Origin of the sequence: Streptomyces sp. NPDC006372, from assembly GCF_040612515.1 — a bacterium.
Taxonomy (GTDB): domain Bacteria; phylum Actinomycetota; class Actinomycetes; order Streptomycetales; family Streptomycetaceae; genus Streptomyces.
In genome coordinates this window covers 1-55,569 of record NZ_JBEXQJ010000016.1, presented here as the reverse complement: position 1 = coordinate 55,569, position 55,569 = coordinate 1, and the positions used below count along the sequence as shown (strand labels likewise).

52 protein-coding genes and 2 pseudogenes (1 of these 54 only partly in view) are annotated in these 55,569 nt (G+C 72.4%); 27 read left to right on the top strand and 27 right to left on the bottom strand.

Annotation, left to right across the window (positions count from 1 at the left end):
• Positions 1–662 carry the 5' portion of a xanthine dehydrogenase family protein subunit M gene (locus tag ABZ016_RS23215; protein ID WP_356918562.1) on the bottom strand. The gene continues 331 nt to the left of window position 1, outside the view, so 662 of the gene's 993 nt are visible here — the first part of the coding sequence; its start codon is at positions 660–662; the stop codon falls past the left edge of the window.
• On the bottom strand, positions 659–1,201 hold the full coding sequence (locus ABZ016_RS23210) for a 2Fe-2S iron-sulfur cluster-binding protein (RefSeq protein WP_356918561.1): 543 nt from the start codon (positions 1,199–1,201) through the stop codon (positions 659–661). Before ABZ016_RS23210 ends, ABZ016_RS23215 begins: the two co-directional genes overlap by 4 nt.
• A gap of 241 nt (positions 1,202–1,442) precedes the next feature.
• On the opposite strand from ABZ016_RS23210, the gene ABZ016_RS23205 reads away from it, so the two are divergent.
• Complete coding sequence (locus ABZ016_RS23205) at positions 1,443–2,021, top strand: TetR/AcrR family transcriptional regulator (protein ID WP_356918560.1); 579 nt, start codon at positions 1,443–1,445, stop codon at positions 2,019–2,021.
• A gap of 126 nt (positions 2,022–2,147) precedes the next feature.
• Here the strand turns inward: ABZ016_RS23205 and ABZ016_RS23200 are convergent, their stop codons facing one another.
• Positions 2,148–3,053, bottom strand: a complete 906-nt coding sequence (locus ABZ016_RS23200) for a LysR family transcriptional regulator (RefSeq protein ID WP_356918559.1) — start codon at positions 3,051–3,053, stop codon at positions 2,148–2,150.
• A gap of 117 nt (positions 3,054–3,170) precedes the next feature.
• Between ABZ016_RS23200 and ABZ016_RS23195 the strand changes: the two genes are divergently transcribed.
• A complete protein-coding gene (locus tag ABZ016_RS23195) occupies positions 3,171–3,395 on the top strand; it encodes a hypothetical protein (protein ID WP_356918558.1) in 225 nt (74 codons plus the stop codon).
• 55 nt (positions 3,396–3,450) lie between these two features.
• Here ABZ016_RS23195 and ABZ016_RS23190 read toward each other — a convergent pair whose 3' ends face one another.
• The gene (locus tag ABZ016_RS23190) at positions 3,451–4,437 is read right to left on the bottom strand and encodes a metalloregulator ArsR/SmtB family transcription factor (RefSeq protein WP_356918557.1); all 987 of its coding nucleotides are present in this window, start codon (positions 4,435–4,437) and stop codon (positions 3,451–3,453) included.
• Positions 4,438–4,493: 56 nt separating this feature from the next.
• Between ABZ016_RS23190 and ABZ016_RS23185 the strand changes: the two genes are divergently transcribed.
• From ABZ016_RS23185 to ABZ016_RS23170, 4 genes are all read left to right on the top strand, one after another.
• Positions 4,494–5,798 (top strand): MFS transporter, encoded by a 1,305-nt coding sequence (locus ABZ016_RS23185; protein WP_356918556.1) that lies wholly within the window; start codon positions 4,494–4,496, stop codon positions 5,796–5,798.
• The gene (locus tag ABZ016_RS23180; RefSeq protein ID WP_356918555.1) at positions 5,795–6,769 is read left to right on the top strand and encodes an alpha/beta hydrolase; all 975 of its coding nucleotides are present in this window, start codon (positions 5,795–5,797) and stop codon (positions 6,767–6,769) included. Before ABZ016_RS23185 ends, ABZ016_RS23180 begins: the two co-directional genes overlap by 4 nt.
• 76 nt (positions 6,770–6,845) lie before the next feature.
• Positions 6,846–8,108 (top strand): helix-turn-helix domain-containing protein, encoded by a 1,263-nt coding sequence (locus ABZ016_RS23175; protein ID WP_356918554.1) that lies wholly within the window; start codon positions 6,846–6,848, stop codon positions 8,106–8,108.
• A 93-nt stretch (positions 8,109–8,201) separates the two neighbouring features.
• On the top strand, positions 8,202–9,392 hold the full coding sequence (locus ABZ016_RS23170; RefSeq protein WP_356918553.1) for a CaiB/BaiF CoA-transferase family protein: 1,191 nt from the start codon (positions 8,202–8,204) through the stop codon (positions 9,390–9,392).
• A gap of 73 nt (positions 9,393–9,465) precedes the next feature.
• On the opposite strand, the gene ABZ016_RS23165 is transcribed toward ABZ016_RS23170, so the two are convergent.
• The 3 genes from ABZ016_RS23165 to ABZ016_RS23155 all read right to left on the bottom strand — a co-directional run bounded on the left by ABZ016_RS23165 (position 9,466) and on the right by ABZ016_RS23155 (position 11,865).
• Positions 9,466–10,446 carry a TerC family protein gene (locus ABZ016_RS23165; RefSeq protein ID WP_356918552.1) on the bottom strand — a complete coding sequence of 327 codons (981 nt, stop codon included), beginning with the start codon at positions 10,444–10,446 and terminating at the stop codon, positions 9,466–9,468.
• Positions 10,447–10,531: 85 nt separating this feature from the next.
• Positions 10,532–11,176: a phosphoribosyltransferase family protein gene (locus ABZ016_RS23160; protein ID WP_356918551.1), complete on the bottom strand. Its 645-nt coding sequence runs from the start codon at positions 11,174–11,176 to the stop codon at positions 10,532–10,534.
• Positions 11,177–11,208: 32 nt separating this feature from the next.
• The gene (locus ABZ016_RS23155; protein ID WP_356918550.1) at positions 11,209–11,865 is read right to left on the bottom strand and encodes an alpha/beta family hydrolase; all 657 of its coding nucleotides are present in this window, start codon (positions 11,863–11,865) and stop codon (positions 11,209–11,211) included.
• A 141-nt stretch (positions 11,866–12,006) separates the two neighbouring features.
• Here ABZ016_RS23155 and ABZ016_RS23150 point away from each other — a divergent pair, with 141 nt between their 5' ends.
• The 5 genes from ABZ016_RS23150 (at position 12,007) to ABZ016_RS23130 (ending at position 15,886) form a co-directional block, all read left to right on the top strand.
• Positions 12,007–13,005, top strand: a complete 999-nt coding sequence (locus ABZ016_RS23150; protein WP_356918549.1) for a GlxA family transcriptional regulator — start codon at positions 12,007–12,009, stop codon at positions 13,003–13,005.
• Positions 13,002–13,604, top strand: coding sequence for a DJ-1/PfpI family protein (locus ABZ016_RS23145; RefSeq protein ID WP_356918548.1), 603 nt, complete (start codon positions 13,002–13,004; stop codon positions 13,602–13,604). The genes ABZ016_RS23150 and ABZ016_RS23145 overlap by 4 nt, the downstream gene beginning before the upstream one ends.
• A gap of 87 nt (positions 13,605–13,691) precedes the next feature.
• Positions 13,692–14,147, top strand: a complete 456-nt coding sequence (locus tag ABZ016_RS23140; RefSeq protein ID WP_356918547.1) for an archease — start codon at positions 13,692–13,694, stop codon at positions 14,145–14,147.
• A 33-nt stretch (positions 14,148–14,180) separates the two neighbouring features.
• A complete protein-coding gene (locus ABZ016_RS23135; protein ID WP_356918546.1) occupies positions 14,181–15,287 on the top strand; it encodes a CapA family protein in 1,107 nt (368 codons plus the stop codon).
• Positions 15,288–15,433: 146 nt separating this feature from the next.
• The gene (locus tag ABZ016_RS23130) at positions 15,434–15,886 is read left to right on the top strand and encodes a YbhB/YbcL family Raf kinase inhibitor-like protein (protein WP_356918545.1); all 453 of its coding nucleotides are present in this window, start codon (positions 15,434–15,436) and stop codon (positions 15,884–15,886) included.
• 20 nt (positions 15,887–15,906) lie between these two features.
• On the opposite strand, the gene ABZ016_RS23125 is transcribed toward ABZ016_RS23130, so the two are convergent.
• Positions 15,907–16,464 carry a TetR family transcriptional regulator C-terminal domain-containing protein gene (locus ABZ016_RS23125; protein ID WP_356918544.1) on the bottom strand — a complete coding sequence of 186 codons (558 nt, stop codon included), beginning with the start codon at positions 16,462–16,464 and terminating at the stop codon, positions 15,907–15,909.
• A 94-nt stretch (positions 16,465–16,558) separates the two neighbouring features.
• Here ABZ016_RS23125 and ABZ016_RS23120 point away from each other — a divergent pair, with 94 nt between their 5' ends.
• Positions 16,559–17,731 (top strand): FAD-dependent monooxygenase, encoded by a 1,173-nt coding sequence (locus tag ABZ016_RS23120; protein WP_356918543.1) that lies wholly within the window; start codon positions 16,559–16,561, stop codon positions 17,729–17,731.
• Positions 17,732–17,850: 119 nt separating this feature from the next.
• Positions 17,851–19,116 carry an MFS transporter gene (locus tag ABZ016_RS23115; protein WP_356918542.1) on the top strand — a complete coding sequence of 422 codons (1,266 nt, stop codon included), beginning with the start codon at positions 17,851–17,853 and terminating at the stop codon, positions 19,114–19,116.
• A 40-nt stretch (positions 19,117–19,156) separates the two neighbouring features.
• Here ABZ016_RS23115 and ABZ016_RS23110 read toward each other — a convergent pair whose 3' ends face one another.
• From ABZ016_RS23110 to ABZ016_RS23100, 3 genes are all read right to left on the bottom strand, one after another.
• A complete protein-coding gene (locus ABZ016_RS23110) occupies positions 19,157–20,305 on the bottom strand; it encodes a hypothetical protein (RefSeq protein ID WP_356918541.1) in 1,149 nt (382 codons plus the stop codon).
• A gap of 102 nt (positions 20,306–20,407) precedes the next feature.
• Positions 20,408–20,836 carry a VOC family protein gene (locus tag ABZ016_RS23105; RefSeq protein ID WP_356918540.1) on the bottom strand — a complete coding sequence of 143 codons (429 nt, stop codon included), beginning with the start codon at positions 20,834–20,836 and terminating at the stop codon, positions 20,408–20,410.
• A 220-nt stretch (positions 20,837–21,056) separates the two neighbouring features.
• Positions 21,057–21,764: a phenylalanine--tRNA ligase beta subunit-related protein gene (locus ABZ016_RS23100; protein ID WP_356918539.1), complete on the bottom strand. Its 708-nt coding sequence runs from the start codon at positions 21,762–21,764 to the stop codon at positions 21,057–21,059.
• Between the two features lie 196 nt (positions 21,765–21,960).
• Between ABZ016_RS23100 and ABZ016_RS23095 the strand changes: the two genes are divergently transcribed.
• Entirely contained in the window at positions 21,961–22,536 is a 576-nt protein-coding gene (locus ABZ016_RS23095) for an XRE family transcriptional regulator (RefSeq protein ID WP_356918538.1), read from the top strand.
• 16 nt (positions 22,537–22,552) lie between these two features.
• On the opposite strand, the gene ABZ016_RS23090 is transcribed toward ABZ016_RS23095, so the two are convergent.
• On the bottom strand, positions 22,553–23,797 hold the full coding sequence (locus ABZ016_RS23090; RefSeq protein ID WP_356918537.1) for a GNAT family N-acetyltransferase: 1,245 nt from the start codon (positions 23,795–23,797) through the stop codon (positions 22,553–22,555).
• Positions 23,798–24,002: 205 nt separating this feature from the next.
• Between ABZ016_RS23090 and ABZ016_RS23085 the strand changes: the two genes are divergently transcribed.
• Positions 24,003–24,377 carry an SH3 domain-containing protein gene (locus tag ABZ016_RS23085; protein ID WP_356918536.1) on the top strand — a complete coding sequence of 125 codons (375 nt, stop codon included), beginning with the start codon at positions 24,003–24,005 and terminating at the stop codon, positions 24,375–24,377.
• Between the two features lie 50 nt (positions 24,378–24,427).
• A complete protein-coding gene (locus ABZ016_RS23080; RefSeq protein ID WP_356918535.1) occupies positions 24,428–24,805 on the top strand; it encodes a peptidase M23 in 378 nt (125 codons plus the stop codon).
• A 65-nt stretch (positions 24,806–24,870) separates the two neighbouring features.
• Here the strand turns inward: ABZ016_RS23080 and ABZ016_RS23075 are convergent, their stop codons facing one another.
• The 4 genes and pseudogenes from ABZ016_RS23075 to ABZ016_RS23060 form a co-directional block, all read right to left on the bottom strand.
• Positions 24,871–25,320, bottom strand: coding sequence for a hypothetical protein (locus tag ABZ016_RS23075; protein ID WP_356918534.1), 450 nt, complete (start codon positions 25,318–25,320; stop codon positions 24,871–24,873).
• 292 nt (positions 25,321–25,612) lie between these two features.
• Positions 25,613–25,904 (bottom strand): annotated as a pseudogene (locus ABZ016_RS23070) (serine/threonine protein kinase); the annotation flags it as partial.
• A gap of 88 nt (positions 25,905–25,992) precedes the next feature.
• Entirely contained in the window at positions 25,993–26,751 is a 759-nt protein-coding gene (locus tag ABZ016_RS23065) for a class I SAM-dependent methyltransferase (RefSeq protein WP_356918533.1), read from the bottom strand.
• 85 nt (positions 26,752–26,836) lie between these two features.
• Positions 26,837–27,757: a hypothetical protein gene (locus ABZ016_RS23060; protein ID WP_356918532.1), complete on the bottom strand. Its 921-nt coding sequence runs from the start codon at positions 27,755–27,757 to the stop codon at positions 26,837–26,839.
• Positions 27,758–28,111: 354 nt separating this feature from the next.
• Here ABZ016_RS23060 and ABZ016_RS23055 point away from each other — a divergent pair, with 354 nt between their 5' ends.
• Positions 28,112–28,561 carry a spore-associated protein gene (locus tag ABZ016_RS23055; RefSeq protein WP_356918531.1) on the top strand — a complete coding sequence of 150 codons (450 nt, stop codon included), beginning with the start codon at positions 28,112–28,114 and terminating at the stop codon, positions 28,559–28,561.
• 130 nt (positions 28,562–28,691) lie between these two features.
• Here the strand turns inward: ABZ016_RS23055 and secD are convergent, their stop codons facing one another.
• From secD to ABZ016_RS23035, 4 genes are all read right to left on the bottom strand, one after another.
• Positions 28,692–30,926 (bottom strand): protein translocase subunit SecD, encoded by a 2,235-nt coding sequence (gene secD, locus ABZ016_RS23050; RefSeq protein WP_356918530.1) that lies wholly within the window; start codon positions 30,924–30,926, stop codon positions 28,692–28,694.
• 77 nt (positions 30,927–31,003) lie between these two features.
• A complete protein-coding gene (locus ABZ016_RS23045) occupies positions 31,004–31,369 on the bottom strand; it encodes a hypothetical protein (RefSeq protein ID WP_356918529.1) in 366 nt (121 codons plus the stop codon).
• 29 nt (positions 31,370–31,398) lie between these two features.
• Positions 31,399–32,064: a response regulator transcription factor gene (locus ABZ016_RS23040; RefSeq protein ID WP_356918528.1), complete on the bottom strand. Its 666-nt coding sequence runs from the start codon at positions 32,062–32,064 to the stop codon at positions 31,399–31,401.
• Entirely contained in the window at positions 32,061–33,014 is a 954-nt protein-coding gene (locus ABZ016_RS23035) for a sensor histidine kinase (protein WP_356918527.1), read from the bottom strand. Before ABZ016_RS23035 ends, ABZ016_RS23040 begins: the two co-directional genes overlap by 4 nt.
• 207 nt (positions 33,015–33,221) lie before the next feature.
• Between ABZ016_RS23035 and ABZ016_RS23030 the strand changes: the two genes are divergently transcribed.
• The gene (locus tag ABZ016_RS23030; RefSeq protein WP_356918526.1) at positions 33,222–33,542 is read left to right on the top strand and encodes a TraR/DksA C4-type zinc finger protein; all 321 of its coding nucleotides are present in this window, start codon (positions 33,222–33,224) and stop codon (positions 33,540–33,542) included.
• Between the two features lie 12 nt (positions 33,543–33,554).
• Positions 33,555–33,932: a TraR/DksA C4-type zinc finger protein gene (locus ABZ016_RS23025; protein ID WP_356918525.1), complete on the top strand. Its 378-nt coding sequence runs from the start codon at positions 33,555–33,557 to the stop codon at positions 33,930–33,932.
• On the opposite strand, the gene ABZ016_RS23020 is transcribed toward ABZ016_RS23025, so the two are convergent.
• The 4 genes from ABZ016_RS23020 to ABZ016_RS23005 form a co-directional block, all read right to left on the bottom strand.
• A complete protein-coding gene (locus ABZ016_RS23020; RefSeq protein ID WP_356918646.1) occupies positions 33,925–36,285 on the bottom strand; it encodes a SpoIIE family protein phosphatase in 2,361 nt (786 codons plus the stop codon). The two genes, ABZ016_RS23025 and ABZ016_RS23020, sit on opposite strands and share 8 nt — an antisense overlap.
• A gap of 183 nt (positions 36,286–36,468) precedes the next feature.
• Complete coding sequence (locus ABZ016_RS23015; protein WP_356918524.1) at positions 36,469–40,743, bottom strand: HAMP domain-containing protein; 4,275 nt, start codon at positions 40,741–40,743, stop codon at positions 36,469–36,471.
• Positions 40,744–40,988: 245 nt separating this feature from the next.
• Positions 40,989–41,246 carry a hypothetical protein gene (locus ABZ016_RS23010; protein WP_356918523.1) on the bottom strand — a complete coding sequence of 86 codons (258 nt, stop codon included), beginning with the start codon at positions 41,244–41,246 and terminating at the stop codon, positions 40,989–40,991.
• On the bottom strand, positions 41,243–42,061 hold the full coding sequence (locus ABZ016_RS23005; protein ID WP_356918521.1) for a phytanoyl-CoA dioxygenase family protein: 819 nt from the start codon (positions 42,059–42,061) through the stop codon (positions 41,243–41,245). The genes ABZ016_RS23010 and ABZ016_RS23005 overlap by 4 nt, the downstream gene beginning before the upstream one ends.
• 73 nt (positions 42,062–42,134) lie before the next feature.
• Between ABZ016_RS23005 and ABZ016_RS23000 the strand changes: the two genes are divergently transcribed.
• The 4 genes from ABZ016_RS23000 (at position 42,135) to ABZ016_RS22985 (ending at position 47,194) form a co-directional block, all read left to right on the top strand.
• Positions 42,135–42,914 carry an AraC family transcriptional regulator gene (locus ABZ016_RS23000; RefSeq protein ID WP_356918517.1) on the top strand — a complete coding sequence of 260 codons (780 nt, stop codon included), beginning with the start codon at positions 42,135–42,137 and terminating at the stop codon, positions 42,912–42,914.
• Positions 42,915–43,072: 158 nt separating this feature from the next.
• Positions 43,073–45,268 carry an MMPL family transporter gene (locus ABZ016_RS22995; protein ID WP_356918516.1) on the top strand — a complete coding sequence of 732 codons (2,196 nt, stop codon included), beginning with the start codon at positions 43,073–43,075 and terminating at the stop codon, positions 45,266–45,268.
• Positions 45,269–45,311: 43 nt separating this feature from the next.
• The gene (locus ABZ016_RS22990; RefSeq protein ID WP_356918515.1) at positions 45,312–46,493 is read left to right on the top strand and encodes a sensor histidine kinase; all 1,182 of its coding nucleotides are present in this window, start codon (positions 45,312–45,314) and stop codon (positions 46,491–46,493) included.
• A gap of 23 nt (positions 46,494–46,516) precedes the next feature.
• The gene (locus tag ABZ016_RS22985) at positions 46,517–47,194 is read left to right on the top strand and encodes a response regulator transcription factor (RefSeq protein WP_356918513.1); all 678 of its coding nucleotides are present in this window, start codon (positions 46,517–46,519) and stop codon (positions 47,192–47,194) included.
• Between the two features lie 70 nt (positions 47,195–47,264).
• Here ABZ016_RS22985 and ABZ016_RS22980 read toward each other — a convergent pair whose 3' ends face one another.
• A complete protein-coding gene (locus ABZ016_RS22980) occupies positions 47,265–49,706 on the bottom strand; it encodes a SpoIIE family protein phosphatase (protein ID WP_356918512.1) in 2,442 nt (813 codons plus the stop codon).
• Between the two features lie 114 nt (positions 49,707–49,820).
• Positions 49,821–51,209 carry a glycoside hydrolase family 43 protein gene (locus ABZ016_RS22975; protein WP_356918511.1) on the bottom strand — a complete coding sequence of 463 codons (1,389 nt, stop codon included), beginning with the start codon at positions 51,207–51,209 and terminating at the stop codon, positions 49,821–49,823.
• A gap of 236 nt (positions 51,210–51,445) precedes the next feature.
• Between ABZ016_RS22975 and ABZ016_RS22970 the strand changes: the two genes are divergently transcribed.
• From ABZ016_RS22970 to ABZ016_RS22955, 4 genes are all read left to right on the top strand, one after another.
• The gene (locus tag ABZ016_RS22970; protein ID WP_356918509.1) at positions 51,446–52,870 is read left to right on the top strand and encodes an amidase; all 1,425 of its coding nucleotides are present in this window, start codon (positions 51,446–51,448) and stop codon (positions 52,868–52,870) included.
• A 20-nt stretch (positions 52,871–52,890) separates the two neighbouring features.
• Positions 52,891–53,109: a hypothetical protein gene (locus ABZ016_RS22965; RefSeq protein WP_356918508.1), complete on the top strand. Its 219-nt coding sequence runs from the start codon at positions 52,891–52,893 to the stop codon at positions 53,107–53,109.
• Positions 53,110–53,243: 134 nt separating this feature from the next.
• Positions 53,244–54,713, top strand: a complete 1,470-nt coding sequence (locus ABZ016_RS22960; protein WP_356918645.1) for an SPFH domain-containing protein — start codon at positions 53,244–53,246, stop codon at positions 54,711–54,713.
• Between the two features lie 43 nt (positions 54,714–54,756).
• A complete protein-coding gene (locus ABZ016_RS22955) occupies positions 54,757–55,203 on the top strand; it encodes a type II toxin-antitoxin system PemK/MazF family toxin (protein WP_356918507.1) in 447 nt (148 codons plus the stop codon).
• A 142-nt stretch (positions 55,204–55,345) separates the two neighbouring features.
• Here the strand turns inward: ABZ016_RS22955 and ABZ016_RS22950 are convergent.
• Positions 55,346–55,569: pseudogene (locus tag ABZ016_RS22950) on the bottom strand (hypothetical protein); the annotation flags it as partial.

Below are 55,569 nucleotides of genomic sequence, written 5' to 3'. Positions count from 1 at the left end.
GGGAGAGGCGGCAGGGCGACGCCGGTGATGAGCGCGCCGGGCGGCAGGGCGGTCTCCATGTGCGGGGTCTCCCCCACCGGCAGGTAGAAGTCGGCCAGTGGCAACTCGCCCGGCCCGTCCGCCGTCTCGTACGACACGCGCGCGTCGAAGGCGGTCAGGGCGACGCCCATGTCGGAGGGGTGGGTGGCCACGCAGTGGCCGGAGGCGCCCAGGATGGCGTGATTGTGGTGCTCGCCCTCGATCGCGGGGCAGCCGCTGCCGGGGGCGCGCTTGTTGCAGGCGGAGGTGACGTCGGCGAAGTAGCCGCAGCGGGTGCGCTGGAGCAGGTTGCCGCCGACGGTGGCCATGTTGCGCAGCTGCCCGGACGCACCGGCCAGCACGGCCTGCGCCAGCGCCGGGTAGCGGCGCCGGACCTCGGGATGCGCGGCGAGGTCACTGTTGGTGACGGTCGCACCGATGCGCAGCCCGCCGTCCTCGGTCGGGTCGATGTGGTTCAGGGGCAGTTCGCGGACGTCGACCAGGCGGGTGGGCCGCTCGACGCCGGTCTTCATCAGGTCGACCAGGTTGGTGCCGCCGCCCAGGAAACGGGCTTCCCCGTCGCCGTCGAGCAGCGCGACCGCGCCGGAGACGTCGTACGCCCGCTGGTAGCCGAACTCCTTCATGCCACCGCACCCTTCTCCTCGGCGGCCCGGGCCACGGCCTGGACGATCGACACGTACGCGCCGCAGCGGCACAGGTTGCCGCTCATGCGCTCCCGTATCTCCTCCGGGGTGAGCGGGGGTGGTCCCGCCTCGGGCCGTACGTCGTCGGTCGCGGCGCTGGGCCAGCCGGCCGCGTGCTCCTCGATCACCGCGATCGCCGAGCAGATCTGTCCCGGAGTGCAGTAGCCGCACTGGAATCCGTCCAGGTCGAGGAAGGCCTGCTGCACCGGATGCAGCCGCTCCCCCTCTGCCACGCCCTCGATGGTGGTGATCTCCCGTCCCTCGGCGGCCACGGCGAGCTGGAGGCAGGACACCGACCGACGGCCGTCGACCAGGACCGTGCAGGCACCGCACTGGCCCTGGTCGCAGCCCTTCTTCGTACCGGTCAGATCGAGGCGCTCGCGCAGGGCGTCGAGCAGGGTGGTGCGGTGGTCGACGGTCAGCGTGTACTTCTCGCCGTTGACGGACAGGGTGAGGTCGCTGGACGTCGATGGGGGCATGGAAGCCTTCTTTCTCACGTCACAAGATCAGGCGGCGGAGCCGTGGGTGGCGGTGGCCATGGGCAACGGTGCAGGAGGTGGGGCGGGTGGGCCGGGGTCCGGGCCGTCGCGGGGTGTCGCCGCGGACGGTCCGCCGATACGATGGAGACAAGCGGACAGTTGTCCGTTACCCGAAAAACGTAACGGACAACTGTCCGGTTAACAAGGGACGGGTTTCGGCCAGGGACCGCGAGGAGGACGGGTGGGGCAGAAGAAGGACGCTCCGCTGCGCTCGGACGCGCAACGCAACCGCGAACGCATCCTGGAAGTGGCCCTGGTCGAACTGACGCGCTCGGCGGACGCCCCGTTGAGCGCGATCGCCAAGAAGGCCGGGGTCGGGCAGGGGACCTTCTACCGCCACTTCCCCAGCCGTGAGGCCCTCGTCCTGGAGATCTACCGCCATGAGATGCAGCAGGTCGCCGATACGGCGGCACCGCTGCTGGAGTGCCGGGAACCCGACCGGGCACTGCGCGAGTGGATGGACCGGCTGGCGCAGTTCGCCATGACCAAGGCCGGCTTGGCCGACGCGATCCGCCAGGCCACCAGCGCACCGGGGAAACCCGCGAAGCCGGGACACACCCCGGTGACCGAGGCGGCCGAACTCCTGCTCCGCGCCGCCGAGCAGGCGGGCACCATCCGCCCGGGGGTCACCACGGACGACCTCTTCCTCACCATCGGCGGCCTCTGGACGATCGACCCCCACAGCGACTGGCGACCCCGCGCCACCCGCCTCCTCGACCTCGTCATGGACGCGCTGCGGGTGGGGGCGCCCCGGGGGTGACCTTCGGCGCAGCCGGGTCATGAGGAACGGCGTGTGAGCGGCCGGGTGGTGCCAAGTCGTGGGCGGTCGGCGGAGGTCGGAGTGTGGGCGGCCGGACGGGGTCAGGCTGTGGGCGGCCGGCCAAGGTCAGGCGACTGTTGTGGGGGCCAGTTCGCGTAGTTCACGCAGGGCCGCTGTCACCGCTGGGCGGGCGTGGCCGGCGCCTCGGGTGCAGGTGAGGAGTTTGCGGTGGGGGTTGCCGGTGCAGCGGATGCGCGTGATCGGGAGATGCGGGGTGAGGTGGGCGAGGCGGGGGATGAGGGCGACGCCCAGCCGGTGGGCGACGAGGTGGGCGGCCACGTTCCAGTCGAGGGCGTGGTGGACGACGTCGGGGGTGAACCCCGCCGCGCCGCAGGCGGACAGGACGTGCGGGCGGCAGGGGCTCTCCTCGACCGGGGCGATCCACGACTCGCGCGCGGCTTCGGCCAGATCGACCCGAGCCTGTCCGGCCAGCCGGTGCCCGTCGGGAACGACCAGGTCGAACGGGTCGTCGAGCAACGGCTGCTGATCGAACCGGGTGTCGCTCAGCGGTGGGTTGTGCGGGGTGGACTCGACGATCGCAAGGTCGGTCTCGCCCTCGAAGAGGAGGTCGAAGCTCTCCGGCACCCCCGCCTCGGTGATCCGTACGGACAGCCGCGGATGCCGCTCCCCCAGCCGGGCCGCCATCGGCGCCAGCAGCACCGAGATGGCCACCGGGAAGCCCGTCACGCGCAGCACCCCGGAGGGCGCCCCGTGGTCGGCCCTCAGGTCGAGCTCCGCCTGGTCCCAGCGGGCCTGGATGGCGTCGGCGTGCGCGAGCAGGCTCTCGGCGGCGGGGGTGAGGCGGATCCCGCGCCCCTGCGGCTCCAGCAGGTCGACGCCCAGGTCCCTCGCGAGCTGCCGGATCTGCTGGGAGGCGGCGGACGGGGTGAAGTGCAGGGCGCGGGCGGCCGCGGTGACCGTGCCGTAGTGGGCGACCGCCCTGAGGACATGCAGCCGGCGCAGGTCAATCATGAAGGCCACGCTTCACAATGGCGTCCACAAAGTCAACCTGGACGTGTACCGAGGCTTCGACGCACCCTGGCTGTGTCGCGACGATCAACCAGCCACGAGGGACGAGGAGTCGAAGACATGACCTGCACCACCCGCACCGTCTGCCCGCACTGCGGCTGGCCCGACGGAGGGGAGCCGTTCCAGGTGCTGTCCCGGCACACCACCGCGACGGGCCGCACGGAGTGGACGCGTTGCGGCTGCGGCTCGCTCCAGGTCCGGATCGTCGACGGCTGCGGCACACGCGTCGTCTCACGCAGCCGGCCGGCGTCCGCTTCGGCCGGGTCGGGTACGGCTGGTCACTGAGGTGCTGCGGCCCGTCCGACCACACCCATGAGCCGCCGCGGGCTGCGGCCGCCGGTCAGGCCACGCCGTGAGCGGCCAGCCGCTCCCCGAGCGGGCTGCGCCGGTACAGCACGCGGCGGCCGTCGCGGGCGCGGGTCACCAGGCCCGTCGCGTGCAGTACGCGCAGGTGCTGGGACACGGCGCTCGGGGTCACCCCGAGGCGCCGGGCCAGCTCCACCGTCGGCAGTGGCTCGGCCAGCAGCCGCAGCAGCGTGCTGCGGGGTGCGCCCATCAGCGCCGTGAGGGCGGGGGCGTGGGGCTCGGGCTCCGGCTCCCACAGGGTGGCGGCGCCCCGGCCCGGGTAGGCGAGCATCGGGGGTTCCTCGGCGCTGACCGGGGGCGCCGGCTGGTGCGCGAACAGCGACGGCACCAGGCGCAGCCCCCGCCCGGAGCCGTCCACGTGATGGCGCCCGCGCATCCGGTCGATGCGCAGGACACCCTCCTCCCAGCGCAGGTTGCGGTGCAGGTCCGAGAAGAGCAGCCGGGCGCCCCCGGTGGCCAGCTGCCGGGCCCGGTGCGTGATGTCCGCCTCCAGCACCAGCCGCATCCGCGGCCAGGACGGCAGCAGCGCCGACTCCCAGTAGCGGCGCAGGAGTCCGCACAGCTCCTCCAGCAGCTCCAGGACGGGAGCGTCACCCGGTGCGGTGGCCGCTCGCAGCGCGTCCGGCAGGGGTCGGGGCGCGTGGGCGGCGAGCAGATCGCGGCGCACGGTCTCCGTGGGCGTGGCGCGTACGACCGTCAACTGTTCGTCGAGGGTGGGTGCGAAGGACGCCGGCCTGGGGGTCAGGAAGTCGGGCAGGGCCAGGGTGTCCCCCACCAGAGCCGCGAGCAGCGGGGCGTCGGCCGGGTCGAGCCCCTCGAGCACGGCGGCACGCCATCGGACGTGCAGGGGGAAGAGGGCGGGGGCACGCAGGGCGCGCAGGCTGCCCATCACCTCGCGCAGCGGCGAGATCGCGAAGCGAGTGTCGGCGAGGTCCTCGACGTCGAGCCGGAAGCTGATCATTAAGGCCCCCGCTACATCCTTTGGCAACCGCCCCGCCATGGCGTGGACTTCGGTCCATGACGGATCACGACGACCGGCAGCGTACAGCCCGCCCGGGCGCGAGTGGCCGGGTGATCCTGGCCCTGGCGCTCGTCTGCGGCGCGGCAGTGGGCAACGTCTACTTCCCTCAGGCGATCAGTCCGCTGATCGCGTCCGGGCTGCACGTCTCGCCCGACGCGGCGGCCGGCGTCGTCACCGCGACCCAGTTCGGCTACGCGGCGGGGATCTGCCTGCTCGTGCCGCTCGGCGACCGCCTCCCGTACCGCCCGCTGCTGGTCACCCTGCTCACGCTCACCGGTCTCGGGCTGTTCGCCGCGAGCGCCGCGCCGGGGCTGGTGCCGCTGGTCTGCGCCGGCGCCCTGGTGGGGGTGACCACCGTGGCGGCGCCGCTCGCCGGGCCGCTCGCGGCCGGTCTGGTGCCGGAGGAACGGCGCGGTGTCACCGGCGGCACCCTGCTGAGCGGCTGCCTCGCGGGCATGCTGCTGTCCCGCGCGGTCGGCGGAGCCCTGGGCGACTGGCTGGGCTGGAGGGCGCCGTACGTCCTGGCCGCCGTGCTGTCCCTGGCGGCGGCCGTCCTGTCGGCGCGTGTGCTTCCGCGGACGTCCCCGCCCCCCTCCGCCCGGGGCGGTCCGGCGCTCCTGACCGAGCCGCTGCGGCTGCTTCGCACGGAACCGGGCCTGCGCATGTCGTGCTTGTACCAAGCCCTGGTGTTCGCCGGGTTCTCCGCCGTGTGGACGGGGGCCGCGCTGCTGCTCACGGGTCCGGGGTACGGCGCGGGTGCGGGGGCCGTGGGACTGCTCGCCCTGGTCAACGCGGTGACCATGGTGTGCACGCCGGCCGCGGGCCGACAGGTCGACCGGCGGGGGCCGGACGCCGTCAACCGGGTGTGCTTCCTGATGGTGGGCGCCTCGGCCGCCGTGCTGGCGCTGGGCGGCCTCGGCGGAGCGGCGGGCGTGACGGCCCTGGTCGTGGGAACGCTGCTGCTCGACGTGGGCATGCAGTCCGGGACGGTCGCCAACACGGTGCGGATCCAGGCGCTGCGCGCCGAGCTGCGCAGCCGGCTCACCACCGCGTACATGACGTGCGCGTATCTTGGGGGCGCCGCCGGCTCGTGGCTGGGCACGCGCGGGTACGGCCGCTTCGGCTGGCTCGGCGTGTGTGCGCTGGTCGCCGCGCTCACCGCGGTGGCCCTCGCAAGCCACCGGAGCGCCACCCGCCGAACGGCGGGGAGGTTCCGCCGGTCGGCGGCGCCCGGGTCCGGCGCGGCGGGACCGATCATGGCCGAACCAGCCGCCGCGACCTCGCGTGAGGAGACGCCATGACACATGTCCCGCCCCCGTTCGACCCGGAACTCGCCGCAGCCCTCGAGCTGATCAAGGACGTGATCAGTCCCGGTCTCACCCTGGACGAGATCGCCGGCATACGCCAGGGCGCGGGCATCCAGATGCTGGCCGAGCCGGACCTCACGAGGGGCGGGGTTTTCGAGGTGGAGGACCGGCACGTGCCCGGGCCGCAGGGCGAGCCCGACATCTCGCTCCTGATCTGCCGGCCGACCGCCCCGGCGGCTTCCGGGGCACGGCCGGTCATCTACCACGTGCACGGCGGCGGCATGGTCATCGGGGACAACCGGGCGGGCGTCGACGGGCCCCTGGCCTGGGCCGAGGAACTGGACGCGGTCGTGGTGTCGGTGGAGTACCGGCTGGCCCCGGAGCATCCGCATCCCGCGCCGATCGAGGACGTGTACGCCGGATTGCTGTGGACGGCCGACCACGCCGCCGAGCTCGGGGGCGACCCGGAGCGGATCGTCGTCGCGGGGGCCAGCGCGGGCGGTGGGCTGTGTGCGGCCCTGACGCTGCTCACCCGGGACCGCAAGGGGCCGCAGCCGATCGGGCAGCTCCTGATGTGCCCGATGCTGGACGACCGCAACGACACGCCGTCGACGTACCAGATGGCCGGGCTGGGGGTGTGGGACCGCACGGCCAACGAGACCGGCTGGACCGCGCTGCTGGGCGAACGGCGCGGCGGGCCCGACGTACCGGCGTACGCGGCGCCGGCTCGCGCCGAGGACCTGTCCGGGCTGCCTCCGGCCTTCCTCGACGTCGGCTCCGCGGAGACCTTCCGTGACGAGGTCGTCGCCTATGCCTCGCGCATCTGGCAGGCGGGTGGCGTGGCCGAACTGCACGTCTGGCCCGGCGGTTTCCACGGCTTCGACGGCTTCGCACCGCAGGCGGCGCTCTCCCAGTCGGCGCGGGCGGCGCATCTGGACTGGCTGCGGAGGCTGCTGGGCGGGTGACGGCAAGGGCCTTGCCGGACGGACGAGCCCGGCGGCTCCCTGCCGCGCAAGCGGTCCCATGCCGCACCATGGGCCTATGAAAGAGCTGGCCGGGCGTCTGACCGCGCTCGATCCGGATGCCGGGGCAGCGGTCCGGGTCATCGCCTACTTCGACCGCCTGGCCGAGTCCAGGGCCGGTGTGGAAGCCCTCGTACGCGGTGCCGCCGTACTGGCCGGCTGCCCCGCCCGGCTGGTGGACCCCGAGCGGCGCGTACGCGTCCGGGTGGAGACCGACGGCACCCGACGTGACACCGACGTGCCGCCGGATCCGACGTGGCCTTCCGCACGACTGGCCCCGGACAGTCCCGCGCTCCTGTGGCTGGAGCGAGCGGGGACGGCGGCGCCCGACGGGACGGGCCCGGGTCGTGCGGGGGTACGTCGGGGCGTGGTCGAGGCGGCCGGGGCCGGGAGGGCGCTCGGTGGCGGTGGGGCCGCCGGTGAGGGCGGGGCGGTCGGCGGCATCGGGTCGGCACCCGGCCTGAACGACGCCGCCCGAGCCCTTACGGCCCCCAGTCCGGACGACGCCGACCGACCCCGGACGGCCCCCAGCCCGGACGAAGCCGACCGACCCCGGACGGCACCCGGTGTGGGCGGCGCCGGGCACAGCGGCGGCGCGCTCAGCGTCGTCGACGCCGTGATTCTCGAGCGGGCCGCACGTGCCCTCCGGGTCGTGCTCGACCGTACCCGGGGCCGGGCGCCGGCCGAGGACCCCGCCCTGGTGGAGACCCTGCTCGACGCCACGGCCCCGGCACCGGCCCGGCTGCACGCCGCCCGCCGTCTCGGCCTCGACCCGTCGGCCCCGGCCCGGGTCCTCGCCCCGCTGAACGACCGGCCACGGGTCGTACCCGACGGGACGGCGGCCGACCCGGCCGGACGGCTCGGGGTCGGGCCCGCCGTCCCCGTGCTGGAGTTGCCCGCGTCGTGGGACGCGGCCCGTACCGCGCTGCGGTTCACCGCCGAGGGCACCCCGCAGGACCCCGGGCCGCGGGTGGTGCACGCCGACGAGCTGGGCGGTATCGCCCTCCTCGCCGACCTCGTCGCACCCGGCGCCGAACCGCCGCCCGACGTCAGGGCCCTGGAGGCCGCCGCGGCGTCCACGCCCTGGCTGTCGGCCACCCTGCACGCGATCGCGTCGACGGGGAGTCTGCGGGCGGCCGCCGCCGGGCTCAACATCCACCACTCCACGCTCCAGGACCGGCTGGCCCACGCCGAACAGCTGCTCGGCTGGCCGGTGCGCACCCCGCAGGGGCGGCTGCGCCTGCAACTGGCGCTGGCCATGCGGCACCTCGCGCGGCCGTAGCCCCGGCCGTAGCGGCCCCTGCGCCGGGCCGTCGCCGTCCCCCTGGGGGACACTGTCCGGGCGCCGTCCGTACGAGGTTCAGGAGCTTGAGGCATGAGCGTGCAGCGGTACCCCCTGTCCGGGGTCACGGTGGTCAGCCTGGAGCAGGCCGTGGCCGCGCCCTACGCCACCCGGCAGCTCGCCGACCTCGGCGCCCGTGTGATCAAGGTGGAGCGCCCGGGCGGCGGCGACTTCGCCCGGCGCTACGACACGACCGTGCACGGCCACTCCAGCTATTTCGTGTGGCTCAACCGCTCCAAGGAGTCCCTCACGCTGGATCTGAAGGACCCGCGGGGCCGCGAGATCCTGCACGAACTCCTCGACGGCGCCGACGTCTTCGTGCAGAACCTCGCCCCGGGCGCCGCCGGCCGGCTCGGGCTGGACTCCGCCACCGTCACCGGCCGCCGGCCCCGTCTGATCCCGTGCACGATATCCGGGTACGGCACGACCGGCCCCTGGGCCGACCGCAAGGCGTACGACCTGCTCGTGCAGTGCCAGACCGGGCTGGTGTCCCTGACGGGAACCCCGGAGGGGACCGCCCGGACCGGGATCTCCGTCGCCGACATCGCCGCCGGGATGTACGCCTACAGCGGCGTCCTCACCGCCCTGTACACCCGCGCCGTCACCGGCGAGGCCCACCCGGTGGAGGTGTCCCTGTTCGAGGCGCTCGCGGAGTGGATGGGACAGCCCGCCTACTACACCCGGCACGGCGGCGCCCAGCCCCCGCGCATCGGCACCCAGCACGCCACCATCGCCCCGTACGGGACGTACGCCGCCGCCGACGGCAAGGAGGTGCTGTTCTCCATCCAGAACGAGCGGGAGTGGGTGGCCCTGTGCACCGAGTTCCTCGGCCGGCCGGAACTGGTCGACGATCCGCGTTTCGCCACCGGCTCCGACCGCGTCGCCCACCGTGAGGAGCTCAACACCGTCGTCGCCGCCCGCTTCGCCCGCTCCGGGTCCGAGGAGATCCTGAAGGACCTGGAGAGCATCGGCATCGCCTGCGCCGGGGTCAACGACGTCGCCGCGTTCCTGGACCACCCGGTGCTGGCCGCCCGCGGCCGCTGGACCGAGGTCGCGGTGCCCGGCGCCACGGTGGAGGCGCTGCTCCCGCCGGCGGACCTCGCGGGGCTGCCCGCGCGCATGGACCCCGTACCGGCGGTGGGCGAGCACACCGAGTCGATCCTCGGCGAGCTGGGACGCACCGAGGAGGAAGTGGCGGCGCTGCGCGCGGACGGCGTCGTCTGAGCGCCTGGGCCGTGTCCGCAAAGTCCCGCCTGCCCCGCCCTCCGGGCGGACGCCGGGACTTTGCGGACACGACCTAGCGGGATTCGGCCGCCCGCGGTGCCGCCTCCTCGGCCTCCTGCCGCTTCGACACCCGCAGGCTGGTGAACGTGGTGACGGCCAGGACCAGCACGATGAAGGTCAGCGAGAACGGGATGCTGATCTCCGGGACGTGGACGCCCGACTCGTGCAGGGCGTGCAGCACCAGCTTGACGCCGATGAAGCCGAGGATGATCGACAGGCCGTAGGAGAGGTGGACCAGCTTCTTCAGCAGGCCGCCGATGAGGAAGTACAGCTGGCGCAGGCCCATCAGGGCGAAGGCGTTCGCGGTGAACACGATGTACGGGTCCTGGGTCAGGCCGTAGATGGCGGGGATGGAGTCGAGGGCGAACAGCACGTCGGTGGAGCCGATCGCGAGCATCACGACCAGCATCGGAGTCATGATCCGCTTGCCGTTCTCGGTGATGAACAGCTTCGTACCGTGGTAGCGATCGGCCACTCCGAAGCGCCGCTCCGCCAGTTTCAGCAGCTTGTTCTCCTGGTACTCCTCCTCGTGGTCCTGCTTGCGGGCGTCCTGGATCAGCTTCCAGGCGGTCCAGATCAGGAAGGCGCCGAAGAGGTAGAAGACCCAGGAGAAGGCGGAGATGATCGCCGCGCCGGCCGCGATGAAGCCGGCCCGCAGCACCAGGGCGACCAGGACACCGATCATCAGTACGCGCTGCTGGTACTGCGAGGGCACCGAGAACTTCGCCATGATCAGGACGAACACGAAGAGGTTGTCGACGCTGAGCGACTTCTCGGTGATGTAGCCGGCGAGGAACTCACCCGTGGGCCCGCTCCCACCGAAGTACCAGATCCCCGCCCCGAACAGCACGGCCAGGACGACCCACACCACCGTCCACGTCCCGGCTTCCTTGAGGGACACGTCATGGGGCTTGCGACCGACGAAGAAGTCGACGGCGACGAGCAGACACAGAGCTGCCACGGTCAGCAGCCACACGGACAGTGAGACGTTCACTCGTTACTCCTGGTGCAGGTGTGGGAATGGGACATCGTTGTCCGCCGTGGCTGATTCCCGCCAGTCCTGCCGAGTGAACAATTGGTCAAAGCTGCACGTGGAGCGCTTCCAGGACGTCCCGGTCCGTCAGCTGCTCGAAGTTCTCGTACCACAGGCCCACGGCCATGAACGCGGCCGGCCGGTGCAGGCAGATCACCTCGTCGGCCTCGGCCCGCATCAGTTCGGCCGCCTCCGGGGAGCAGACGGGCGCGGCCAGCACCACCCTTCCGGGTTCCTGGCGGCGTACGTAGCGCAGCGCGGCCCGGGCCGTGGAGCCGGTCGCCAGGCCGTCGTCCACCACGATCACCGTGTGTCCGCGCAGGTCGAGGGCGGGGCGGCCCTGCCGGTAGAGCTGCTCGCGGCGGCGCAGTTCCACGCGCTCCCGTTCGATGACGGGGGCCAGGGCGGCCTCCCCGATGCCCAGGTGCCGCAGGGCGTCCTCGTCGAGGAGCGGCACCTCGTCCCCGGCCATCGCGCCGACGCCGAGCTCCTCCTGGAAGGGTGCCCCGATCTTCCGTACGACGAGGACGTCGAGCGGGGCGTCCAGCAGCCGGGCGACCTCGCGCGCCACGGCGACCCCGCCACGCGGGAGGGCGAGGACGAGGGGGGCGGGCAGGGCCCCCTCCCCCTGCCGGGTGCGCAGGACTTCGGCCAGTCGCCCGCCGGCCTGCCGGCGGTCACGGAACTGCATGACGGTCACCTCCGCTTCCGGCACGGCGGTCGTCAGCCCGCCGCCGTCTTCAGCTGCTCCTCGCACCACTGCCGGGCCGCCTCGGTGACCTGGCCGAGTGCGCCCGGTTCTTCGAACAGGTGGGTGGCGCCGGGCACCACAAGGAGGCTGTGCGGGCTGTGCAGCCGCCGCGCGGCCTCCTCGTTGAGCCGCAGTACGTGCTGGTCACGGCCGCCCACGATCAGCAGCACCGGGGCCTCGACGGCGTCCAGGGCGACGCCCGCGAGGTCGGGCCGACCGCCGCGGGAGACGACCGCCCTCACCCGGTCGGGGCGTTCGGCGGCGGCTGTCAGCGCGGCGCCCGCGCCGGTGCTGGCACCGAACAGGACGACGGGAAGGCCCCGGGTGCCGGGCGACTGTGCCAGCCAGTCGACGGCGCCCACCAGACGGCGGCCCAGCAGGGGGATGTCGAAGCGGAGTTCGGCGGTGCGCAGGTCCAGCCGTTCCTCCTCCTCGGTGAGCAGGTCGATCAGCAGGGTGCCGAGCCCGGCGGTGCGCAGACCGGCGGCGACCTCGCGGTTGCGGGGGCTGTGCCGTGAGCTGCCGCTGCCGTGCGCGAACAGCACGACCGCCCGAGCGGCCGACGGCATCGTCAGATCGCCGGTGAGCGCGGCGCCCGCTGCTTGCACGACGACGGTCCGGGAGTTCATCGGAGGCCTCCTCTCCCCCGGTTCCCTTCGTACCTCCGGTCCGCCTACCCACGCCACGGGAGGCGTCCCACGGCCCGTATGGCGCGATCCGTGGGGTGTGTGTCGTTGACGCCACGCCGCCGTCCGGTGGAGCGTGAAGGGGTGACATCGCGCCGTATCGTCTTCGTCGTCTTCGACGGTTTCCAGCCGCTCGACCTCACCGGCCCGCACGAGGTGTTCCACGGCGCGGGCGGGGACTACGTCTGCGAGGTCGTGGCGCCCCGGGCGGGTCCGGTCGGGTCGGTCAGCGGGCTGCTCGTGCACGCCGCACACGGCGTGGCGGACCTGGACCCGGCCGGGATCGACACCCTCGTGGTGGTGGGCGGCCGGGGCGTCGACCGGGCCCGCGAGGACGCGGCGCTGGTGTCCTGGATCGCCGCCGCGGCGGCCGGGGCCCGGCGGGTCGCGTCGGTGTGCAGCGGGGTGTTCCTGCTGGCGGCCGCTGGACTGCTGGACGGGCGGCGGGTCACCACGCACTGGGCGCGGGGGGAGCAGTTGGCCCGGGAGCATCCCGGGGTGCGGGTGGACTGCGATCCGATCTTCGTCCGGGACGGGCGGGTGTGGACGTCGGCCGGAGTGACGGCGGGTATGGATCTGGCGCTCGCCCTGGTGGAGGACGACCTGGGCCGGGACGTCGCGCACGCGGTGGCCCGCCGGCTGGTGCTGTTCCTGCGCCGGCCGGGTGGCCAGTCGCAGTTCAGTCCGGCGCTGTGGTCGCGGCGGCCGGCCACGGACCCGGTGCGGGCCGCCGTCACCGCGATCCACAGCGATCCGGGCGCCCGGCACGACATCGCCGGCCTCGCCGCGCACGCCGGGCTGAGCCCGCGGCACCTCCAGCGCCGCTTCACGGCGGAACTGGGCGTGCCGCCGGCCGCGTACGTCGAGCGGGTGCGGGTCGAGGCGGCGCAGCGCGCCCTCACCGAGGGGGACGAACCGGTGGAGGCCATCGCCCGCCGTTGCGGCTTCGCCACCGCGGAGACCCTGCGCCGTACGTTCCACCGCCGGCTCGGGGTCGCGCCGTCGGAGTACCGCGCCAGGTTCCGCTCCACGGCGGAGTTCCCCGGCACCGCACATCCCGCAGAGGAAGGAAGCAACGCATGACCACATACGGCCTGCTGGTCTTCGAGGACGCCGAGGAGCTCGACTTCGCCGGGCCCTGGGAGGTCTTCACCATGTCCTCCCGGCTCCGCGGCGACGCGGACACGGCCGTGCTCGTCGCCGAGCGTCCCGGCCCGGTGCGCTGCAACAAGGGCCTGCGCGTGCTGCCCGACCACTCCCTGGACGACCATCCGCCACTTGACGTGCTGCACGTGCCGGGCGGGCGGGGCGCGCGCGAGACCGAGTTGCACAACACCGTGGTCACCGACTGGATCGGCAAGACGGCGAAGCGGGCCGCGTGGGTGCACGGCGTGTGCACCGGCACGTTCCTGCTGCACGCGGCGGGTCCTGCCCGGGGACGCCGGGTGGCCACGCACTGGAGCCAGGAGGACGCCTTGGAGGCGCGGGGCGATGTGACGGTGGTCCGGGACGTGCGCTACGTGGTGGACGGCAAGCTGATCACCAGCCAGGGCGTCTCGGCCGGGATCGACAGCGCGCTCTGGCTCGTCGGCCGGCTGCACGGCCGTGACCACGCGCGGGCCGTGCGCCGCCAGATCCAGTACGACCCGGCGCCGCCGTACCTGGCGGACGAACCCGTCTGACGGGCATACCGGGGGTGGGCCCCGCATGGGTGGGCTCTGCATGGGTGGCCCCTGCATGGGTGCGCCAGCCTCGGGCAGGTGATGTGGATGGGTGGTGACACGAGCGACGGCGGGCAGGGACGGCAGGCGGGCGAGTGCGGGCACCGGGCGGTGCCGCATCCGGGCGACATCCGGATCGAGGCGTGGGCGGCGTGCCGGGGGCACTGTCTGGCGGAGGCCGTCCTGGCGATGGTGGAGTGCTTCGCCGACGTCACCGGGGTGCGTCCCACCGCCGTGGACCAGGTGTGGCTGGCCGAGGCCAGTGACGACGACCTGCTCGCCTCCCTGCTGGACGAGGTCATCTTCCGGCTGGAGGCGTACGGCCAGGTGCCCGTGGACGTGGAGGCGGACGAGGCCGACGGCGGGCTGGACGTACGGCTGGCGGTGACCGGTGTGGCGGACGTGCCGATCACCGGGGCCGTCCCGAGGGCGGTGGCGTGGGACGAGCTGCGGATCGGGCCGGACCCCTACGGCTGGTCGTGCGCCGTACGGGTGGACGCCTGATCCCGCGGGTCCCGGTGTGCCTACCGTGGAGGTGTGGGCGACGGCGTCGTGACGCTGTTCCTGTGCGGTGACGTGATGCTCGGGCGCGGTGTCGACCAGATCCTGGCGCACCCCGGTGATCCGGCACTGCGGGAGGCGTACGTCGAGGACGCGCGGTCCTACGTCAGGCTGGCGGAGTCGGTGCACGGTCCGCTGCCCGCACCCGTCGACCCGTCCTGGCCGTGGGGCGACGCGCTGCGGGTGCTGGAGGAGGCCTTCCCGGACGCGCGGATCGTGAATCTGGAGACGTCGGTGACCTCCGGCGGCACGTTCGCCCCGGACAAGGAGATCCACTACCGGATGCACCCGGCCAACCTGCCGGCCCTGGCGGCGGTGCGGCCCGATGTGACCGTCCTCGCCAACAACCACGTCCTGGACTTCGGGCGGGCCGGCCTGCTGGAGACGCTGGACGCGCTGGCCCGGGCGGGTCTGCGCACGGCGGGTGCGGGACACGACGCCGACCGTGCGTTCACCCCCGCCGTGGTCCCGCTCCCCGATGGCCGCCGGCTGCTGGTGCTCGCCCTCGGGGCACGCTCCAGCGGCATCCCGTCCGGCTGGGCGGCGACGGCGGAGCGGCCCGGCGTGGCGTACCTGCCCGACCTCTCGCGCTCCGTGGCCGATGCCGTGGTGCGGCACCTGAAGCGGGCCGGGCGGGCCGGTGACCTCACCGTCGTCTCCGTGCACTGGGGTTCTAACTGGGGGTTCCACGTGCCCCGGGAGCAGGTCCGGTTCGCGCACGCCCTGGTGGACGGCGGTGTCGACGTCGTGCACGGGCACTCCTCGCACCACCCACGCCCGCTGGAGGTGTACCGGGACCGGCTGATCCTGTACGGCTGCGGCGACTTCATCGACGACTACGAGGGCATCTCCGGGTACGAGGAGTACCGCGACGACCTGCGGCTCGCCTTCCTCGTGTCGCTCGCCGCGGACAGCGGCCGGCTGGCGGGACTGCGCATGGTGCCGCTGCGGGCGCGGCGCCTGCGTCTGGAGCCCGCGTCCCGGGCGGACCGGATGTGGCTGCGTACGACGCTCGACCGGATCAGCGGCGGGGCGGGGTTGACGCTGGAACCCGACGGGTCGCTCGCGCTGACGGGCGTTTGAACAGGCGGCCGTCGAGGCGTTTCCGCCTCCGGCCGCAGCAGCGGCCCCGAGATCAGCTCTCGCTCTCGCTCCGGAGGGTTTCCGGGCACCCGAGGCGAGCGGGCCCGAACCGCATGCCCGTGTGGGACGGGGGTACTCCGGGCCGTATGACCGGCATCGATCTGCGCAGCAACGCGTTCAACGACCACTCCTTCATCGCGCGCCGGTACTCGTACGAGGGACCGAACGTCTCTCCGCCGCTGACCTGGAGCGGCGTACCGGACGACGCGACCGAACTGGTGCTGCTCTGCGAGGACCCCGACGCCCCGTCGGGCACCTTCGCGCACTGGGTCGTGGTCGGCATCGACCCGCACAGCGACGGCGTCGAGGCCGGGCACTGCCCGCCGGGCGGCACGGAACTCGTCAACAGCTACGGGCAGCCCGGCTGGGGCGGGCCGCACCCCCCGCCCGGCGACGACGCGCACCACTACTTCTTCCGGCTCTACGCCCTGTCCGAACCGTGCGTCCTGCCCGACGCGCCCGCCGCGAAGCAGGTGCACGAGGAGGTCGAGAAGCGCCGCCTCGCGGACGGGACGCTGGTCGGGCTGTACCAGCGCTGAGGAAGCCCTCCAGCGCCTGGTCACCGAAGGGCCGCGGCGACCAGGCCGCGGATCTCCGCCTCGGACACGCTGCCGCCGCTCACGAGGCGGTCGAAGACGAGGCCGTCCACACAGGCCAGCAGGGTGAGGGTGCGTTCCTCGGCGTCCGCCACCCCCTGGGCGGCCAGGAAGGCGTGCACGACACGGCGCCCCGCGTTCTCGCGCGGCACGAGGATCTCCCGCAGCTCGGGCTGGTGCACGCTCTCCACGGCGCAGGCGTACCGCGCCAGGGAGCGCCGACGCCCTTCCCCGGTGAGCCGCCGCTCGACGAACGCGGCGATGCCCGCCACCAGGTCCCCCGCTTCGTGAGTCACCGGTGTCGCCCGGCCGACCGTGTCCAGCTCCGCCTGGTCGAGTGCGACCAGGCGCCGGACCAGCGCCGTGAGCAGGGCCTGCCGGGTCCGGAAGTACGCCGAGGTGGTACCGGAGGGCAGATTGGCCGCGCGGTCCACGGCCCGGTGGGTCAGTCCCCTTATCCCACTCCCGGCGAGAACGTCTATGGCGGCGTCGGCGAGGACGGTACGTCGATCAGTGGGCACCCCTCCTTTCTACACCTGTAGAGACACGGTCTAGGCTTTCTACATCTGTAGAAGATTCGGCCGGTTCAGCGGCCGACCGGGGAAGGGAAACCCCATGGGGGGCGACGCGGTGGTGGTCGGCGGCGGGATCGGCGGGCTGGCGGCCGCAGTCGGACTGCGGCAGGCCGGCTGGAAGGTGACGGTCGTCGAGCGCGCGCCCGTCCTGGCCGACGTGGGTGCGGGAATCTCCCTGCACGCCAACGGCCTGCGGGCCCTGGACTTCCTGGGTGTGGGGGCGGCTGTACGGGCGGCCGCCCGGCCTCAGTACACCGGCGGCACGCGCGCTCCCCGGGGCGCCTGGCTGACGCGGATGGACGGGGCGGCGCTCGAACGCGCCCTGGGCTCGCCGATCGTCGGCATCCCCCGGGCCGTGCTGCACCGTGCGCTGCGCACGGCCCTGCCACCCGAGTGCCTGGCGGTCGGAGCGGCGGTGACGCACGTCGACCGCTCCGACCCGTACCGTCCGAGGGTCGTACTCGACGGCCGGGCGTTGGAGGCGGACCTGGTCGTGGCCGCCGACGGGGTCGACAGCCGGCTGCGGGCCCAGCTCTTCCCGGGCCACCCCGGACCCGCCCACAGTGGATCGACCGTGCTGCGCGCCATCACCGGACAGCCGGTGGACCCGCGCAGCGACTTCGCACTGACCTGGGGCAGGGGCGCCGAGTTCGGGCACATCGTGTTCGCGGACGGCCGGGCGGAGTGGCACGCCGTGCTCAACGCGCCGCCCGGAGTGCGGTACGCGGACCCGCTGGGCACGCTGCGCCGCAGGTTCGCGGAGTGGCACGACCCGATCCCGGCCCTGCTGGCCGCGACCCGGCCCGGGGACGTGCTGCACCATGACGTCCGCGAGTTGGTGACTCCTCTGCCGGCCTTCACCGTGGGCCGTGTCGTCCTGCTCGGGGACGCGGCCCACGCCATGACCCCGAACCTCGGGCAGGGCGCCTGTCAGGCGCTCGAGGACGCGGCGACCCTCGCCGCCGCGCTCGCCGGCGAACCCACCGTCGCCTCGGCGCTCGCCCGCTACGACGCCGAGCGCCGCCCGCGCAGCCAGACTGTCGCACGCGCCGCCCGCCGGGCGGGCCGGATGGGCCAGCAACTGTCGCACCCGGTGGCCGTCGCCGCGCGCAACACGGCCCTGAGGCTCGCCCCGTCGGGCGCCCTGGTCCGCGCGGTCGTGCGGCACGCGGACTGGACTCCGCCGCGGTGGGACCGGCCCGTGTCGCCGTGAACAACGTCCGGTTGTGGCGCGGGCGACGGATGGTTGTTTGCCCGGGCGGCCCGGTGCTCGTTTGGATGGCTCCCGGTCAACACCGGGTTGTCCGCGAGAGCTGGGAGTGTGCGCCGGGCATGGCGGGCGGAGGGCCGTTGGGGCGGCGGTTCGGGTGGTTGTGGGGCGCGTACGCGGTCAGTACGGCGGGCACGTGGCTCGCGTTCGACGCGTTCGCGCTGATCGCGGTGCTGGTGCTGGACGCCGGGCCCGCGCAGGTGTCGTTGCTGGCGGCGGTCGGGCCGGCGGTCGGCGCGGTGGTGTCGGTGCCGCTCGGGCCGTGGGCGGAGGGCCGCCGCAAACGGCCCGTGATGATCACGGCGGACCTGTTCCGGTGCGTGGTGCTGCTGAGCGTTCCGGTGGCCTTCTCCCTGGGCCGGCTGAGCTTCGGTCAGTTGCTGCTGGTGTCGGTGGCGGTCGCGGCGGCCGACATCACCTTCAACGCCGCGGCGGGGGCGTTCCTGAAGGAGCTGGTTCCGGGGCGGGAACTGCTCGTTGCGAACGGGCGGTTCGAGGCGACGAACTGGACGGCCAGCATGATCGGGCCGCCGCTGGGCGGGGCGGCGATCGGGCTGTTCGGGCCGGTGACCACCGTGGTGGCCGACGCGGTGAGCTATCTCCTCTCGGCGCTCGGGATCCGGGCGATCGGTGGCGAGGACAAGCGCCCGGTGCGGACCGTCCCCCCGCGGGCCCGGCCCCGGGCGGGCGACCTGCTCGACGGATGGCGCCACATCCTCGCCGATCCGGGGCTGCGCCCCTTGTTCTTCAACACGGTCCTGAACAACGCCCTGATCATGGCGGCCTCACCACCTCTCCTGGTCCTGATGGTCGATCATCTGCGGTTCGAACCGTGGCAGTACGCACTCGCCTTCGCGGTCCCCTGCACCGGCGGCCTGCTCGGCTCACGTCTGGCCCCCCGGCTCGTCACGCGGTTCGGCCGGCACCGGGTCCTGCTCACCGCCGGGGTGCTGCGGGCATGCTGGTCCCTCGGTCTGGCCTTCGTCGGCCCCGGCACGGCCGGGCTGGTGCTGGTCATGGCCGTCGAGTTCGGGCTGATCGCCTGCTGCGGCGTCTTCAACCCGGTGTTCGCCACGTACCGGCTGGAGCGGACTCCCGCTGACCGGGTCACCCGCATCCTGGCGGCCTGGTCGGCCACCGGTAGAGCCACCACCGCGGCCGTGACCGCGTTGTGGGGCCTGCTGGCGAGTACGACCGGACCTCGTGCGGCCATCGCGCTCGCCGGTGCCCTGCTCCTCGCCACTCCTCTCCTGCTCCCCCGCCGGGAACACGCACCGGTCACCGGCTCCGAGGCGGCTCCGCTGCCGCTCAAGGCGGACGGCGGCTGAACCGGGCCGCTACGGCCGGGCTCATTCGCCCGCTCCCCCCTCACTCCTCGCGCGGCCCGGGCATCTCCAGACGGGCCGCCGCGAACAGCTGCGGATATGAGCCGCCGTAGGTCGTGGCGGCGGCGAACAGCGCGTCGAGGGCTGCCCGCAGAGGGTCCGGCTCCACCGCGGCGCGGAGGGCGGTCAGGGCCTTGGCCTGCTGCGCGAAGTCCACGCTCCGCCCGCCGCTCGCGTCACCCTGGGGAGGGGGAGGAATGTCAGTGTCGCTGACGAACCGGTCCCGGGCCCGGTCGGGCACGTCGAACGGCTGCGGCAGGCCCTCCCCCCGCTCCACCGACTCCAGGGCCGTCGCGATCCGGTCGACGCCGGTCAGCCCGGCCCTCACCAAGGCCTGCCGTGCGGCCCAGCGGGCCACCCTCCGCTGGGCCTCGGGGCCGGCCGCGTCCACCGCGTCGACGAGATCCCGGTCCAGCTCCACGAGTTCCAGGGCGTCGCCGCCGACTTGGCGCAGGCTCGGGCTGGGCGGACGGCCGCCCCAGAGCAGGGCCTCCGCCTCCTCCCGTGCCGCCCGCGCCACACTTTCCCGCTCCTCGCTGCGACGCCTCTCCGCCTCGGCCTCCTCCCGTGGTGAGGGAGGCGGCGGCAGACTGCGGGCGTGCCGGTGCCAGTACTCGGCGGTGCGTGACGTCTGTCTGACGACCCGGTCCGCGCCCGGCGGGGCCGGCCAGAACTGCAGCAGGTAGTGGTCGATGGGATCTCCGCCTTCGAGGACGGAGAGCTCCTCGTCCTGCGCCCGGTCCAGGTCGCGGCCGCAGTAGCGCACGCGGTGGTCGGCCTCGGCCAGCCCGAACTCGCACAGGGGCGCGTCCGCCCACGGCCGTACGATCACGGTGGTGGAAGAGGGCCGGAAGGAAACCTCGACCACCTCCTCCCACTGCTCGTCGAGCGGCGGCTCCGTGGTGTGCACCTCGACGGTCAGGTGGACGCGCCCGGTGTGCAGACCGGTGGTCAGAAAGAGGTGGCCGGGAACAGCGGCTCCGCACAGTCCGTTGAGCTGCCCGGCGCGGGGGTGCACGTCTCCCTCACCCAGGCCGTCGGTACTGCTCTCCACGTAGAACTGGCCGTAGTGCACGTGGAGTTCGCCGTGGTACACGGTCCGCGCGCCTGAGCCTGAGGTCTGATCCGTCATGACGAGGATGCTGCCACCGGCCACTGACAACGGCCGTCGGTCGGGCGGCTGTTCGGCCGGGGCCGGGAGCGGTGTCGCCCCCGGGCCCGGCCCCTGGTCGGCTCAGACCGCTCCGGGCACGTCCTCCGTGACTCCGTTCATCGGGGAGGCGGGATCGGCGCCGTACGGGCGGGTGATGATCTCGAGGCCGTGGCCCGCCGGGTCGAGGAAGTAGACGCCTCGGCCGCCGTCGTTGCGGTTGATCCGGCGCGGGTGGTTGCCGTGCGGATCGGCCTGGATGGGGATACGGGCGGCGACGAGACGGTCGAGGGCCTCGTCGAACTCGTCCTCGGAGACGAGGAACGCGTAGTGCTGCATCGGGATGTCGGCGTCGATGGTGAGGAAGTCCAGCGTGACGCCGTTGGCGGTCGTCACCGGCAGGAAGACCCCGGCCGGAGCCCCGACCTTCAGCCCCAGGATCTCCGCGAGAAAGTGTGCGGACTTCTCCCGGTCCCGGGACAGGACGATGGTGTGGTTGAACTCGACTGACACGGTTGAATGCCTCCACGGGCATCTCCGCGGCGCCTCCATGCCTCACCCGGCCGGTGACCGGCACGCGATGCCGCGCCGTGGATCGTAGACGCGCACGATCGTGACCGTCGAGCGGTTTTCGGCCGTATCGCGGCGAGTCCGCCCCTTGGGTGAGGGGCCGTCAGGCGTGGAGCCGGAGTCGTTCGATCACCGTGGCGACGTGGGCGCGTTCCTCTGCTGGTCAGACCTTGGCGTCGGGCTGTGCAGGACTGAGGTACTGCACAGTGGTCTTCGCGCAGTGCGGTCGGAGCAGGGTCTGCAGGTCGTCGGCCGCGGTCGTGAGCAGGTGCCCGTCGCGGGTGGCGGCGACGGTCTCCAGGATGAAGGCGACGTGGTCGGAGTTCTCGGTGACGCGGGTGCGATGGGCGTCACGGTGGTTCCAGTGGCGGGTGAGCACATCGGTGCCGTCGGTGTAGATGATCTCGCCGGGCTTGGGGGTCTCGACGGTGCCGGGCTCGCCGAGCGGGGTGAAGGTCTCACTGCCCTCGGCGTGGCGGATCTCGACGTCTCCGGTGACGTGGTCGAGGTCGAAGGCGCCGGCGGGCAGGCCGTGGCGCACGGAGACGGCGTTGTAGGAGTCGACGGCCGGGTTGATCCGGGGCAGGGTGCCCTTCTTGGTGAGGCGGCGGCCCAGGGCGTCGACGCTGGGCCGGATGCGGCGCGGATTGGTGCCGAAAGAGCGGTAGGCGGCATGCCAGGCCTCGATGCGCGGGTCGCTCTCGTCGGCCGGCTGCCAGACGCCGTCGGCGAGTTGCGCCTCCAGGTCCTCCAGGGCGGCGCTGGTGGCGGGCCAGGCTTCGCGGCCGCGCAGCCCGGCGGCGGTGACGACGGCGATGAGGGTGTCCGGGTAGGCGTCGGCGACGGCGGGCCTGATACGGAAGATGGTCATCAAAGGATCCGTTTCGGGGGGCTGGGGCTGCGGGGTCAGGTGAGGGCGAGGAGGCTGAGGGCCGGCAGCAGAGCGATCACGGCACATCCCTTACCATCAATGGAACGACCACACCGTACAACGCATCGACCGACCCGAGTCAACCGAACGACCGCACGGTGCAGTGCACTGACCCACTGCAGGGAGGGACGAAGCGATGGCCGAGACCGAGGCGGCATTGCGGACGCTCGCACACAACGTCCGCGCGGCCCGTACCCGTGCCGGGCTGTCCCTGGACGAACTCGGCCGCCGCGCCAAGGTCAGCAAGGGTGCCCTGGTCGGACTGGAGAAGGCCCAGGGCAACCCGAACTTCGCGACCCTGGTCCGCCTCGCCGACACCCTTGGCGTTTCCGTCTCCGCCCTGCTGGAGGGCCGCCCCGAAGAGCGCGTCCGAGTGGTGAGCGCCGACGCCGTCATGCCCCTGTGGAAGGGAGAGCACGGCAGCGAGGCCCGGCTCATGCTGACCACGGGCGGCCCGGCGGCCACCGAGGTCTGGCGCTGGACGCTGGAGCCCGGTGAGGAGTACCCCAGCCATCCCCATCAGGCCGGTGTGACCGAGACCGTCAGCGTCACCGCCGGACGGATGGTGCTCGTGGTGGACGGCGCCGAGTACCCGGTCGAGGCGGGGCAGACAGCCACGTTCGACGGCGACACCGCCCACACCTACCGCGGCGCGGGCAACGGAACCTGTCACCTGGTCATGACCGTCCACCTTCCGCCCGGCCCCGCCTAGAGGCCCGCGAGGGCGGTCAGAACCAGTGCAGACAGTGCGGGGGGCGCTCGGCGCGGAAGAGTGCGTCAGCGAGGGCGGCTGCGCCGGGACGGTGGGCCCGGACGTGTCCGGCCCGCACGAGCGTGCTCGGGGCGGTGCCGCCGAGGTAGACGGAGCCCAGGTCGCGGATGTCCAGGGACAGGTCGGGGTCCCGGTCCGTCGGGACGCAGTCGGCCTTGCCGTCCCGGACGGTCAGCAGGTAGCGGTCGTGTTCGCCGAGGAACGGGTCGTCGATGTCCAGGACGAGCTCGCCGTCCATGAACCAGCCGCGCGCGGTCAGCGCACGCGGGACGTCCAGCAGCCGCACCCAGAGCCAGTCCATGAGGCCGCTCACCTCACCGGCGCGGAAGTCCGCCAACTGCCGGCGCAGCGGGTGATCGGGCAGGACGTGCTTGAACACGACCTCGGTGACCAGGTCGTGTCCGAGGACGAACCGGGCCAGAGCCGTGAAGACGGCGTCGTCGGTGGCGATGGTCTCATCGACCGTCAGGGTGCCGGACTCGATCGAGTAGCTGGCGTACCCGTCCGGAACACCGTCGGCGTCCCGGTGGACGGCGATGTAGCGCGGCGCCGGCGAGATCGGGGGCTGCCCCGCGCGCAAGGCCCACCAGCGGTGCGGCCGGGACAGCGAGCCGGGCTGGGCGCGGCGGTACCGGTCGTAGACCTCTTCCAGTATCTCGCCGCACTCGGCCCGACGCAGCACCTCGACCGAGCCGTTGTCCGAGCCGGCCGCTGATGCGTCGGCCGCTGGTGCGTCGGCCGCTGCGCGCGCCCGGGGAGCGGCGAACGCGGCCCTGTGGCGCGGCACCGTCAGCTGCGCCGTGCAGGTCGCCGGTCCGTAGCCGAACCGGCCGTAGATCGTGGCCTCGGAGGCCAGCAGCACGGAAAGGAACTCTCCACTGGCCCGCAGCTCGGCGAGTTGATGCCGCATCATCGCGCTGAGCACGCCCTGGCGCCGGTGCGAGGGCAGGACGCCTACGGCGGTCACCCCGGGGGCCGGGACGAGGGTCCCACCGGGCAGGGTCAGCTCGAAGGAGTGGGTGGCGGCGGTGCCGACGGGGCGCCCGTCCTCCGTCAGGGCGAGCAGGCAGCGGTCCGTTTCGAGGGCCGACCACCAGAGTCCGCCGCCCTCGACCGGGGTTTCCGGGAAGAGCCCGAACGCGGCGTGGAGCGTGTCGACGAAGACGTCGAGGTCTTTGTCGGTCGTGGGACGGATCTCCATCGCTGCTGCTGCCTCCTCGGATACGGCACCACGACTGGTGGTGTCCGGCCACAGTGCAGCGTCCAGTCGTGGCCATGGCAAGCGAATTACGGCCTGGCCCACCGCCGCAGCATCGACGGACGACCCTGACAATTGTCAGGGACCGCACAGCCCCAGGTCTCCCTACAGTTCTGAGCGTCGGCCACACCATCAGGGGGATCTCGACATGACCACTCGTCTCTTCACCAGGGCCGCGCTCGTCGGCGCCGGGGCGCTCGCTCTGCTCGGCCCGCTCACCGCGGGGACCGCCGCCGCGTCCTCGGCGGCCGAGGAGGGCAACGCCCGCGTCATGGCCGCGCCGTACGCGGTCGTGCCCTACGAGACCGTCAACGTCCGCTCGGGACCGGCCCGTTCGTACGACAAGGTCGGTTCCGTGACGGCCGGCCAGCCGCGCGGCGCCTACTGCTGGACCCGCGGCGAGACCATCAGGGACCACGGCTACACCAACAACGTGTGGGTGAAGCTCGTCGAGGGGTACGTCAGCGCCGTCTACCTCAAGGGCAACGAGTACGGCGACCTGCCCGCCTCGGCGACCTGCTGACCACCGACACGACCTCAACCCACCACACCATCGTCCTACGGGGGACACATATGAAGCGACTGATCAGCCGTACCGCCATGGGCCTGGCCGTGACCGCCCTCGCCGTCGGCGGCCTCGCCACCACCGCCCAGGCCGCTCCGGCCGCCGCGGCCAACAGCGGCGACCCGACCCTGACGGACGTCTACGTCTGGGCCACCAACGTCAACCTGCGCCAGCAGCCGACCACCGACTCCCCTCGCCTCGCGGTCCGTTCGCAGTGGTGGGCGGACGCCGTGTGCCAGAAGCAGGGCCAGACCGTGCACGACCCGGCGGTCGGCACCAACAACTGGTGGACGGCGGTGCAGGAGTTCGCCGGCAGCGACATCGCCTGGGTGAACAACCTCTACATCCGGGGCGGCGTGAAGATCGCCGGAGTGCCGGACTGCTGACCCACCGTCCTCACCACATGCCCGCGGCGGGCCACCGGACTTCAGGTGGCCCGCCGCCGGCCGGCTCAGTACCAGCCGGTCGCGACCAGGTCGTGGCCGTCACAGGAGAGCACGGCGCGCGAGACACGGCCGTTGAGGTTGTTGCCCATCTGCGTGTAGGCGTAGTTGAGGCCGGAGTCGACGGTCTCGGAGACCCAGCCGTCGACGCGGCCCACGCCGTTGTCGGAACGCTGGAGCACGGCGGCGCAGTTGGCCCGGGAGTTCTCGATCCGGGCGAACGAGCCGCACTTGTCGGAGTAGAAGTACTTCAGGGCCATGCCCTCGGCGAACTTGGTGGCCCCGACCTGCCGGAACGTGCCGGTGCAGTAGGAGGTGGTGGGGTACTGCCCCTCCATGCCGTAGGCCCCGTAGTTGCCGCCCGAGTACGGCGCGGCCTGGGCGGAGGTCGGGAGAAGCGCCAGCACAGCGGCGGCGCCTGAGGCGGCCAGCAGTGTCGTGAGCGATCGACGGCTCATGAGCCCTCTTTCGTGTCGTCGGCGAGTGTTTCCGGTCGTGCTGTGCCGACCGTAGGAGCCGTCACCGCGCTTGCGACACCTGACACTTATCAGGGTCGATCGACGCAGGCCGCCCCACTTCAGGGGGTCAGCGCTCGTACGCGGCGAGGTAGCGCAGCACCTTGTCCACGTGCGGCCGTACCCGGGCGGGGACACCGCCCTCCTCGATGATCGTGCGGTCGCTGGTGCGGTAGCCGGCCGCGACGAGCGCGGACAGGTCCTTCTTCGGGCGTCCCGCCAAGGCGGCGGTGCCGGACAGCGCGGGGAGCACCACGCGTGAGAACTCGAAGGGCACCGGCGCGCCGAGGCGCCCGGGGGCGACGGTGAGGTACTCACCCGCTCCCTCCAGGTTCTCCACCACGTACGACACGCTGCGGCTGAAGTTGGACAGCCGCCAGTAGGACGATACGCACCCCTGCGTCGCCGGGTGTACCGCGGCCGAAGTCGGCGAGGTCCCCGGGCCCCAGATGGATCAGTTCGGGACTGCCCGCCCCGTTCGCACCCCACGGTGCGGGACCGGGCAACTGCACGATGATCGTTTCCACGCGGACTCCCCCGCTGCCGACGCCCCCCGATTTGGTCGCGAGGATTGTAGGGGCGTGTTCCGCTCGGCCCGGAGGCGGCAGGCCCGCGTCAGGCGCTTGTTTTCCCACGGCCGGCGACTGTTTCCACCCGCCTGGCGACGAACACGAACTCCCGGCCCGGCCGGTCCGGGGCGTCACGCACGTCCTCCACCGCGTAGCCCTGCGCGCGCAGTTCCGCCTCGACCTCCTGACGCTCGCGGAACCGCAGTGTCGACGTCGAGGTCAGCGTCTGCCCGTCCGCGACGAACACATAGCTCTGACGGAACCTCACCAGTGGTCCGTTCACGTCGAGCAGGTCGACCCAGTACTCGACCGCGCCGACGCCCGGCACGTCCGTCACGGCGTAGGTGGCCTCGCGGTTCCACTCCTCCCAGGCACGGCGGCCCGGAACCCTGGTCTCGAACACCAGCCGGCCGCCGGGGCGCAGCGCCGCACGGGCCCCGCGCAGGGTCCTCCGCCACTCCTCGGAATCGACGATCTCCTGGGCGGCGTTGCCGGTCATGGTCGCGAGGTCGGCGGACAGCGGCGGGAGGGTCGTCGCGTCGCCGTGGATCCACCGCACCCGCTCGCCGCCCGGTTTGCCCCGGGCCACGCGCAGGGACGCCTCGGCGGGATCGACGCCGACGGACTCGATGCCCCGTTCCGCCAGCTTCAGCGCGAGCACCCCGGTGCCGCAGCCGATGTCGAGCACCCGGCGCGCCCCGGACTCCTCCGCCATGCGCAGATACGGGTCGAGGTCGACGCGGTCGGGGTCGAGCGGGTCGTAGACCGCGGCGAGCCGCGGATGCCGGAAGCACTCGTCAGCCATGCGGCCGACGGTACGGAGGGCGGCCGTGGGCGGCCACCGGTTTTCCGGTGGCGCTCTCGCCCGTCCCGGTCGTCTCCCGCGGCCTTCAGCCCAGGCAGATGACGAGCAGGCAGAGTTCCTTCGAGTTCGAGGGAGACGTCGCGGACGGAGCGGGGCTCGTCGCGGGCGGGGGCGTCGCGGGCGACGCCGGCTGCCGTGCGTCCGCGCCGTCGTCGGCGGCGGGCGGCGTCGTCCGCTCGGTCGCCTTCGACGCGGACTCGCCGGCGGTGCCGGTGACCGTGTCGGCGGTGCTCGGCACGGAGGTTTTCGGCTGCGTCGTCCGCGGCAGCTCGCGGGGCGTGGCCGCCGCGTCCGTGTGCGGGGCCGCCGGTGTGGTGCGGGGAGCGGCTTCCCGGGGCTGCTCGCGGTGCGAGGCGCGGTCGGCGTGCGGCGGGGTGGTGGGCGTGGGCGAGGACCGCGGGGTGTCCTGCCGGCTCGATGTCGGTTCGGTGTACGTCGGCGCCTCCCCGTTGGCGCCCCCCATGGTCGTGTCCTCCGGCGCCGTGGCCGCCTGCACGCCGTGCGTGGAGTTGCCGTTCATGGCGGCGACGGTCAGGCCTCCGCCGACGAGCGCGACGGCGGTCGCCACCACGGCCCGGCGCTGGTTCTTCTTCCAGCGGGCCATCTGCCGGCGTCGCGCGGCACGCCCCTGCTGCGGGGCCTCGTAGCCAGTGGTCGCCGGCGCGGCGGTGTCCGCGGCCCCGTGGCCGTCCGACGGATCCGTGTCCGGAGCCCCGGGGCCGGCGGACGACCCGGTGTACGCGAGACGGAGCTCCCGCGGGCCGGCCCGGTTCTCGTCCCAGACGCTGCGGTCGTCCCACACGTTCTCGTCACGCCGGGCACCCGGGGCGACAGGGCCGTTACGGCCGTCGGCGGCGGACGGGTCGATGTCCGGGGCGTAGGCGCCGCACCCCGGGCAGACCAAGGCGCCGTTGAGGTGCCGACGGCACGAGGAGCAGTAGTCCATGTGTGGTCTTCCCGATCTGGCCGTGCCGGCGGCTCGCCGGCCGCGGCCTGGTCACTTTCGCACGTGGGATCGAGCCGTAACGCTAACGAGACTTTGGAAGGGGAATGTGCAGCCCGTGTGACACCCCTGAGCAGATCCTCTGGAACTCGCGTGTGCCATAAGTGACTCCTGAGTAAAAGCGGCGCTGTCTGGGCATCCTCGCGCGCTGCCGCGGACGGCCCCCGCCCACCCGGCGCCTCGCCCGCACTCCGTCAACTCCCCTGATTTTCCTGCGAACTGACGCACAACCCTTTGGACCACCCGCGGGTCACACCATGCAGGAGCAACCACCTCGAAGAGTTGCAAGGGGGAAATATGAGATTCACCCGTTCCGTCCTGGCCGCGTCCGCCGTGGCCGCCCTGTCGGTGGGGACCATGACCGCCATGGCGTCGCCCGCGTCCGCCGCGCCCAACACCACTCCGCAGAAGGTCTGCGGAAGCGCGTACAAGACCGTGAACTCCGCAGCCGTCGGCACGCAGGGCACCGTGTACCTGACGTACAACGCCTCCAACGGCAAGAACTGCGTCGCGACCATCCGCAACAACCCGGGCACCGCCCGGCAGATGTCCGCGTGGATCTACGTCCCCGACACCGAGCTGGGGGACTCGGACGAGGGGAGCTACACCTCGTACGCCGGACCGACCTACGTCTACGGCAAGGGCCACTGCGTGGACTGGGGCGGCAGCATCAACAACGTGTACGTGCAGGTGTACGGCTCCAACTGTGCCGCCCTGAAGGAACAGCGGGTCACGTTCACGCGCTGACCCGGCTCTGAAACACCCTGAAACACCCTGAAACACCCCCCCTGCCGGGCCATCGCCCTCCCGCCGCCGTCGCGGGGGAAGGCGGTGGCCCGGTGCCGCGTCTCACGCCACGCCGCGTCTCTTCGTCACCTCACCTCGCCGTGCGTCCGTGGAGTTCGACGGCGAGCGGCGTCGCGGTGAACATCGAGGAGTAGGTGCCGACGCCGAGGCCGATGAGCAGGGCGAGAGCGAAGTCGCTGAGGGTGTCGCCGCCGAGTACGGCCAGGGCGGTGAGGATGAAGGCGGCGCCCATCCCGGTGTTGACCGTGCGGGGCAGGGTCTGCAGCAGTGCGCGGTCGGCGACGGTCGCGAAGGGTGCCGTGCGGTCGCGTCGGCGCAGTTCCCTGACGCGGTCGAACACGACGACGGAGTCGTTCACCGAGTAGCCGATGACGGTCAGCAGCGCGGCGAGGAAGACGCCGTCGATCGGTTTGCCGAGCCAGGCGAAGACGCCGACGAGGACCACCACGTCGTGGGCGAGTGCGGCCACCGCCGAGGTGCCGAACAGCCAGCGGAAACGTGCCGCGAGGTAGAGCAGTTGCGCTCCGAGGGCGACGGCGAGCGCGACGAGGGCGCTCCGGCGCAGCTCCTTGCCGAGGCTGGGGCCGATGGCCTCGTCGCGAAGCTTGTCGGCGTGGCCGGTCAGGCTGGTGACGGTCCTGGTGACGGTGGCCGCCTGCGCGTCGGTCAGCCGGTCGGTGCGGACGGTGAGCCGGTCCTCGCCGGAGCTCTGGACGACGGCGCGGGGGAAGCCGGCGTCGGCGAGGGCGCCGCGGGCACGGTCGGGGTCGACGGGGGTGCCGGTGGTGTACTCGATGAGGCGGCCCCCGGTGAACTCGACGCCGAAGCCCAGGCCGCGCACGGCGATCCCGGAGGCCGCCAGCACCAGGACCGTGGCGGAGACGGCCAGCCAGCGCCTGGGCCGGCGCATCGGACGGAGGCCAGCTCGCGTGAGGCGGTCGCGGAGGGCACCGGTGTGGGCGATGCCCGTCAGACGGGGCCGCGTGCGCAGCCGGCGCCGCGAGGCGGCGAGGTCGGCGAGTGCGCGGGTGATGACCAGGGCGCTGAGCATGGACGCGAGGACGCCGATGCCCAGGGTGACGCCGAAGCCGCGTACGGGGCCGGAGGCGAGGAGGAACAGCAGGCCGGCGGCGATGAGGGTGGTGATGTTGGAGTCGGCGATCGCGCTCAGGGCGCCGCGGAACCCCGCCGTCAGCGAGGAGCGCGGGCTGGGCCGGTCACGGGCGGCGTACACTTCGCGGGCCCGTTCGAAGACGAGGACGTTGGCGTCCACGGCCATCCCGATGGCCAGCACGAAACCGGCGAGACCCGGCAGGGTGAGGGTGGCGCCGAGAGCGGCCAGCGCGGCGTAGGAGATCAGGCCGTAGCAAGCCAGTGCCACGGCTGCCAGAGCACCCATGAGCCGGTAGACCACGATGATGAACAGCGCGGTGATTGCGGTGCCCACGGCGGCGGCGCGGGCGCTCGCCGTGATGGCCTCGGCGCCCAGCGTGGGGCCGACGGTGCGCTGCTCCACCGTTTCCACGGGTACGGGCAGGGCGCCACCGTTGATGAGCAGGGCCAGCTGCTCGGCTTCTGCGGCGTCGAAGGATCCGGTGATCTGTGTGGAGCCGCCGCTGATGCCGGAGCCGCAGCCCACCGCCGGGTCGACCTGAGGCGACGAGATGATCTTGTCGTCCAGGACGATGGCGACCCGCCGGGCCGGGTCCCCCATCGGTTGGCAGGCGGCCCGGCCGGTCAGACGGGCCCAGCCGTCGCGGCCGGATCCCGCGAAGTCGACGGCGACCTGCCATCCGGCGCCGCCCTGCTGGTCGAACCGGGCGGCGGCCTCCTTGACGTCCTTGCCGGTCAGCGAGGCCGCCCCCAGACGCAGGTGCCGGCCGGACTCGTCGGACAGCACCTGCTCACCGGGCCGTTTCGGCAGCGGTTCGGCGGTGTCGCCGGTGGCGCCGGCGGTTGCGACGACCTGGTGGAAGGTGAGCCGGGCGGTGCGGCCGAGCACATCGGCGGCCTCGGCCGGCTCCTGCACACCGGGCAGTTCGACGACGATGCGGTCGCTGCCGGACCGGGCGAGGGTGGGTTCGGCGACGCCGAGCGCGTCGACCCGTCCGCGCAGCACCTCCAGGGTGCGGTCGGTGGCCTCGGCGCCGGCGTCGGCGGGGTCGGTGGGGCGGGTCTCCAGCACGATCTGGGTGCCGCCGCGCAGATCGAGTCCGAGGTGGACGGGCACGGTGAGGGCGACGTACAGCGCGAGGGCGACAGCGGCGAGGGCGAGCAGCGCTCGGATGCGCAGGGCGCGGGTCAAGGCGGGCCTCCGGCAGGCACACCGCGGCCAGGGAAGTGGCCGCGGTCAAAGGAAGGAGAGGGGGAAGGGAGGGGTGCTCAGGTGCCTGGAGGTGAAGGGGGTGCCCGGCCCGGGGGACGGTCAGCCGGGTGCGACGGGGCGGGCGGGCTCACGGCCTGCCGGGGCGTGCGTGCGGACGGGTCCGGGCCGGAAGGACCACAGGGTGCATCGAGGGCGGCGGCGTGTGCCGGCCGCTCGCCGGGGACATCGCGAGGGCTTCGGAGCAGGACGGTGCCGACAGCCGAGTGCCCGTCGTCCGCGTACGGCGTACCACCGGCCGAGACGGAGGCGGGCGCGGTGCGGCCACTGAGGTCACCACTGCCCTGCACGGGGCCCAGCAGGGCGGCGAGGACGGTGATCAGCACGGCGATCACCACTGCTGGACCGGATGCCCTCTCTTTCACACAGGTCTCTTTCACGAGGAACGAGCGCGTCAGGGTTCGATGAGGCCGGCCCGGATCGCGTAGCGGGTGAGTTCCAGACGGTCGCGCAGACCGAGCTTGTGCAGCAGGTTCGCGCGGTGCCGGTGGACGGTCTTGATGCTGATGAAGAGCAGCTCGGCGATCTCCTTGGACGAGTGGCCCTCGGCGACGAGCTTGAGCACCTCCTCCTCCCGGGGCGTGAGGACCTGCTCGGGCGGCTCCTCGCCGTGGCGGACCCGGTCGAGGTAGTTACGGATGAGCGCGGTGACGGCACCGGGGTACAGGAACGGCTCGTCACGCATGGCGGCCCGGCAGGCGGCGACCAGGTCCCGGTCGGCCACGGACTTCAGCACGTATCCGCTGGCACCGGCCTTCAGCGACTGGAAGAAGTACTGCTCGTTGTCGTGCATGGTCAGGATCAGCACGCGCAGGTCCGGCTTGAGCGCGGTCAGTTCACGGGCGGCCTGGATGCCGGTCATCCGGGGCATGGCGATGTCCAGCACCGCGAGGTCGACCTCCGTGCCGCGCGCCAGGGCGATGGCCTCGGCGCCGTCCCCGGCCTCGGCGACGACCTGAAGATCCGGCTCCCGGTCGAGGATGAGCCGCACCCCGCGCCGCACCAGTGCGTGGTCGTCGGCGAGCAGGATACGGATCGCGTGCGTGTCGGTCGTGGTCATGACTGCTTCCTGGGGACGGGCACGGTCAGCCGCACCTGCGTACCGGTGTGCGGCCGGGAGGTGACATCCAGCGTGGCCCCGAGGAGCAGGGCGCGCTCGCGCATGCCCCGGATTCCCGCGCCTTCCCGCGCGATCCCGGTACCGCGGCCGTCGTCCTCGACGGCCAGCACGACCGTGCTGTCGGTGTGGCGCAGGCTCACTTCGACCCGGCCGGCCTCGGCGTGGCGGGCCGCGTTGGTCAGGGCCTCCTGGGCGACGCGGTACAGGACCAGCTCGGTCTGCTCGTCCAGCGCGGGCAGACCGGAGTCGAAGCGGCGCACCAGGCGCAGTTCGGTGTGGGTGGCGAACTCGGTGGTCAGCGAGGTCAGGGCGCTGACCAGACCGAGGTCGTCCAGCACGCCGGGCCGCAGTCTGCGCACCAGGCGGCGCACCTCGTCCAGGCTCTCCCGGGTGATCTCCTGGGCCTGGTGCAGCTCACCACGCAGCGGTTCCTCCGCCTCGTCCGCGGCCCGCTTCAGCCCGAGCAGGATGGCGGTCATGCTCTGGCCGACCTCGTCGTGGAGCTCCTGGGCGATGCGGCGCCGTTCGGCCTCCTGCGCGAGCAGCACGCGGGCGCTGCTGGCGGCCCGTTCCTGCTCCAGCCGCTCCAGCATGGCGTTGAAGGTGCGGATCAGCTCGGCGATCCCGCCGCTGCCGTGCTCCGGCAGCCGCTGCCCGGGGCGGAGCAGGTCGACGGTGGTCATCAGCTTCGTGAGCCGGGCCAACGGGGCCAGCCCGATCCGCAGCAGGGCCGCGTTGGCGATCAACATGACCACCAGACCGGCCACCAGGATGACCGCCTCCGTCAGCAGGACCGGCACGGACACGGTCACGGGAGCCCACAGCAACAGCGCGGTCGCGGCCCCCAGCACCACCGCGTTCAAGGCGAAGATCCGCCAGAACAGGGACACCGGGACGACACCTTCCTCTTCGTGATGAGCCGCGGCCGCGACTGCGGACCGGCCTGCCCCCAGCCTGCCCGCCTCCCACCGGTCCCGTCGATGGGCTCCAATGCCCATTTCCGCCGCTGACTGCCCCGCCGCCGCGGGCCCGCGCCGGGCCGCAGATGGGTATTGCGCCCGATGGGTTTTCCCCCGCGCATCGGCCACGGTGAAGACATGAACGCACCCCGCACCGAGACCCGGACCGCCCGCCTCACGGCACACGAGGCCCGCCAGCGCCTGGAACACGAGCGCAGCACCCGGCTGACCCAGCTGAAGGCCATCGACGAGGCCGGGCCGGACGCGACCGAGCAGCTGATGTCGGCGCAGAGGGACACGATCGAGCGGGTCCTCAAGGAGATCGACGCCGCCTTCACCCGCGTCCAGGACCACAGCTACGGCGTCTGCCAGGGCTGCTCCACACGCATCCCCGTCGAGCGCCTGGAGATCCTGCCCTACACGCGCTTCTGCGTGCCCTGCCAGCGCAACACCGCCTGACCGAGGGGTGACGTGGTGAACCAGATCACCGGCGACCGCGACGCGGCACTGTCGGCCGAGGACCTCGCCGCGCTGCGGGAGAACCTGCACGAGCAGCGCCTGTTCCGCCAGGAACAGCTCCAGCAGCTGGCGGCCGCAGCGGCACCCCGCGCCCAGGCGCTGCTCGACCGGCAGGCCACCTCCCAGACCGAGGTCCGGGTCCAGCTCGCCGCCTCGGCCCGCATGGTCCTCGTGGACGTCGAAGCCGCCCTGACCCGCATGGACCAGGGGCGCTACGGCGCCTGCGAGCTGTGCCGCGGCCCCATCGACCGCGCACGGCTGATGATCGTGCCGCAGGCCCGCTACTGCGCGCGCTGCCAGCACGTCAGGCAGAGCGGACCGCTCACATGACTTCGATGCTGATGATGCAGGTGTCGTCGTCGGTGTCGGACTTGCTGTAGGTGAGCAGGTGGTCGAGCCGCTGGTCGAGGGTGGCCTTCGTGGCGCTCGCGGTCACCAGGAGGTGGTTCAGGGACTCCTCCATCGAGCGGTCCCTGCGCTCCACCAGTCCGTCGGTGTACATCAGCAGGGTGTCGCCCAGTTCCAGCTGCATGTCCGCCTCCTCGTAGGTGACGTCCGAGACCGCTCCGAGCAGCAGCCCCTTGAGCAGCGGCATGGTCGTCGCCTGCCCCTCTCGCACCAGCACCGGCGGCAGGTGCCCGGCGCGCGCCCAGCGCAGAACGCGGCGCGAGGGGTCGTACAGCGCGCAGACCGCGGTGGCCGTCACCGAGTCCGAGAGGTGGTGGGCGACGTTGTTCAGCCAGGACAGCAGCTGGGCCGGGCCCGCTCCGGTGACGGCCAGTCCGCGCAGGGCGTTGCGCAGCACGACCATGCTGGTGGCCGCCTCGATGCCGTGTCCGGCGACGTCTCCCACGCTCAGCAGGATGTGCTTCGAGGGCAGGACCACGGCGTCGTACCAGTCGCCGCCCACCAGGTGATCGGTCTCGGCGGGCCGGTAGCGCACGGCCGTGCGCAGCCCCGGCGCGTCCAGGGGAGCAGCCGTGACCGGCATGATGGCCTGTTGCAGTTGCAGGGTCAGCCGGTTGCGCTCAGCGGCCTGCTGTTCGGAGTAGGCGAGCTGGTCGCGGGTGGCGGCGAGGGCGACCTCCGTCCAGTGCTGGGCCGACACGTCCTGGTAGGCGCCGCGCACCGCGAGCAGGCTCTCGTCGACGTCCACGACCGGTTCGGCCACCACGCGCATGTACCGGGTCACCCCGTCGGGCCGCTGGAGGCGGAAGGCGGCCGACGCCGGCTTGCGGTGGTGCAGGACGGTCCGCAGGAAGCGGCCGATGGTGACGGCGTCGTCCGGGTGGGCGTGGGATCGCAGTTCCTCGACGGGCACGGGCCCGGCGGTCTCCTCCCGTCCGTAGAGGGAGAACAGCTGGCTGTTCCAGGTGATTTCGCCGGTGACGAAGTTCTCCTCGAAACCCCCGATGCGGCCGAGGCGTTGCGCGTGTTCGAGCAGGTTGGCCAGGCGGGCGACCTCGTCCTCGATCCGCCAGATCAGCAGCACGCTGTTACCGTGCCGGGTGATGCTGACCTCGGCGACGGACGACAACGGCACCTGGTCCACCAGCGCGGTGAGGGTCATACGGCCGGCCCGGAAGGGCTCGCCCGTGGCGTAGACCCGCTCCACGTGGTGGAACAGGCCGTTCTCGTCGGCCGCCATCGGGTACGCCTCCAGCAGCAGCGCGCCGCTGACGGCGCTGCGGGAGCGCCCCGCGGGGTCGCGGAAGCGGTGGTTGGCGTGGTGGATGCGGAAGTCGGTGAGCTGCCCGGAGCCGTCCACCTGGGGAAGGAGCACCAGCGCGGGGTCGTGCAGCGTGTCGGCCAGGTCCACCAGTTCCGACAGCGCGTTCGTCACCGCGGGGCCGTCGAGCGACGAGTGAGCGGAGGAGGAGTGGATCTCCAAGGTGTGCGCGCAGAGTTCCGCGAGGGCCTCCAACTGGCGTACGACCGCGGGCGGCTGGGCGGCCAGCGGGCCCGGCCAGCAGATCTCCAGGACGCCGTGGATCCGTCCGCCGACGCCGGTGGGGACGGCCACCCTTCCCCCGTCGGGGTAGTGGGTGCCGCCGATGGACGGCGGGCCGGCCACCGCCAGGGACTCGATCCACTCCGGCCTGCGCTCGGTCAGCGCGGTGCGGGCGACGGTCGCCACCCCCGGCGGCACATAGCGCCAGCGCCCCGCCTCGCCCGCGGGGAACCCGGAACTGCCCGCGAGGCTCAGGGAGCCGTCGGCACCGGCCGCCCAGATCGCGACTCCGGTCGCCCCCAGTGGTTCCAGTGCGTGCTGCAGCAGGGAGTCGGCGACCGCCTGGGTGTCCCCGGCGGCCAGCGCGCCGCTTTCCGCCGTCCGCAGCCGTACGGCGGCGGACGCCGTCTGTGACGTGGTGGGTGAGGTGCCGTGGACGGTCGTCACGAAGTCGACCGCGACGTCGGTCAGGCGGTCGCGTGCCGCCTGGTTGATGATGTCGGCGGCCAGTTCCAGGGGGGTCATCTCCGACTGGGCGGTGAGTTCGGCGAGTTGCCTGGCGGCTTCGGCGGGGCCGCAGCGCAGGCGCTCGACGAGCACGCCCTTGGCGAGATCGATCAGGGCGCGCCCGTCGGCCGCGGCCTGCGCCGCCTGTACCTCACGGCGCAGGCGCTCCACGGTGGCGGCCAGCCGGCCGACCGGAGACGTCAGCGGCCCGCCGGGCGCCCGCACGGCCGCTACGTCGTCGTCCCCGGCGGGAGCGGCGGCGGGCGACAACTCCGCCCCGGAGAGGTGCCGTTGCGGCTCGACTTCCCGGTCGGGCTCGCCGGGCAGGTCAGTGGTGCTCACGTGGGCACAGCTCCTTCTGGCCCGGACACCGGGCGGGAGACGGTGTGATGTCTGCCGGTATCGGACTCACGAGGACAACCAGCGCCGCACACAGGCCATGAGGTCGCCCGCGTCCACGGGTTTGGTCACGTAGTCGCTCGCGCCGGACGCCAGGCTCTTCTCCCGGTCGCCCGGCATGGCCTTGGCGGTGACCGCGACGATCGGCAGGTCGTGGTACTCGGGCATCTTCCTGATCTCGGCGGTCGCGGCGTAGCCGTCCATCTCGGGCATCATCACGTCCATCAGCACGAGGCGGATCTCGGGGTGCGCGGTGAGGATGTCGATGCCCTTGCGGCCGTTCTCCGCGTGCAGCACGCGCAGGCCGTGCAGTTCGAGGATGCCGCTGAGGGCGAACAGGTTGCGGGCGTCGTCGTCGACGACGAGCACCGTGTGCCCGGCCAGGGCGCTGTCGACCTCCGGCGCCGCGCTCAGGCTCTCCTCCATCCGAACGAGCGGCACCACGTCGCCGGGTTGTTCGGCGGACAGGTGCAGGGTGATCCGTTCCTTCAGTTCGTCCAGGCTGGACAGCACCTCCAGCGACCGGTTCTCCGCCCGCGCCTGCAGGGCGGCCTCCTGCGCCGCGCTCGGGCGGTGGTTGTTGTGGACGAGGAGCGGAACGGTGGCCAGCGCTGCGTCCCCGTCGACCGCCTCGAGCAGCCGCGGGCCCTCGCCGTCGGGCAGGTCCAGGCTGAGGACGACGCAGTGGCACGGCCCGGCGGCCAGGGCGGAGGCCGCCTCCTGGGCGTTCATGGCCGTGACGATCTCCACGGTGTCGCGCGGATCCCGTACGGCGCGGCTGTGGTCCAGGTCGGCGACAGCGCTCTCGGCGACCACGGAGAGCAGCCCGCGGACGCGTTCCTCGACGACCAGCAACCGCCGCTTGTGCTGCGGTGCGGCCGGGGCCGTACCCGGGCGCTGTGCCTCGGCCGGCGGCAGCGTGCCGGCGTCGCGCTGCGGCTCGTCCTGCCGTGGTACGGCCGTCTGGTCTTCGAAGTCGGTCCGGGTCACCGGAAGGTAGAGGGTGAAGGTGCTGCCCTGCCCCGGGGTGCTGTCCACGGTGACCGCCCCGCCCAGCAGGTGGGCGATCTCCCGGGTGATGGACAGGCCCAGACCGGTTCCGCCGTACTTGCGGCTCGTGGTGCCGTCCGCCTGCTGGAAGGCGCCGAAGATGGTCTCCAGTTGCTGTTCGGGGATGCCGATGCCGGTGTCCTCGACCCGGAAGGCCACCACGGGGCCGCCGCGGTGCACGGGCTTGGGTACTTCGGCGTCGGACGCCGGCTCGATGAGCAGGGTGACGCCGCCCCGCTCGGTGAACTTCACGGCGTTGGACAGCAGGTTGCGCAGGACCTGCCGCAGCCGCGCGTCGTCCGTGATCAGGTCGGCCGGTGCGCCCGGGGCGCTGGTGATGGCGAAGGTCAGGCCCTTCTGGGTGGTCATCGGCCGGAAGGTGGCCTCGACGTAGTCCAGGAGGCGGCGCAACGGGACGCGTTCGGGGGCGATGTCCATCTTCCCCGCCTCGACCTTCGACAGGTCGAGGATGTCGTTGATGAGCTGCAGCAGGTCCGAGCCCGCGGAGTGGATGATGCCCGCGTACTCCACCTGCTTCGGCGTCAGGTTGCGGGAGGGGTTCTGGGCGAGCAACTGGGCGAGGATGAGCAGGCTGTTCAGGGGCGTGCGCAGCTCGTGGCTCATGTTGGCCAGGAACTCCGACTTGTACCTCGAGGCCGACGACAGCTGCTTGGCGCGGTCCTCCAGCTCCTGGCGGGCCTGCTCGATCTGCAGGTTCTTCGCCTCGATGTCCCGGTTCTGCGTCGCCAGCAGGGTGGCCTTCTCCTCCAGCTCGGCGTTCGACAGCTGCAGTTCTTCCTGGCGGACCTGCAGTTCCTCGGAGCGGACGCGCAGTTCGTCGGCGAGTCGCTGCGACTCGCCGAGCAGTTCGTCGGTCCGGGCGTTGGCGAGGATGGTGTTGACGTTGACGCCGATGGTCTCCGTCAGCTGGCCCAGGAAGTCCTGGTGGATCTGGGTGAAGCGGCTGACCGAGGCCAGCTCGATGACGCCGAGCACCTGTTCCTCGACGGTGATGGGCAGCACCACGAGTGAGGTGGGGGTGGTGCGGCCGAGCCCGGAGGAGATGGTCACGTAGTCGGCGGGGAGTTCGTCCACCGTGATGGTGCGGCGGCTGCGTGCCGCCTGGCCGATCAGGGTGTGGCCGAGGGGGATGCGTTCCTGCCGGTCGCCGTCGGCGGGATAGCCGTAGGAGCCGATGAGCCGCAGCTCGACGCCCGTACCGGCCTCCTCGGCCAGGTAGAACGCCCCGTACTGCGCGGAGACCAGCGGCGTCAGCTCGTCCATGATGAGCTCGGCGACGACGTTCAGGTCCCGGTGGCCCTGCATCAGGGAGGAGACGCGGGCCAGGTTGGACTTCAGCCAGTCCTGTTCCTGGTTCGCCTGGGTCGTCTCCCTCAGGGACTCCACCATCGCGTTGATGTTGTCCTTGAGTTCGGCCACCTCGCCGGAGGCGTCCACCGTGATCGAACGGGTGAGGTCGCCCTCGGCGACGGCGCTGGCCACCTCGGCGATCGCCCGCACCTGCCGGGTCAGGTTGCCCGCCAGCTCGTTCACGTTCTCGGTGAGCCGCTTCCAGGTGCCCGAGACGCCCTCGACCTCGGCCTGGCCACCGAGGCGGCCCTCGCTGCCCACCTCCCGCGCGACGCGGGTGACTTCCGCCGCGAACGAGGACAGCTGGTCCACCATCGTGTTGATCGTGGTCTTGAGCTCCAGGATCTCGCCGCGCGCGTCGACGTCGATCTTCTTCGACAGGTCACCGTTGGCGACGGCCGTGGTGACCAGCGCGATGTTGCGGACCTGGCCGGTCAGGTTGGAGGCCATCACGTTGACGTTGTCGGTGAGGTCCTTCCACGTGCCGGCGACGTTCGGCACGTGGGCCTGGCCGCCGAGGCGTCCCTCGGTGCCGACCTCGCGGGCCACGCGGGTCACCTCGTCGGCGAAGGCGGACAGGGTGTCGACCATCGTGTTGATGGTTCCCGCCAGGGCGGCCACCTCGCCCTTGGCCTCCACGGTGATCTTCTGGGAGAGGTCGCCCCGGGCCACGGCGGTGGCGACCTGGGCGATGGAACGGACCTGGCCGGTCAGGTTGGAGGCCATCACGTTGACGTTGTCAGTGAGGTCCTTCCAGGTGCCCGACACACCGCGGACATGCGCCTGGCCGCCGAGGTTGCCCTCGGTGCCGACCTCCCGGGACACCCTGGTGACCTCGTCGGCGAAGGACGACAGCTGGTCGACCATCGTGTTGATGGTCTCCTTCAGCTCCAGGATCTCGCCCCGGGCGTCGACGCGGATCTTCTGCGACAGATCGCCCTGGGCGACGGCCGTGGTCACCTCGGCGATCGAGCGGACCTGCGCGGTCAGGTTGTCGGCCATGATGTTGACCGATTCCGTCAGCGCCTTCCAGGTACCGGAGACGCCCTTGACGTCGGCCTGGCCGCCGAGCCGCCCCTCGGTGCCGACCTCGCGGGCCACCCGGGTGACCTCGTCCGCGAACGCCGACAGCTGGTCGACCATCGTGTTGATGGTGTTCTTCAGCTCCAGGATCTCGCCCCGGGCATCGACAGTGATCTTCTGCGACAGGTCGCCCTTGGCGACCGCGGTGGCCACCTGGGCGATGGATCGCACCTGGCCGGTCAGGTTGCCCGCCATGAAGTTCACCGAGTCGGTGAGGTCACGCCAGGTGCCGCGTACGCCCTTGACGTCGGCCTGGCCGCCGAGCCGCCCCTCGGTGCCGACCTCGCGGGCCACCCGGGTGACCTCGTCCGCGAAGCCCGACAGCTGGTCGACCATCGTGTTGATGGTGTTCTTCAGCTCCAGGATCTCGCCCCGGGCGTCCACGTCGATCTTCTGCGACAGGTCGCCCTTGGCGACCGCGGTGGCCACCTGGGCGATGTCACGGACCTGTGTGGTCAGGTTGCCGGCCATGGCGTTGACCGAGTCGGTCAGGTCGGCCCAGGTTCCGGACACTCCGGGCACCTTGGCCTGTCCGCCCAGGGTGCCCTCGGTGCCGACCTCGCGCGCCACTCGGGTCACCTCGGAGGTGAACAGCGACAACTGGTCGACCATGCCGTTGAACACGGAGGCGATCTCGCCGAGCAGGCCGCCCGCCTCTTCCGGGAGCCGGGTGCCGAAGTCCCCGTCGCGCACTGCCGTCAGCCCGGCCAGCAACCGCCGCAGCTCCGGCTCGCCCGGTACCTGACCCGGACCCTCGATCGCGGTACCCGCGCTGTCCATGCTCTCCCTCTCCCCCCGCGCCTCATCGACGCTCACTCGGACGCCCGCCTCGCCGTCGAGGTTCGACACACCGCCCCACCCACTGCACAGAAGCTCCATCATATGGCCACTCGGTGCCCGGGATTGACTCCGGCAAATATTGCCGGAAAGCAACATTCCGCCCCGAGGCAGCTTTCTCCACTCAGGGCAGCAGACCGACTTGCCCGTGGGTGCGGCGGCCCAGGAAGTCAGCGTGGCCGCGCGGACTACAGCTTTTCGAAGAAGAACTCGTGCTTGAGGAAAGAGGTGTCGTACTCGTGGCCGGGGTGGGGCGGCAGCAGCTGGGAGGCCTGGAAGAGGCGCCAGCCGTCTTCCAGTGCGGCCAGTCCCGTCGGGTACGGCGGCTCGTCGCTGTCCCCGGTCGTGGGGCGGGCCCGGCCGGTGCCGTCGTAGCGGGACCATCCCACGACGTCCGAGTCGAGAGCGGACGAGGCGAGGTAGAGCACAAGGACCTGCTGCTTCATGCGTGGCTCCTCAGGGCGGGCCGGTTGCTGACGCGTGTGACCCAGTGGTCGATGTCGAACGTGTCGTCCCCGGTCAGGGCCCGCCACAGCAGCACCCGGTTGTGGATCTCCAGGCGGGCGGTGGCCTGCTCGTACCAGGGGAAGGTGGTACCGAGCTCCGCGGAGACGGCGGGGTCGTACAGGTCGGAGGTGTCCCAGAGCCGGACCTGGGGCACGGTCGGGTTGAAGCGGATCTTGTACATGTAGCGCCGCCGCGCGGTGTCGTTGCGCCGACCGCCGTGCCAGATCCCGTGATGCACCAGGACGACGGTGCCGGCCGGGCAGGTGAGCCGGGTCTGCCCGCGCAGGTTCTGCACCCGGCCGATGTCGGTCTCGTTGACGCGGCGCAGATGGCTGCCGGGCACGCTCAGCGTCCCGCCCATACCGGTGGTGACTTCGTGGGGGTAGTACATGAGCTGGACGTCGAAGGCGTCCGGCCGTACGTCGATGATCGCGTCCGCGTGGAGGTCCTGCGCGTTGCCCTCGTGCGGTTCGCGTACGTGCACCGCGTGGTGGTCGACCGCCGGGTCCGGTCCCACCAGACTTCTCAGGGCGCCGGCCACCGCGGGGAGGGCGAGCAGGCGAGGGATGAACGTGTCCTGCGGGAAGGCCTCGGCGAGCGGAGTGCCGTAGGGGACCGCGGGGATCCCGGTGGACAGGGTCGCGATGGCCTCCTCGTTCAGTTCCGGGGGCACGACCCCGTCCAGACGCAGGAACCCCTGCGCGACGAAGCGTGCCAGCTCGACCGAGGTGAGCAGCTTTTCGGTGGTTGGCATACGACGAACGTAGGGCGTGAAGGCCTCGGTGTCGTGGGGTGCAATCGGCCGCTACTGGTAAATTCTCACCATCATGGAGAGCGTCTCGCTGCGTCTGGATCGTCCGCCCGAGGTGGTGAACGCGGGTGTCGGTGTGCACGGTGTCTCCACCGCGCACGACGTCTTCCGGCTGCCCGACCTGTGGCAGCTGCATCTGTACAGCTATGTGGGCCGGCTGTCCGTCCTCGGCACCGTGCACGCCATCCGGCCCGGACACGTCAGCCTGATCCCGCCGGACACCGAGGCGCACTTCCACTACCGCGGCAGATCGGAGCATCTCTACGCCCATCTGCGGCTTTCCGCCACCGGCGCCCGGCAGCGGGTGCCGGTGATGCAGGACACCCAGGCCGAAGGGCCGCTGCTGGCCGGCCTGTTGAGACACGCGGTCGCCGCCATGCCCGTCTCCACGGCGCGTGCCGCCGCCGAGGTCTGGACGGTGCTCTGGCACCTCGCCGAACTGGCCCGGCCCGGCTCCGAGGACCCCGGGCGGCAGCAGCCCGTCGTGGCCGCCGCGCAGGCGTACATCGAGGAGCATCTCGCCGATCCCCTGCCCGTGCCGGTCATCGCCCGCTCGGCCGGCGTCTCGCACACCCACCTGACCCGCCTGTTCCGCGCCGAGACCGGTCTGACGGTCGTCGCCTATGTCCGCCGCCGAAGGCTGGAGCGGGCCCGCCACCTGCTCCAGGCGTCCACGCTGCCCATCCCCGCCGTCGCCGCGGCAGTGGGCATCGCCGACCTGCAGGCGTTCAACAAGGCATGCCACCGCGAGCTGGGCTCGGGCCCCCGGGCCGTACGCGCCGCGCGAGTCCGGTGAGGGGCCGCACGCCGGGTCCGTGCCTTCCCCGTCTGCTGCGATCGCAGTAGCCGCAAGTGTCTGCGAACGGCCAACGACGAGAGGCCGGAGAACTGCGAGCGTGAGGGTGGGCCGTGATCGTCGGCCCCATCTCATGGCATTCCTGGAAAGGCTCGTCGATGTCCCCTCTCGCCCGCTGGTGCCACCGGCACCGGCTCGCCGTCGTCCTGGCCTGGGTGGGCCTGTTGCTCGCCCTCGGCGCCGGGGTCGGCGCCGCCGGTGACGCCTTCGGCAACAGTCCGACCTCTCAGGACACCGACTCGGCCAGGGCGACGGCTCTGCTGCAGCAGGCCTCCAGCAGTGCCGCGGGCAAGAGCGGCCGGGTCGTGTGGCAGCTGAAGGGCGGCACGGTCACCGAGCCGGTGGCCGAGCGGGCGATGACCGGGGCACTGGAGCACATCGCCGACGCACCGGGGGTCGCCGCGGTGGCCGGCCCCTACACGCCCGACGGCAAGAGCCAGGTCAGCAAGGACGGCCGGACGGCCTACGCCACGGTCGCGTTCGACCGGGACGTGACGGACGCCCAGGTCGACCACGTGAAGGAACTCGCGACCGCTCCGGAGTCGGGAAGCCTGCACATCGCGCTCAACGGGCAGGCGTTCACCGTCAACCCGGAACCCGACGCGGTCGCCGACGCCATGGGCATCGTCCTCGCCTTCATCGTGCTGCTGTTCGTCTTCCGCGCGGTCTGGGTGGCGGCGCTGCCCATCATCACGGCCGTCGTCGGCGTCGGCACCTCCGCGGTGACGGTGATCCTGCTCAGCCATGTCATCACGCTCTCCGACACCACACTGACCCTCGGTTCGCTGATCGGCCTGGGTGTGGGCATCGACTACGCCCTGTTCGTCGTCAACCGGCACCGCGCCAACCTGATGGCGGGGATGGGCGTCGCCGAGTCCACGGCCAAGGCCCTCAACACCTCCGGCCGGGCCGTGGTCTTCGCCGGGCTGACCGTCGTCGTGGCGCTGCTGGGCATGCTCACCCTGAACGTCGGCATCATCAACGGCATGGCCATCGGCGCGGCCGTCACCGTCGTCCTGACCGTGCTGGCCGCCATCACCCTGCTGCCCGCACTGCTCGGCATGATCGGGCCGCGTGTCCTCAGCCGCACCGAGCGCCGCGACATGGCCGCGCGGGTGAGCCAGCAGTCCTCGAACCGCCCCGGACTGTGGGGCCGGTGGGCCGAGCGTGTCCAGGCCCGGCCCAAGACCCTCGGTGTCGTCGCCCTGGCCGTGCTCGCGGCGCTCGCGTTCCCGACGCTGTCGCTGCGTCTGGGCGCGTCCGACGACGGCAACCTGCCCACGACCTCGACGAACCGTCAGGCGTACGACATGGTCGCGGAGGGATTCGGCCCCGGTTTCAACGGCCCCCTCGTCCTTGCCGTCCAGGCCCCCACCGCCGCCGACCAGGCCGCCGAGGCGAAGCTGGTCACCTCCCTCGAACAGGTCGACGGTGTCGCCAGTGCCGCCGCGGCACCGAGGAAGGAGGGGCAGACGGTCGGAGTGATATCCGTCGTCCCGACCACCTCCCCCCAGTCGGCTGCCACCTCCGACCTGATCCACCACCTGCGTGACGACGTGATCCCCGAGGCGGAGCGGGGCACGTCGATGAAGGTCTACGTGGGCGGTGTCACCGCGAGCAACGACGACTTCGCGTCGGTGCTGATGGGCAAGCTGCCGGTGTTCGTGCTGGTGATCGCCGCCCTCGGCTTCCTGCTCCTGACCGTCGCCTTCCGCAGTCTGCTCATCCCCGCCGTGGGCGCCGTGCTCAACATCCTCAGCATCGGGGTGGCCTTCGGCGCGATCGTGGTCGTCTTCCAGTACGGCTTCGGCGCGGGACTGCTCGGGCTCGGTGCCGCGGGGCCGATCGAGTCGTTCGTGCCGATCCTGGTCGTCGGCATCATGTTCGGGCTCTCCATGGACTATCAGGTCTTCCTGGTCAGCCGGATGCGCGAGGAATGGGCCCACACCGGGGACAGCCGGCGCGCGGTCCGGGTCGGACAGGCCGAGACCGGCAAGGTGATCGCCGTCGCCGCCGCCATCATGGTCTGCGTCTTCGGCTCGTTCGTCTTCGGTGGTATGCGGGTCATATCCGAGTTCGGGGTCAGCCTCGCGGTGGCCGTCGCCGTGGACGCCCTGCTGATCCGCATGGTCGTCGTACCCGCACTCATGCACCTGTGCGGGCGGGCCAACTGGTGGCTGCCCCGCCGCCTGGACCGCGCGCTGCCCAACGTCTCCGTGGAGGGCCCCGCCGACGAGCCCGCGCACCCGCTGCCCGCCGTGCGGGAGCCGGAGACCACCGGCCTGGCCCGCTGACCGTCAGCCCCTTCCACCGGTCGGCGCTGCCTAGAGTGAGGGAATGGAACTGCCCATGGTGTGGCGACAGTGGCCGGCCCGTCATGCCCGGATCACAGACGTCCTGCCCGCGGTGCCTCTGCTCGTGATCGCCGCTGCGGCGACCGCCGCCGGTCAGGACGGCTGGCAGGAGCCTCGTTGGCATGAGGTCGTGTGGACGGCGCTGTCCTGCATACCGTTGGCCTTCCGGAGCCGCTGGCCGCTGGGGGTTGCACTCTTCACGGTGGCGGGCGACCTCACGCTGATGGCCGTCGCCCCGCACATCGCGCCGACCCCGGCGGCGAGCCTGATCGCCCTGTACACCCTGGCCCTCCTCGGCAGCCGACGCACCGCGTGGACGGTGGGGGTGGCCGCGGCCGTGGCGATCACCGGTGTCCACGCCGCCACCCATGGGGAGTCCGTGGTGGCGGGGGCCAGTCTGTTGCGGCTGGACTTCGCGATCGCTGCCATCACGCTGGGCCGCGCCGTCCGCAGCCGCCGCGACAACCTCGCCGAGGCCAGGGCACGCGCGGAACGCGCCGAGCGCATGCAGGAGCAGGAGGCCAGGCGCCGGGTCACCGAGGAACGCGTACGCATCGCGCGCGACCTGCACGACGTCGTCGCCCACCACATCACCCTGGTCAACGCCCAGGCGGGAGTGGCTCACCATCTGATGCGCGCCAACCCCGACCAGGCGTACGAGGCGCTGGCCCACATCAAGGAGAACAGCCGTGCCGCCCTGGACGAACTGCGCGCCACCGTCGGCCTGTTGCGTCAGCCTGACGACGTTCCGGGCTCGCGGGCCCCCATCCCGCGCCTGGACGATCTCGACACCCTCGTCGGCGGATTCCGCGCGAGCGGCCTGTCCGTGCGGGTGTCCCGCACCGGTACTCCCGCACCGCTGGCATCCGCCACCGAGCTGACCGCCTACCGCATCATTCAGGAAGCCCTCACCAACACCCACAAGCATGCCTCCGCGACCCGGATCGCGGTGGTCCTGGACTACGGTGCCCACGCGCTTCGGATCACCGTCACGGACGACGGACGTCCCGGCGCGCCGAAGGGCCCGGGCACCGGCCACGGACTGATCGGCATGCATGAGCGGGCCACCGCCATCGGCGGCACCGTCACCACCGGCCGACGGCCCGAGGGCGGCTTCGAGGTCGTGGCCGAACTGCCGCTCTCGCTCGCCCCCGCAACCGTCTGACACCCCGTGAGGACCCACCGTTCATGGCCATTCGCGTCCTGCTCGCCGACGACCAGGCCCTGCTCCGCGGCACGTTCCGGCTGCTCATCGACGCCCAGCCGGACATGGAGGTCGTCGCGGAAGCGTCCCACGGGGGTGAGGCGGCACGACTGGCCCGGACCGAGCGGGCCGACGTCGTGGTCATGGACATCCGGATGCCCGAGGTCGACGGTATCGAGGCCACCCGGCTGATCGGTCAGGACGAGGACCTGGCCGGAGTCAAGGTCCTCGTCCTGACCACCTTCGAGGAGGACGAGCTCGTCGTCGAGGCGCTCCGGGCCGGCGCGAGCGGCTTCCTGGGCAAGGGAGTCGAACCGGCGCAACTGCTCGACGCCGTCCGGCTCGTGGCCGCCGGCGAGGCGTTGCTCTCCCCCGCGGCCACCAAGGGCCTCATCGCCCGCGTCCTCGCCCAGCCCGCCCCCGGCGACCTCGTCGACCCCCGTCGGCTGGCCACGCTGACTCCCCGGGAACGGGAAGTGCTGACCCTGGTGGGCAGCGGCCTGGCCAACGACGAGATCGCCGAGCGCCTCTTCGTCACCCCGGTCACGGTCAAGACCCACGCCAACCGGGCCATGGCCAAACTCGGCGCCCGCGACCGCGCCCAACTCGTCGTCATCGCCTACGAGACGGGCCTGGTGCGGGCGGGAGAACGGCAGGGCTGAGACGCGGGACGCTCGCGCCGGCGCCGCGGTGGCCACCCCCTGCGCGACGTCCTGACGAGTGTGGTGGTCTTCAGTCCGGCAGGGGCTGTTCGGCCCAGATCGTCTTGCCGCGGTACGTATGGCGGGTGCCCCACCCCTGGCAGAGCTGGGCGACCAGCAGCAGCCCGCGTCCGCCTTCGTCGTAGACCCGCGCCCGGCGCATGTGCGGGGCGGTGCTGCTGGCGTCGGAGACCTCGCAGATGAGATTGCGGTCGAGGATCAGGCGCAGCTGGATGGGCGGTTCGCCGTACCGGATGGCGTTGGTGACCAACTCGCTCACGACCAGTTCGGTGACGAACGCGGCCTCGGCCAGGTTCCATCGCTGGAGCTGACGGCTCACCAGGTCCCGGATCCCGGCCACCGCGGATGGGTGCTGCGGCACGTCCCAGGAGGCCACGTGGGCCGAGTCCAGGGCGTGCGTGCGGGCCACGAGCAGCGCCACGTCGTCGCCGGGCCGGGTCGGGAGCACGTCCTGCACGACCGCGTCGCAGATGGCCTCCAAAGCGGGGCCCGAGCGGTCCAGCGCCCGCAGCAGCAGGTCGATGCCGTCGTCGATGTCGCGGCCCCGGGCCTCGATGAGGCCGTCCGTGTGGAGCACGAGCAGACTGCCCGGGGGCAGCTCGACCTCGACCGCTTCGAACGGCAGGCCGCCCAGCCCCAGCGGAGGCCCGGCGGGGAGCTCGAGGACGTGAGCCTCACCGTCCGGGCGGAGCAGTACCGGTTCCGGATGGCCCGCGCGGGCCAGGGTGCAGCGCCGCGAGACCGGGTCGTAGACGGCGTACAGGCAGGTCGCGCCGATGTCGGCGGCGCCGGAGGTGTCGTCGTTCTCGGCCGAGAGCCGGTTGACCAGGTCGTCGAGGTGGGTCAGCAGCTCGTCGGGCGACAGGTCGACGTCGGCCAGGGTGCGGACGGCCGTGCGCAGCCGTCCCATGGACGCGGACGCCTGGATGCCGTGTCCCACGACGTCTCCGACGACCAGGGCGACCCGTGCGCCGGAGAGCGGAATGACGTCGAACCAGTCGCCTCCCACACCCACCTTCGCGTCGGCCGGCAGATAGCGTGAGGCGACCTCGACGGCGGACTGCCGGGGCAGTCGCTGCGGCAGGAGGCTGCTCTGCAGGGTCAGCGAGGTGTCGCGCTCACGGGTGTAGCGGCGTGCGTTGTCGATGCTCAGGGCGGCCCGCGCGGTGATCTCCTGGGCCAGCAGCAGGTCGTCCTGCTCGAAGGCTTCCGGGCGCCGGTGGCGGGAGAAGGTGGCCACGCCGAGGGTGACCCCGCGGGCGCGCATGGGTACCGCCAGGACGGAGTGGAAACCGAAGCGGTGCATGCGTTCCGCCCGGTCCGGTGCCTGCGCGGCCCACCGGTCGACCAGGGCCGGGGACAACTGGAGGATCAACGGCTGCCCCGATGCCAGGCATTCGGCGGCCGGCGAGGACCGCGGGTACGTGTCGACCGAGCCCAGCGGGACCACGGCCTCCGGGCACCCCGGCAGCACTGACTGGTTGGCAACGCGGCGCAGTTGGACCGGGCGGGGCAGCGTCGTCGCGCGCGGTTCCTGGTCGTCGTCGATGTCGGGGAGCAGGTCGACGGTGACGAAGTCGGCCAGCGCCCCGACGGCGACGTCGGCCATTTCCCGGGCGGTACGGGCCAGGTCGAGCGTGGTGCCGATGCGCACGCCGGCCTCGGCGACCACGGCGAGCCGTTGCCGGGCCAGGTGCTGATCGGTCATGTCGTGCGCGGACAGCAGGACCCCGCGCACCGTTCCCCCGGGGTCGCGCACGGGGGCGAGGGACACCGACCAGATGCTCTCGTGCTCGTCGCCGGCCAGGTGCAGGCCGGCCTGCATATGCTGCTGCTCGCCGGTCGCGACGACCTTCCGCATCAGGTCCTCGGCCCGTTCGCCCTGCGGGTGGAGCACGATCTCCGACACTCTGAGTCCGCGCATCTCCGCCTCGGAGAGTCCCATCACGCGTTCCATGTCCGCGTTGGCCCGGAGCAGCCGCAGCCCCGTATCGTAGAGCGCCATGGTGCACGGGGACTGGATCATCGACCAGCCGATCAGCACGTCCTCGTCGGACTGCGGCTGATCATGGGAGACCGGTGAGACCAGAAGCCATTCGTGGGCCTCGCCGTCGACACCGGAAGCCAGGGCACGGCGGTGGGCCAGCAGTGTCACCGGGAGGATGCGGCCGTCGCGGTGTCGCAGGGTCGCCGTGCCGTTCCACCGCTGCACCCCGATGAGGGACCGCAACGTCCCCGCGGGCGGGTCACCCGCGAGCAGCGCGGCCGCGGGCCTGCCGATGACCGCCGAGGCCGGGTGGCCCACCAGCCGTTGCGCACCTTCGCTCCACCCGATCACCATGCCGTGGGCGTCCACGACGGCACGGGCTGTGGCCGCTTCGTCAAGGGGCGGCACCTGCCGCAGTGCCGCCCCTTCGTCTCCGGTGGTTTCCGGTGGCGTCATATCGCTCATCCGCCTCCAGAACCCACCTTCCCAAAACTTCTCCATTTCATTCTAATAATGTGAAATGGCAATAATTCTTCACGCTGCCGTCCCGAGGGGCGGAGGTCACCGCGTCCACACAGGTCAGGCCCAGGCCGTGACCGGCACGAACGAGCTGTCCCGGCGGAAGAGGTCGGTTCCGTCAGAGCGTTCCACGCGGAGCTGGTAGGCGTAGTGGCGCAGGTAGTGCCCCGGATAGTTGTGCGACTCGAAGCGGACGGCATCCGAGGCCGTGCCGGCCCGGAGGAAGAACGTGGCGTCCCGGGCGAAGGTGCTCGTGCCGTCGTTCGGGTCGAAGCGGGCGCGGAAGTCCCAGTGGCGCAGGTAGTTGCCGGCCGCGTCGCGGAAGGAGCAGCCGCTCGTGTCGGCCAGGCCGGCGACGACCGTGAAGGTGGCGGCCTGCTTCTCGGCGGTGGTGCCGGCGCCGCTGACCACGGGCAGGTCGAGGAGCCCGGACCGCTGCTGCCAGTAGCGGGTCGAGTAGTTGGCCGACCGGAAGGAGCGGGTGACGCCGCGGGCCAGGCCCGGGCCGCCGGAGACCGTCTCCTTGACCACCGTGAAGTGCCGTGCGGTGCCGGAGATCCCAGGCAGCGCTGCCGGTGCGGACCAGGTGGCGAAGGTGTCGCGGCTGTCGCTGTAGTAGTAGTTCCCGTCGCCGTAGCCGTCGAAGAAGATCCGCCAGCCGCCGTTGTCGAGCTGCACCAGCGCGGGGCCCTCGCGGTAGCTGCCCCAGCCCGCCCAGTCGCCGGTCCTGCGGATCGTGTACGGGCCGTCGAGGTTCGAGGCGGTGGCGTACTCGATGTACTTCGTCGTCTCGTTCTTCGGGAAGGCGTGGTACGTCGAGCCGATCTTCACGATGAACGTGTCGATGTGGTTGGCGCCGATGCCCGACAGCGCGACCGGTGAGCTCCACGCCGTGAGGGCGGAGTTCGTGGCCCTCAGCCGGTACGGGGTGAAGATCCACTCGTCGTTCGTGGTGGAGCAGGACACGATGACGTTGACGCTGCCGTCGCTGTCGACGAACCACTCGGGCGCCCAGGCGCGCGAGAGGTTCGCCAGGGGGATGGTGTGGTCGTGGAGGAACGTCCAGGTGACGCGGTCGGAGCTGCGGGCGAAGCCGATGGTCGTGCTGGGGTCCTGCCAGGTGTGCGTGGTGTAGGTGACGTAGTAGGAGCCGTCGGTGTGTCTGAGGATGCTCGCGTCGCGGATCCGGCCCGTGGGTGGTGTGTAGGCGGAGGAGCGCAGCAGCCGGAAGTCGGTGGCGTCGTCCGACTGGTACACGTTGACGGTGCCGTCGTCGCTGTTGAGGAACGGCACGATCGTGTAGCGGGTGGCCGAGCCGTTCGGGGGTGCGGCGGCCAGGGAGCTGCCGAGGAGCCCGGGCGCTTCGCCGAGCAGCGCCGCCGAGGCGGGCAGGGCGGCCAGGGCGCGCAGCAGGGTGCGGCGGGGCGGGGCGGCGGGGTGTGGGGTCACGGCGTCTCCCTGAGACACGCGGGATCGACATACCGAACAAGGTTCGGAAACTCGATCAGCTGTGGGGGCTCAGAAGGTAAGGGTGCGCCGGAGGGGCGTCAATGGTTTGAACGAGCGCGGATGGGCCCAGTGGGGAATAAGTGACCTGTGGGTGAATTTCACTCGTGCCGCCGGCGTTCCCGTCGCCGGCCACCGGACGTTACCGTTCGGTAGACAATTGATCCGGAGGTGTCCGTATGACGCTCGACCGTGCCGAAGGCCTGGCGGAGACCGCCCGTGCGCTGGCAGCCGGGGAGGTGACGTCCCGGGAGCTGGTCGAGCGGACCCTGGCGCGGATCGAGGCGACACAGGGCAGCATCAACGCCTTCCGGATCGTCCGGGCGGAGGCGGCGCTCGCCGAGGCCGAGGCGGCCGACCGGGACCTGGCCGCGGGGACACGCAAGCCGCTGCTGGGGGTGCCCGTGGCGGTGAAGGACGACATGGACGTGGCCGGTGAGCCGACCGCGTTCGGCTGCTGCGGGGAGTTCCCGCCGGTCACCGAGGACGGCGAGGCGGTGCGGCGGCTGCGCGCGGCCGGCGCCGTGATCGTCGGCAAGACCAACACCTGCGAGTTCGGGCAGTGGCCCTTCACCGAGGGGCCCGCGTTCGGCGCGACCCGCAATCCGTGGAACACGGAGCACACACCCGGCGGTTCCTCGGGCGGCTCGGCCGCCGCGGTCGCCGCCGGTGTGGTGCCGGCCGCACTGGGCTCGGACGGGGCCGGCTCGGTGCGGATCCCGGCCGCGTGGACCCATCTGGTCGGTATCAAGCCGCAGCGCGGCCGCATCTCCACCTGGCCGCGCGGCGAGTCCTTCCAGGGCATCACCGTCAACGGCACCCTGGCCCGCACGGTCGCCGACGCGGCCCTGCTGCTGGACGCGGCGAGCGGCAACCACGCGGAGGATCCGCACCGGCCCCCCGCCGTCGACGTGCTGTCGGCCGTCGGCCGCGACCCCGGCCGGCTGCGCATCGCGCTCTCCCTCAAGCCGCCGTTCACCGCCGTTCCCGCCCGGCTGCTGCCGGAGGTGCGGACCCGGGTCGTCGCACTCGCCGAGCGGCTGGCGGCGCTGGGGCACACGGTCGAGGAGGCGGATCCGCCGTACGGGCAGATCGGGCTGACCTTCGTACCGCGCGCGACGGCCGGGATCGCCGAGCGGGTGGACGAGGCGCCCTTCCCGGCGCTGCTGGACCGGCGCACCCGGGACGCGGCCCGGCTGGGCCGGCTGCTCGGCGGGGCGCCGCTGCGGGCGGCCCGCCGGGCGGAAACCGTGCTGCACCGCCGGATCGGCGGGTTCTTCACCTCCTACGACGTCGTCCTCGCGCCCACGACCGCCGCTCCCCCGCCCCGGATCGGCGCCCTGCTCGAACTCAGCGGTTTCGCCACCGACCGCGCGATGATCGCCGCCTGCCCCTACGCCTGGCCGTGGAACGTGCTGGGCTGGCCGGGCGTCAACGTGCCCGCCGGTTTCACGGCGGACGGTCTGCCGGTCGGCGCGCAGTTGCTCGGCCCGGCCGACAGCGAACCGCTCCTGGTGCAGGTGGCCGCGCAGTTGGAGGCGGAGCTGCGCTGGTCCGAGATGTGGCCCGAGCCGCCGGTCACGGCCCGTTCCGCCGTCGCCTGAGCGACCGTACGCTGTCCTCCATGGCGGACGCGTCGATGGTGGGGCTCATGGGGCGGGTCACCGGAACGGTCGGGCCCGGGCTGGTCGGCGAGGTGATCGTCCGGGTGCGCGGCGGGGCCGAGCACTTCCTCGCCCACCCCGCCACCGCGACGGACCGGATCGATCCGGGCACGGTCGTGATGGTGGTCGAGTACCTGCCCCCACGGACCGTCTACGTCACGGCGGCGTACGACAGTTGAGGCCGCCGCGGCGCAGGTGAGAGCCGCGCGCGTCAAGGTTTGGGCAAGGATGCGCGGGTGTCTGTACCCCGGCTCCGCGCAGGAGCACACTCCCCTTCGTTCGGTGCCGAGAGGGCACCATGCAGAGGGGGCGAATGCCGATGGTCGTCGGCGTCGTTGCGGGGGCGGCCGTTGCCGCCGTCCTCGTTCTGATCGGTCTGTTCAAGCTCATGTGGCGGGTCGCCGAGCCCAACGAGGCACTGATCATCTCGGGTTCCAAGCACCGCACCGAAGGCATCGAGGAGGGCATGGGGTTCCGTATCGTCACCGGGCGGGGCACGCTCGTGCTGCCCGGAGTGCAGGCGGTGCGCAAACTGTCGCTCGACCTGAACGAGACAGAACTCCAGGTGGACTGCGTGACGCACCAGGGCATTCCGCTCAAGGTGCGCGGCGTGGTCATCTTCAAGGTGGGCGACGACTTCGTGTCGATCGCGAACGCGGCCCGCCGTTTCCTCGACCAGCAGAAGCTGATGTCGGAGCGGGTGCACAACGTCTTCGCCGGTCATCTGCGGTCCATCGTGGGCGGGCTGACGGTCGAGGACATGATCCGGGACCGGGAGAAGCTCACCGGGCAGACGCGGGCCGCGTGCGGCACCGAGATGGAGAAGCTGGGCCTGATCGTGGACTCGTTGCAGATCCACGAGATCGAGGACCCGACCGGCTACATCCAGAACCTGGCCATGCCGCACGCGGCGGCCGTGCAGCGGGACGCGCGGATCGCCCAGGCGGAGGCGAACCGGCTGGCCACCGAGGCGGAGCAGCAGTCGTTCGCCCGGATGGCGGAGGCGACCCGGGACAGCGAGATCCTCCAGGCCGGCTACCAGGCCGAGCGCGACAAGGCCGCCGCCAAGGCCCGGCAGGCCGGACCGCTCGCCGAGGCCGGGGCCCGGCAGGAGGTCGTCGTCCAGGAGACACGGGTGGCGGAGCTGGAGGCGCACCGGCGCGAGCAGCAGCTCCAGGCGGACGTCCGCAAACCCGCCGACGCTGCGGCCTACGAGAAGCGCACGCTGGCCGAGGCCGATCGCGACGCGCGGATCTCGGCGGCCCAGGCCCGGGCGAAGGAGACGGAGCTGGCGGCGGCCGCCGAGGCGACCCGGGTCAAGACGGCCGCCGGGGCCGAAGCCGAGGCGACCACCGCACGGGGCGCCGCGGCGGCGCAGGCCACCCGGGCCACGGGTGAGGCCGAGGCGGCGGCAGCGCAGGCCAGGGGGCTGGCCGAGGCCGAGGCGGCCAGGGCCAAGGGGCTCGCGGCGGCGGAGGCCATCAAGGCCCGGGCCGCCGCACTCGCCGACAACCAGGAGGCCGTCGTCGCCCAGCAACTCGCCGAGAACTGGCCGGAGATCGTCAAGGCCGGCGCCTCCGCGTTCGGCAACGTCGACAACATGGTGCTGCTCAACGGCGCCGACGGCATGGCGGACATGTTCACCAAGGCCCTCACCATGGGCGGCACCGGGCTGGGTCTCGCCCGCCAGTTGCTCGCGTCGATGGAGCGCACCGGGCAGACGCCGAAGGAGACCTCGCCGCTCAACGGGCTGGCCCAGAAGGTGCCGATGGACGACAAGTGACCCTTCACGCACAGCTCACGGGGGCAACCTCTAGGGTGCCCCCGTGAGCACGATGACCGACGGACACGTCCCGGGCCGGCACGGCCCCACCGCCACCACCGAGGCCGACCCCCGCGCGGTCGGCCGGGTGCGCACCGAGTACTCCCCCGCCCATGACGGTGACCCCGACCCCGGGGAGATCGTCTGGACGTGGGTGCCCTACGAGGAGAACGACGGACGGGGCAAGGACCGGCCCGTGCTCGTGGTCGCCCGGGAGGCCGCCGGGACGTTCCTGGCCGTGCAGCTCTCCAGCAAGGCGCACGACGGGGACCGCGAGTGGGTGGCCATCGGCGGCGGACCCTGGGACCGGTCGGGCCGCGACTCCTGGGTCGCGGTGGACCGCATCCTGCGCCTGCACGAGCAGGGCATGCGCCGGGAGGCCTGCGCCCTGGACCGCGGGCGGTTCAACCTGGTCAGGCACCGGCTGCACGAGCGCTACGGCTGGACCTGACCGCCTCCTCGGGATCGTCGCGGACGCCGCGTCACGAGGCGTCCGGCGCCTTGCCGCCGGCAGCCGTGGGCCCCTGGTCGCCTCCAGCACGCGCTCGGCCCGGGTGACCAGGACTCAGGGCAGTCGGCGGCGGAGGCGGAGTTCAGGTCACCCGGACGGCGGACACCGGCACGGGTTCCGGCCCATGCGTGCGGGCGCCCTTGCGTGTCGCCCGCAGCCCTGCCGCGACCGGCAGCCCGCACCCGGCCCGCGCCGGACGTGCCCCGGCGGCGGGGACCGGCTCGGTCCTGTCAACGACCGCGTCCCCACCGAGTTTGTCCAGGCGTTCACCACCATCCTGGCCACGGCGTACGAGCAGGGGCCGGA

Coding starts and splice junctions, on each gene's coding strand:
- ABZ016_RS23210 (WP_356918561.1), bottom strand. CDS start 1,201: ATGCCCCCATCGACGTCCAGCGACCTCACCCTGTCCGTCAACGGCGAG.
- ABZ016_RS23200 (WP_356918559.1), bottom strand. CDS start 3,053: ATGATTGACCTGCGCCGGCTGCATGTCCTCAGGGCGGTCGCCCACTAC.
- ABZ016_RS23195 (WP_356918558.1), top strand. CDS start 3,171: ATGACCTGCACCACCCGCACCGTCTGCCCGCACTGCGGCTGGCCCGAC.
- ABZ016_RS23190 (WP_356918557.1), bottom strand. CDS start 4,437: ATGATCAGCTTCCGGCTCGACGTCGAGGACCTCGCCGACACTCGCTTC.
- ABZ016_RS23185 (WP_356918556.1), top strand. CDS start 4,494: ATGACGGATCACGACGACCGGCAGCGTACAGCCCGCCCGGGCGCGAGT.
- ABZ016_RS23180 (WP_356918555.1), top strand. CDS start 5,795: ATGACACATGTCCCGCCCCCGTTCGACCCGGAACTCGCCGCAGCCCTC.
- ABZ016_RS23175 (WP_356918554.1), top strand. CDS start 6,846: ATGAAAGAGCTGGCCGGGCGTCTGACCGCGCTCGATCCGGATGCCGGG.
- ABZ016_RS23170 (WP_356918553.1), top strand. CDS start 8,202: ATGAGCGTGCAGCGGTACCCCCTGTCCGGGGTCACGGTGGTCAGCCTG.
- ABZ016_RS23160 (WP_356918551.1), bottom strand. CDS start 11,176: ATGCAGTTCCGTGACCGCCGGCAGGCCGGCGGGCGACTGGCCGAAGTC.
- ABZ016_RS23155 (WP_356918550.1), bottom strand. CDS start 11,865: ATGAACTCCCGGACCGTCGTCGTGCAAGCAGCGGGCGCCGCGCTCACC.
- ABZ016_RS23145 (WP_356918548.1), top strand. CDS start 13,002: ATGACCACATACGGCCTGCTGGTCTTCGAGGACGCCGAGGAGCTCGAC.
- ABZ016_RS23140 (WP_356918547.1), top strand. CDS start 13,692: ATGGGTGGTGACACGAGCGACGGCGGGCAGGGACGGCAGGCGGGCGAG.
- ABZ016_RS23130 (WP_356918545.1), top strand. CDS start 15,434: ATGACCGGCATCGATCTGCGCAGCAACGCGTTCAACGACCACTCCTTC.
- ABZ016_RS23120 (WP_356918543.1), top strand. CDS start 16,559: ATGGGGGGCGACGCGGTGGTGGTCGGCGGCGGGATCGGCGGGCTGGCG.
- ABZ016_RS23115 (WP_356918542.1), top strand. CDS start 17,851: ATGGCGGGCGGAGGGCCGTTGGGGCGGCGGTTCGGGTGGTTGTGGGGC.
- ABZ016_RS23110 (WP_356918541.1), bottom strand. CDS start 20,305: ATGACGGATCAGACCTCAGGCTCAGGCGCGCGGACCGTGTACCACGGC.
- ABZ016_RS23100 (WP_356918539.1), bottom strand. CDS start 21,764: ATGACCATCTTCCGTATCAGGCCCGCCGTCGCCGACGCCTACCCGGAC.
- ABZ016_RS23095 (WP_356918538.1), top strand. CDS start 21,961: ATGGCCGAGACCGAGGCGGCATTGCGGACGCTCGCACACAACGTCCGC.
- ABZ016_RS23090 (WP_356918537.1), bottom strand. CDS start 23,797: ATGGAGATCCGTCCCACGACCGACAAAGACCTCGACGTCTTCGTCGAC.
- ABZ016_RS23085 (WP_356918536.1), top strand. CDS start 24,003: ATGACCACTCGTCTCTTCACCAGGGCCGCGCTCGTCGGCGCCGGGGCG.
- ABZ016_RS23080 (WP_356918535.1), top strand. CDS start 24,428: ATGAAGCGACTGATCAGCCGTACCGCCATGGGCCTGGCCGTGACCGCC.
- ABZ016_RS23075 (WP_356918534.1), bottom strand. CDS start 25,320: ATGAGCCGTCGATCGCTCACGACACTGCTGGCCGCCTCAGGCGCCGCC.
- ABZ016_RS23065 (WP_356918533.1), bottom strand. CDS start 26,751: ATGGCTGACGAGTGCTTCCGGCATCCGCGGCTCGCCGCGGTCTACGAC.
- ABZ016_RS23060 (WP_356918532.1), bottom strand. CDS start 27,757: ATGGACTACTGCTCCTCGTGCCGTCGGCACCTCAACGGCGCCTTGGTC.
- ABZ016_RS23055 (WP_356918531.1), top strand. CDS start 28,112: ATGAGATTCACCCGTTCCGTCCTGGCCGCGTCCGCCGTGGCCGCCCTG.
- ABZ016_RS23040 (WP_356918528.1), bottom strand. CDS start 32,064: ATGACCACGACCGACACGCACGCGATCCGTATCCTGCTCGCCGACGAC.
- ABZ016_RS23030 (WP_356918526.1), top strand. CDS start 33,222: ATGAACGCACCCCGCACCGAGACCCGGACCGCCCGCCTCACGGCACAC.
- ABZ016_RS23015 (WP_356918524.1), bottom strand. CDS start 40,743: ATGGACAGCGCGGGTACCGCGATCGAGGGTCCGGGTCAGGTACCGGGC.
- ABZ016_RS23010 (WP_356918523.1), bottom strand. CDS start 41,246: ATGAAGCAGCAGGTCCTTGTGCTCTACCTCGCCTCGTCCGCTCTCGAC.
- ABZ016_RS23005 (WP_356918521.1), bottom strand. CDS start 42,061: ATGCCAACCACCGAAAAGCTGCTCACCTCGGTCGAGCTGGCACGCTTC.
- ABZ016_RS23000 (WP_356918517.1), top strand. CDS start 42,135: ATGGAGAGCGTCTCGCTGCGTCTGGATCGTCCGCCCGAGGTGGTGAAC.
- ABZ016_RS22995 (WP_356918516.1), top strand. CDS start 43,073: ATGTCCCCTCTCGCCCGCTGGTGCCACCGGCACCGGCTCGCCGTCGTC.
- ABZ016_RS22990 (WP_356918515.1), top strand. CDS start 45,312: ATGGAACTGCCCATGGTGTGGCGACAGTGGCCGGCCCGTCATGCCCGG.
- ABZ016_RS22985 (WP_356918513.1), top strand. CDS start 46,517: ATGGCCATTCGCGTCCTGCTCGCCGACGACCAGGCCCTGCTCCGCGGC.
- ABZ016_RS22980 (WP_356918512.1), bottom strand. CDS start 49,706: ATGAGCGATATGACGCCACCGGAAACCACCGGAGACGAAGGGGCGGCA.
- ABZ016_RS22970 (WP_356918509.1), top strand. CDS start 51,446: ATGACGCTCGACCGTGCCGAAGGCCTGGCGGAGACCGCCCGTGCGCTG.
- ABZ016_RS22965 (WP_356918508.1), top strand. CDS start 52,891: ATGGCGGACGCGTCGATGGTGGGGCTCATGGGGCGGGTCACCGGAACG.
- ABZ016_RS22960 (WP_356918645.1), top strand. CDS start 53,244: ATGCCGATGGTCGTCGGCGTCGTTGCGGGGGCGGCCGTTGCCGCCGTC.